The 57,671-nt window shown below is 71.9% G+C and carries 27 protein-coding genes (1 of these 27 cut by a window edge); 12 read left to right on the top strand and 15 right to left on the bottom strand.

From position 1 onward, the window contains the following. Positions 1 to 44 precede the first annotated feature (44 nt). On the top strand, positions 45 to 680 hold the full coding sequence (locus LXT23_RS12000; protein WP_253980258.1) for a hypothetical protein: 636 nt from the start codon (positions 45 to 47) through the stop codon (positions 678 to 680). 25 nt (positions 681 to 705) lie between these two features. On the opposite strand, the gene LXT23_RS11995 is transcribed toward LXT23_RS12000, so the two are convergent. Continuing rightward, positions 706 to 1,662: an alpha/beta fold hydrolase gene (locus LXT23_RS11995; protein WP_253980257.1), complete on the bottom strand. Its 957-nt coding sequence runs from the start codon at positions 1,660 to 1,662 to the stop codon at positions 706 to 708. Between the two features lie 112 nt (positions 1,663 to 1,774). On the opposite strand from LXT23_RS11995, the gene LXT23_RS11990 reads away from it, so the two are divergent. Further along, on the top strand, positions 1,775 to 2,557 hold the full coding sequence (locus tag LXT23_RS11990) for a phytanoyl-CoA dioxygenase family protein (protein ID WP_253980256.1): 783 nt from the start codon (positions 1,775 to 1,777) through the stop codon (positions 2,555 to 2,557). A 9-nt stretch (positions 2,558 to 2,566) separates the two neighbouring features. Here the strand turns inward: LXT23_RS11990 and LXT23_RS11985 are convergent, their stop codons facing one another. After that, positions 2,567 to 4,627 carry a sensor histidine kinase gene (locus LXT23_RS11985; RefSeq protein WP_253980255.1) on the bottom strand — a complete coding sequence of 687 codons (2,061 nt, stop codon included), beginning with the start codon at positions 4,625 to 4,627 and terminating at the stop codon, positions 2,567 to 2,569. Positions 4,628 to 4,816: 189 nt separating this feature from the next. Here LXT23_RS11985 and LXT23_RS11980 point away from each other — a divergent pair, with 189 nt between their 5' ends. Next, on the top strand, positions 4,817 to 5,605 hold the full coding sequence (locus LXT23_RS11980) for a WbqC family protein (RefSeq protein ID WP_253980254.1): 789 nt from the start codon (positions 4,817 to 4,819) through the stop codon (positions 5,603 to 5,605). Between the two features lie 3 nt (positions 5,606 to 5,608). Here the strand turns inward: LXT23_RS11980 and LXT23_RS11975 are convergent, their stop codons facing one another. Beyond that, positions 5,609 to 7,432, bottom strand: a complete 1,824-nt coding sequence (locus LXT23_RS11975; protein WP_253980253.1) for an ATPase — start codon at positions 7,430 to 7,432, stop codon at positions 5,609 to 5,611. Positions 7,433 to 7,571: 139 nt separating this feature from the next. Between LXT23_RS11975 and LXT23_RS11970 the strand changes: the two genes are divergently transcribed. The 3 genes from LXT23_RS11970 (at position 7,572) to LXT23_RS11960 (ending at position 10,586) form a co-directional block, all read left to right on the top strand. Then, positions 7,572 to 7,940: a hypothetical protein gene (locus LXT23_RS11970; protein WP_253980252.1), complete on the top strand. Its 369-nt coding sequence runs from the start codon at positions 7,572 to 7,574 to the stop codon at positions 7,938 to 7,940. Positions 7,941 to 8,033: 93 nt separating this feature from the next. Further along, positions 8,034 to 8,810 carry a DUF6209 family protein gene (locus LXT23_RS11965; protein ID WP_253980251.1) on the top strand — a complete coding sequence of 259 codons (777 nt, stop codon included), beginning with the start codon at positions 8,034 to 8,036 and terminating at the stop codon, positions 8,808 to 8,810. A gap of 114 nt (positions 8,811 to 8,924) precedes the next feature. After that, positions 8,925 to 10,586, top strand: coding sequence for an acyl-CoA dehydrogenase family protein (locus LXT23_RS11960; RefSeq protein ID WP_253980250.1), 1,662 nt, complete (start codon positions 8,925 to 8,927; stop codon positions 10,584 to 10,586). A gap of 63 nt (positions 10,587 to 10,649) precedes the next feature. Here LXT23_RS11960 and LXT23_RS11955 read toward each other — a convergent pair whose 3' ends face one another. The 4 genes from LXT23_RS11955 to LXT23_RS11940 form a co-directional block, all read right to left on the bottom strand. Then, positions 10,650 to 10,967: a hypothetical protein gene (locus LXT23_RS11955; RefSeq protein WP_253980249.1), complete on the bottom strand. Its 318-nt coding sequence runs from the start codon at positions 10,965 to 10,967 to the stop codon at positions 10,650 to 10,652. A gap of 44 nt (positions 10,968 to 11,011) precedes the next feature. Continuing rightward, complete coding sequence (locus tag LXT23_RS11950; RefSeq protein ID WP_253980248.1) at positions 11,012 to 14,035, bottom strand: error-prone DNA polymerase; 3,024 nt, start codon at positions 14,033 to 14,035, stop codon at positions 11,012 to 11,014. Positions 14,036 to 14,218: 183 nt separating this feature from the next. After that, positions 14,219 to 14,935, bottom strand: a complete 717-nt coding sequence (locus LXT23_RS11945) for an alpha/beta fold hydrolase (RefSeq protein ID WP_253980247.1) — start codon at positions 14,933 to 14,935, stop codon at positions 14,219 to 14,221. Positions 14,936 to 14,983: 48 nt separating this feature from the next. Continuing rightward, complete coding sequence (locus LXT23_RS11940) at positions 14,984 to 15,811, bottom strand: alpha/beta fold hydrolase (RefSeq protein WP_253980246.1); 828 nt, start codon at positions 15,809 to 15,811, stop codon at positions 14,984 to 14,986. A gap of 126 nt (positions 15,812 to 15,937) precedes the next feature. Here LXT23_RS11940 and LXT23_RS11935 point away from each other — a divergent pair, with 126 nt between their 5' ends. From LXT23_RS11935 to LXT23_RS11925, 3 genes are all read left to right on the top strand, one after another. Further along, on the top strand, positions 15,938 to 16,426 hold the full coding sequence (locus LXT23_RS11935) for an NfeD family protein (protein WP_253980245.1): 489 nt from the start codon (positions 15,938 to 15,940) through the stop codon (positions 16,424 to 16,426). Then, the gene (locus tag LXT23_RS11930) at positions 16,426 to 17,544 is read left to right on the top strand and encodes an SPFH domain-containing protein (RefSeq protein ID WP_253980244.1); all 1,119 of its coding nucleotides are present in this window, start codon (positions 16,426 to 16,428) and stop codon (positions 17,542 to 17,544) included. The genes LXT23_RS11935 and LXT23_RS11930 overlap by 1 nt, the downstream gene beginning before the upstream one ends. 274 nt (positions 17,545 to 17,818) lie before the next feature. Continuing rightward, entirely contained in the window at positions 17,819 to 19,321 is a 1,503-nt protein-coding gene (locus LXT23_RS11925) for an ATP-binding cassette domain-containing protein (protein ID WP_253980243.1), read from the top strand. Between the two features lie 7 nt (positions 19,322 to 19,328). On the opposite strand, the gene LXT23_RS11920 is transcribed toward LXT23_RS11925, so the two are convergent. Next, complete coding sequence (locus tag LXT23_RS11920) at positions 19,329 to 20,762, bottom strand: hypothetical protein (protein ID WP_253980242.1); 1,434 nt, start codon at positions 20,760 to 20,762, stop codon at positions 19,329 to 19,331. A gap of 134 nt (positions 20,763 to 20,896) precedes the next feature. Further along, on the bottom strand, positions 20,897 to 21,871 hold the full coding sequence (locus LXT23_RS11915) for an NAD-dependent epimerase/dehydratase family protein (RefSeq protein WP_253980241.1): 975 nt from the start codon (positions 21,869 to 21,871) through the stop codon (positions 20,897 to 20,899). A gap of 158 nt (positions 21,872 to 22,029) precedes the next feature. Between LXT23_RS11915 and LXT23_RS11910 the strand changes: the two genes are divergently transcribed. Then, a complete protein-coding gene (locus tag LXT23_RS11910; protein WP_253980240.1) occupies positions 22,030 to 22,566 on the top strand; it encodes an FHA domain-containing protein in 537 nt (178 codons plus the stop codon). 31 nt (positions 22,567 to 22,597) lie between these two features. Here the strand turns inward: LXT23_RS11910 and LXT23_RS11905 are convergent, their stop codons facing one another. From LXT23_RS11905 to LXT23_RS11890, 4 genes are all read right to left on the bottom strand, one after another. Further along, the gene (locus tag LXT23_RS11905; protein ID WP_253980239.1) at positions 22,598 to 23,128 is read right to left on the bottom strand and encodes a hypothetical protein; all 531 of its coding nucleotides are present in this window, start codon (positions 23,126 to 23,128) and stop codon (positions 22,598 to 22,600) included. 59 nt (positions 23,129 to 23,187) lie between these two features. Continuing rightward, positions 23,188 to 24,699 carry a Y-family DNA polymerase gene (locus LXT23_RS11900; RefSeq protein ID WP_253980238.1) on the bottom strand — a complete coding sequence of 504 codons (1,512 nt, stop codon included), beginning with the start codon at positions 24,697 to 24,699 and terminating at the stop codon, positions 23,188 to 23,190. 8 nt (positions 24,700 to 24,707) lie between these two features. Continuing rightward, on the bottom strand, positions 24,708 to 25,604 hold the full coding sequence (locus LXT23_RS11895) for an ImuA family protein (protein ID WP_253980237.1): 897 nt from the start codon (positions 25,602 to 25,604) through the stop codon (positions 24,708 to 24,710). A 225-nt stretch (positions 25,605 to 25,829) separates the two neighbouring features. Further along, complete coding sequence (locus LXT23_RS11890) at positions 25,830 to 27,044, bottom strand: vWA domain-containing protein (protein ID WP_253980236.1); 1,215 nt, start codon at positions 27,042 to 27,044, stop codon at positions 25,830 to 25,832. Between the two features lie 285 nt (positions 27,045 to 27,329). Between LXT23_RS11890 and lon the strand changes: the two genes are divergently transcribed. Both lon and LXT23_RS11880 read left to right on the top strand, forming a co-directional pair. After that, positions 27,330 to 29,816 (top strand): endopeptidase La, encoded by a 2,487-nt coding sequence (lon, locus tag LXT23_RS11885; protein ID WP_253980235.1) that lies wholly within the window; start codon positions 27,330 to 27,332, stop codon positions 29,814 to 29,816. 176 nt (positions 29,817 to 29,992) lie between these two features. Further along, entirely contained in the window at positions 29,993 to 30,853 is an 861-nt protein-coding gene (locus LXT23_RS11880) for an N-acetylmuramoyl-L-alanine amidase family protein (protein WP_323378903.1), read from the top strand. Positions 30,854 to 30,953: 100 nt separating this feature from the next. Here LXT23_RS11880 and LXT23_RS11875 read toward each other — a convergent pair whose 3' ends face one another. Beyond that, positions 30,954 to 49,067, bottom strand: a complete 18,114-nt coding sequence (locus LXT23_RS11875) for a non-ribosomal peptide synthase/polyketide synthase (protein WP_253980233.1) — start codon at positions 49,065 to 49,067, stop codon at positions 30,954 to 30,956. Further along, positions 49,064 to 57,671 carry the 3' portion of a non-ribosomal peptide synthetase/type I polyketide synthase gene (locus tag LXT23_RS11870; RefSeq protein ID WP_253980232.1) on the bottom strand. It continues 2,900 nt past the right edge of the window, so only the last 8,608 of its 11,508 coding nucleotides appear in the window; its start codon lies beyond the right edge, outside the window; its stop codon occupies positions 49,064 to 49,066. Before LXT23_RS11870 ends, LXT23_RS11875 begins: the two co-directional genes overlap by 4 nt.

Raw genomic sequence — 57,671 nt, 5'->3', positions numbered from 1 at the left:
CACGTTGCGTCACGAGCATTCCGCTCCCTGGCGCCCTGGCGCCCGTGAAGGACGAGAAGACGATGACGCTCCGGATTCCGATGATGCTGATGGTGTGCTTCGCGCTGGCGGGCTGTGGCTCCTCGCGTGGGGGGATGGTGCCGCTGCAGGCCGGGCCCGGGCCGGAGCCCGTGCTCACCCTCGTCTGGGTGGGCCGGGGCGAGGCGGAGCGGCTGGAGGGCGGCACCTGGAAGCGCATTCCCGAGTTCGACTACACCTTCACCGTGGAGCAGCGCCGGTACGCGGGCCACTGGGAGTCGGTGAAGAGCCTGCGCCGTGCCCACCCCGACTATGACGGGAGCGCGGGGCCGCGAGAGCAGATGATGTACTTCCGGCTGGACTACACCGCGCCGGATGCGGCCGGCCGCGTCTCCAGCGCCATCCGCTCGTCACTCGGCGACGGCGCCGGCCACACCGACGCCGAGTTCCGCGAGGCCGTCCTGGAGCTGCGCCCGGACATCAGCCGCTTCGCGCCCTTCGACCGCTACCGCATCTCCCAGACGTACGGCTACGAGCGCGGCGTGCTGGAGGAGAGCGTGGAGCTCCTCGACGGAGAGACGCCCTGGGTCCGCAACGCCGAGAAGGCCACGCTCTTCGCCCCGCACCACTTCGACAAGGCCCCGACCACCGCCTCCCGGTAGGTGGCCCCGTGCCACGGGCCGCGGCTCACCCCGGGAAGGGCGCGCCGCGCCGGTCGGGCTCCAGGCCGTGGTCCACCAGGAAGCCCCGGACGGCGTCGGCGATCTCCGTGCCCGCCTCCAGCAGCCCCGCGTGGCCGGCGTCATCCACCCGGAGCCAGTGCGCATGCGGCATCGCGTCGCGCATGCGCTCCATCTCGCTCAGCGGCACCAGGGTGTCGTCGCGGGCGGCGATGATGAGCGTGGGCACCCGCACCCGGGACACCACGTCCCAGGCATGGCCCTCCGCCAGCCCGCACAGCGTGTGCCAGTACGCCTCTGGGCTCATCCGCCGCAGCGCCCGCATGAACTCCTCGATGTCCGCGCGCGGCGCTCGGGGGCGGAGCGCGCCCATCGCCCGGCCCAGGGGATAGGCGAAGCGGCTGGAAATCACCGCGTGCACCACCGGCGCCGCCAGCGGAAGGACGGGCGTGGTGGCCCGGAACAGCCCCCGGGTGGCCGTCAGCGCCACGCGGGCCGTCAGCCGGTCCGTGCCCGAGCCCGGCGCTCCCGGCGTCCCCGCGATGAGCGTCATCGAGGGCACCAGGTCCGGCCGCCGCTGGTACAGCTCCAGCAGGACGCGCACCCCCATGGAGAACGCCACGTGGTGCGGCGGACGGCCGTCGCCCCGGGCCATCACCGCCTCGGTGACGCGCTCCAGGTCGTCCACGTGCACCGGCACCCGGTAGTCCCCGTTGCACGAGTCCTCGCTGCTGCCATGCCCCCGGTAGTTCCAGTGCGTCACCCGGTGGTCCTGCTCCAGGTTGCCGACGATGTAGCGCCAGAAGTTCTCGGACGTCCCAATCCCGTTGGTCAGCAGCACCGGAGGCCTGTCCCTCAGCTCCGCGTCCGCGGCCTCTTCCGACAGGTTCCCGTAGTGCGTATGCCAGGCCACCCGGGTCCCATCCGGGGCGGTGACGAAGCGCGTGTTGCGACGGTAGGGCATGCCACTTCCAACCATGGGGCTCCCTGGCGGGTGGCGCAAGGTCTCCGGGTGGCCGGGCATTCCCTTCCTGGACGCTCCCAGGAAGCGCCGTGCCGGGTTATGAGGGAGGCGCATGCTCTGCGTGGACGCGGAACAGTTCGATATCGGCCCCTTGCTCGCGCACTACGCCGAGCACGGCTATGCGCGCCTGGGCCCCGTGCTGGGCGAGGCGGGGCTGGAGGCCCTGCGCGAGCGGGCAGACGACCTCATGCTCGGCCGCGTCGCGTACCCGGGGCTGTTCTTCCAGCCGGACGCCACCACCGGCCGCTACGAGGACGCGCCGCTGGGGCTGGGCTGGCAGGGGCCGTCGCTCGACTACCGCAAGCTGGAGAAGCTGGAGAAGGACCCGCGCTTCCTCGCGTGGATGGAGAACCCGCTGTTCGAGCGCATCGCCCGCGCCCGCATCTCCGGTGACGTCGTCCTGTACCGCGCCATCCTCTTCCACAAGGGCCAGGCCGGCGGCAGCAACCTGCCGTGGCACCAGGACGGGGGCCGCCTCTGGGGCCTCACCCGCGAGCCGGAGCTGCAGATCTGGACGGCGCTGGACGACGCCCCCGTGGACGGAGGCTGCCTGGAGGTCGTGCCCGGAAGCCACCGGGGCGGCCTGGTGACGGAGCTGGGGGGCGTCATCCCCCCGGACGCGGTGGCCGCCGCCGACGCGGAGCGCCGCGCCGTGCCCCTGCCCGTGCGCGCCGGCGAGTCGCTGCTCATCCACAACCACGTGTGGCATCGCTCCGGACGCGGCCGCCCCGGGCTGCGCCGCCGCGCCTTCTCCGCCTGCTACATGGACGCGGACGTGCGCTGCGTGCGCAAGAAGAAGGCGCCGCGCGTCTTCCCGCCCCTGTTCCGGCGCTGAAGCGGCGGCTCAGCCCACCAGGTGCAGGCGCATGGGCGGCGACGCCTCGCGCGAGCGCTGCGCCACCGGCAGGGACACGCGGAAGGTGCTGCCCCGCCCCTCCTCGCTCTCCACGGAGATCTCCCCGCCGAAGCCGGTGACGATGCCGTGGCAGATGGACAGCCCCAGCCCGGTGCCCTCGCCCACCGGCTTGGTGGTGAAGAACGGGTCGAAGATGCGCGCGCGCACCTCCGGAGCCATGCCCACGCCGGTGTCGCGCACCTCGATGATGACCCGGTCCGCCGAGTGCCGCAGCACCAGGCGCACCTCGTTCTGCTCCGGATGGCCCGGCGCAATGGCCTGCGCGGCGTTGATGAGCAGGTTGAGGAACACCTGCCCGAAGCGGCCCTCGTTGCCCTCCACCAGCGGCACGTCGCGGTACTCGCGGACGACCTGCGCGCGCATCTTCAGCTCGCCGCGCGCCATGGTGATGGCCGACTCCAGCACCGCCTGGACGTTGACGGCGGTGGCCACCTCGTCGTCCCCGCGGGAGAACGTCCGCAGGTCACGCACGATGTGCCGCACGCGGTGCGCCCCGTCCACGGCCTCGCGCAGCACCTCCTCCATCTCCGAGATGCGCCCCGGCGGCAGCTCGCGCGCGACGCCCTGGAGCTCTCCGGAGAGGAAGGACAGGTTGGACAGGACGAAGGCCAGCGGGTTGTTGATTTCGTGCGCCACGCCCGCCGCGAGCGTGCCCACCGCCGCCAGCCGGTCCGCCACCACGAGCTGCGCCTGCATGGCCTTGCGGTCGGTGATGTCGATGGACACACCGCCCAGCAGGCGCCGCCCCGAGCGCTCCTTCACGATGAAGCGGTAGGTGAGCCAGTGGCGCGGGGTGCCGTCCCGGGCGGGAATCATCCCCTCGGTGGCGCTGGGCTTGCCCGACGCCAGCACCAACTGATCCTCGCGCTGCACGTGCGCCGCGGAGGCCGCCGGCATCAGGTCCGTGTCGTCCAGCACCGCCAGGTCCATGCTCTCCGGAAGCTGGAAGAAGCGGCGGTAGGGCTCGTTCACCCAGATGCGCCGGCCCTGCGAGTCCTTGATGAACGCCACCGCCGGGCTGTTGTTCATGAAGGACGCGAACAGCTCCTGCGACTCCTGCAGCGCGGCGAGCGCGGCGGTGCGCTGGGCCATCAGCTCCTGGCGCGCCTTCGCCTCCGCCGCGTTGCCCATGGCCGCGCCGAGCAGGCCCGCCATCAGCTCCAGCGTGCGCACGTCCCGGTCGTCGAACGTATTCGGGCGGGAGGAGACCACGTTGAGCGCGCCCACCGGCCGCGACTCGCGCCACAGCGGGACGCAGATCATCGAGCGCGCCCCCACCCGCCGCGTGGCCTGCACGTTGACGCGCACGTCGTCCTCGGTGTCGTCGGTGCGCATCACCTCGCCGCGCAGCAGGCTGGAGCCGGTGAGGCTGCCCTCCACCTTCAGCCGGAACCCGGTGTGGGCCGCCACGCTGCCGGTGGTCACCCGGTACTCCACCATCCCGTCCTCCACCAGCGCCACCGCCGCGCCGTCCGCGCCGCACAGCACGCGCGAGCGCTCGCACAGCAGCCGCATGATTTCATCCAGGTTCAGCCCCGCCATCGCCACGTCCGCCTGCGTCTGGATGATGGCGGCCAGGCGCTCCATCTCCCCGCGCGCCGCCTCCTCGGACGAGCGCCGCTGCTGCCGCGCCCGGCCGCGCCGCTCCAGCAGCAGCCGCCGCGCACGCACGTCCTCGGCCGCGAAGGGCGCCGTCAGGTACTCGTCCACGCCCGCCGCCAGCAGCGGCTCCAGCGCGGCCTCCGTGGCCGCCGGTGCCAGCCCCAGCACGAAGGGCGAGTCCGGCCTCGCCAGCGACCGCAGCGAGTCCAGCCACCGCCCGTCCACCGCCAGCGCCTCCGTCTCCACCACCAGGACGTCCACGGCCTCGTGCGTCAACACGCTCCCCGCCGCGGCCGCGTCAGCGGCGACGGACACCTCCTGCCCCTGCCGGCGCAGCTCTTCCGCCACGGGGTGCTGGGAGTTGGCGCTGATGCACAGGAACTTCATCCGGGGCTTCCTGGGTATTTGGAGTCGATAATCATGAAATTCTACAGTCCCGCAGCACTGCAGATCCATACCTCCAAGGGCTGGGTCTCAAATAACCCAGGGCCTGACAGGCTGGCAGGAGGGAGGGGGCGGGGGCTTCCATGGTGGAAGGTCGACTGCCGGCAGGGCGCTGGAGGGTAGGATGGGCGGGTGCCGGGCATTCCTGGAGTCCTGGTCGCCGAGCAGCCGCACTACCTGCCGTGGGTGGACTTCTACGAGCAGGTGGCGCGCGCGGGCACCCTGCTGGTGCTGGACAACGTGCAGTGGCTGCGGCGCGGCTGGCAGCGGCGCACCCGCGTGGCGCTGCCGGCCAACGTGCCCCTGCCCCCGGCCACCGAGCCCGGCTTCCAGTGGCTGTCCATCCCCCTGGAGGACCCGCACCGGGACACCCTCATCCAGGACCTGGCGGTGGACGCGCGCCAGCCTTGGGCGCGCAAGCACCTGCAGACGCTGGTGACGCTCTACGGGCGGCGGCCCCACTTCGGCACGCAGGTGCTGCCGCTGCTGGAGCCCTTCTACGACGCGGCGGGGCGCGAGGCCGGGCCGGGCTCGCTGCTGCGGGTGCTCCTGGGGAGCATGGCCCTCTTCCACGAGCCGCTGGGGCTGCGGCCCCACGTCGTCATGGCCTCCACGCTGGAGAAGCAGGGCGACGACAAGACGGGCCGGCTGGTGGCGTACTGCCGGCAGCTCGGGGCGCACACGTACTACTCGGGCATGGGCTCGACGCTGTACCTGAAGCCTGGCCTCTTCCGGGACGCGGACGTGCGCGTGCTGTGGCAGCGCTTCCGGCACCCGCCCTACCCGCAGGGGCGCGAGGGCCGCTTCGTCCACGGCATGTCGCTGGTGGACGTGCTGGCCAACGTCCCCATGGACGAGGTGCGCCGGTGGCTGGAGCCGTCGCCGTGGGGCCCCTTCGCGACACCGGCCCCGGGCGGGTGAGGCTCAGGTGGCGGAGGCGGCGCTGCCTCCGGCCTTGTCCTTGTCGAAGCGCACGAAGTAGCCGCGCACCGCCGAGTCCAGCAGCGCGGCGTCCAGGCGCGGCTCCACGCCCTGGTAGTGCGCCATGTCGATGACCTGGTCGAGGAGATCTCTGGGCTGGCAGGCCGCCAGCGGACGCCCCACCGGCCGGTAGTGCGTGTCGAGGAGGTAGTCCACGGCGGACGCGTCGTAGGGCACGCCTCGCTTGCGGCACATGATCTGGAAGATCTCGTGGAACTGCTCCTCGTCCGGGCGCTGCACCTCCAGCTTGTAGCGGACGCGGCGCAGGAAGGCGTCGTCCACGAGGTCGCTGGGGTCCAGGTTGGTGGAGAAGGCGGCGAACACGTCGAAGGGCACCTGCACCTTCTTGCCGGTGTGCAGGGTGAGCATGTCGATGTCGCTCTCCAGGGGGACGATCCACCGGTTCAGCAGGTCCTTGGGGGAGACCTTCTGACGGCCGAAGTCGTCGATGAGGAGCATCCCGTTCATGGCCTTCATCTGGAACGGGGCCTCGTAGTACCTCACCTCCGGCGAGTAGACGAGGTCGAGCATCTCCAGCGTCAGCTCACCGCCCACCACGACGAGGGGACGCCGGCAGCGCACCCAGCGCCTGTCATACGCGGGGGCGCCCTCCTCCTCCACGGGCTTGTGGAGGTTGGCGTCGAAGATCTTCACCACGAAGTCGTCGATGAGGATGGCGTGGGGGATGAAGATGTCCCCGTCGAAGCAGTTCACCATGCCCTGGCAGATGGCCGTCTTGCCGTTGCCAGGAGGGCCGTAGAAGAAGATGGCGCGGCCGGAGTTCATCGCGGGGCCGATGCCGTCGAAGATGTAGTCGCGGATGACGAGGTCGCCGAACTTGTCCTCCATCCGCGTGCGGGTGATGCGGTTGCCGCGAACGGTCTGCTTCTTCACCGAGGCCACCCACTCCTGGAAGGGGATGGGCGCGGGGCCGTTGTAGCGGTTGCGGTCGTTGATCTGCCGGAGCACGTCCGTGACGAACGGAGTGAGCTGGTAGATCATCGTGGACTTGCCCACGCCCGAGCCGCCGCCGCCGCGGATGTCGACGTACTTCTGACGGCGCAGGCCCTCGATGATGTCGTCGACGATGGTGGTGGGCAGGCGGAGGCGGTTGGCCAGGTCCATGCCCCGCATCTCACCGGCGGCGAAGAGGGCCTTGAGGACCAGCTCCTCGATGAAGGTGGTGTTGAGGCCCGTCTCCTCCAGGTTGCGCGGCTGCGTGGGCCAGAACTTGTCCGCCGCAGGCATGGCGCCGTCGGTGCTGCGGCGCTGCGGGGTGCGAGCGGCGGCGGGGCCCGGGCCGCCAGGAGGGGCGGGAGCACGACGCTCGGGACCGGCGTAGGCGGCCGGGGGGGCGCTCGGTGGCCGGCGCTCCGGCACGTCGGGGCTCGTGACGGAGGCGGGGGGCGGACGGCGCTCGGCGGGCGGCGCGGGGGGTGGGCGACGCTCGGCGGGTGGCGCGGGCGGTGGGCGGCGCTCGGGGATGGCGGCGTCGGGGGAGACGACCACGGAGCGGCGCTCGGTGGGGAACTCGGGGCCCTCGTTGGGAGGGAGCGCGGGGCGCGAGCCGGTGGTGGCGCCCGGAGCAGGAGCCCTGGGCGGGAGCGCGGCGCTGGCGCCAGTGAGGCCCGTGCGCGGGCGGGGCGGCCCGGAGAGCACGGGGCTGGGGGGAGCGGCGGGTGCCGCGGGCGTCTCCACGGGGGTGACGCTGCGATTGGAATCGTCGGCCGGCTGGCCCGGGGGGGCGGGCCTCCTGAACAGGGACATTCGTGCTCGCTCGAGGGTGTTCGGAGGGACGAGCCTACCGCATCGGTCCGGTTTCAACGAGTCGGTGTGGGGACCCTCGGATTCCGGGTCTGGTGGGCCGGTAGGATTGCAGTGATGAGACAGCGGCGGTGAACGAGCCATGACCAACCAGGGACGAGAAACTTCGGCGGACATCCCGGATCGTGGTTTCGATAGCGTACTGGACTACCTGCTGGTCATCCGGCGTGACTTCGCGCGACTGGAGATGTTCATCGGCGAGCCCCGTGTTCAATCGATGGAAGGCTTCATTCTTGGATATCGCCTTTGCCTGAGCACACGAGGCAACATGGATGATCGATACCTCCGGTTCAGGGAGTGGCTCCGAGAGGTGAAGGGAGAGATCATCAGCTCGGAGGGATGGGCCACGAAGTTCCTCCGCGACTGCGGCAACGACCACGTACGCGCCATTCGTAAACTGCTGGACCTCGCGGCCGAGTTCCACGCGATGGAACAACGCGGAACCTGCTGAGGCCTTTTCTCCGTTTCCTCGCTCTGCCCATGATGCGCGCGCCTCCGCCCCTGTGAAGGTTGGCACACCCTCATCATCATGGAGCCACAAGCCGTGAACCGACTCCTGTCCCTCTTCACCCTCCCCTTCCTGCTGCTCGGCAGCGCCGCATCCGCGCAGACGCCCTCGGTCATCACCTTCAACGCCGACTGGACGATTGCTGCCTCAGGGCAGCTGCTCGAGGGCGGACAGGTCCAGGTTGCCTACGACGTGAACCGCCTGCCGGACTGCCGCACCACCCTGCCGGATGGCAGCCCCTCCTGGAGCATCACCGGCCACTACCGCATCAACGGCGGCCCCCCCGGCAGCTTCGACCTCGCGGGTCTGCCCACCACCGGCGCGCCTCCCGTCATCCCGCTCCCGACGCCGGGCACGCTGGAGCTCTGGTTCAAGGTGTCCGGTGACAACTGCGAGCGCTATGACTCGCACTACGGAACCAACTTCCCCTTCACCATCCACCCGCTCAATCCGTCGGCCCCGGCCACCATCCTCTTCCAGGAGGGCTGGGTGGAGTTCGTCGTAGGCACGCTGAAGCAGGGCCAGCCCTTCGTCATCGACTTCGACCTCGACCGGCTCCCCGAGTGCCGCCTCCTCTACAACGGAGCGCCCACCTGGGACGTGGGCGTGCGCTACCGGTTCAACAACGGCGTGTACGGCGAGAAGAGCGTCACCCAGGTCTCCGGCTATAGCCGCACCGGGACGCCGGTGACGATTATACCTCCCGCCGGGGCAAGCTCCGTCTCCGTGTGGTTCGAGAACTGGGACCGCGGCTCCTGCCGCCGCTGGGACTCCAACCTCGGCGCGAACTACCACTTCAGCCTGCAGCCGTAGCTTCCGGCGTGTCCCACCCCCCATGCCCCATCGGTCCTCCACCGGTGGGGCATCGCCATTTCAGGCCCGCACGGAGGTGTGCCCATCCCGAGAGGCGGGTGTAAATTCCAGCGTATGGGCTTCTTCCAGGAACCGCCGGTACTCGGCAACCAGTACGACGACGATGCACTGCTGCAGAGCTACCTGGCACGCACGCTGCCAGAGGACCTCCGCCGCGCTCTGACGGACGAGTTCCGCGAGCTGGGTGACCTGGGCGGGAACCACTTCTACCAGTTCCAGCTCCGCGACCGGCTGAACGAGCCGGAGCTCACCCAGTGGGATGCGTGGGGGAACCGCATCGACCACATCGAGGTCTCCCCGCTGTGGAAGGAGGCCGAGGCCCTGTCCGCACGACGCGGGCTGGTGGCCACCGCCTACGAGCAGAAGAGCGCCGAGCTCAGTCGCGTGCACCAGTTCACCCTGAACTACCTCGTGCAGGCGTCGCTGGATGTGTACTCGTGCCCGCTGGCGATGACGGACGGCGCGGCCCGCTCGCTGCTGATGCTCGGGAACCCGGCGCTCATCGAGCGCGCCCTGCCCCACCTGACGTCGCGCGACCCGGCGACCGCGTGGACCTCCGGCCAGTGGATGACCGAGCGGACCGGTGGCTCGGACGTGGGCCTGACGCAGACGGTGGCGCGGCAGTCTCCGGAGGGCTGGCGGCTGTACGGGACGAAGTGGTTCACGTCCGCGACGACGGCGCAGATGGCACTGACGCTGGCGCGGCCCGAAGGCAACGGCCCCGGCGGCAAGGGGCTGGCCATCTTCTACGTGGAGACCCGGGACGCGGCCGGGAAGCTCAATGGCATCCAGATCAACCGGCTGAAGGACAAGCTGGGGACGCGGAAGGTGCCCACGGCGGAGCTGACGCTGGATGGCACGCTGGCGATTCCGGTGGCCGGGCTGACGGACGGCATCAAGAACATGGCGTGGATGCTGAATGTGACGCGCACGTGGAATGCCATGGGCGCGGCGTGGAGCATGCGCCGGGCGCTGGCGCTGGCTCGGGACTACGCGAAGCGGCGGGTGCAGTTCGGGGCGCCGCTGTCGGAGAAGCCGCTGCACGTGGACACGCTGGCGGGGCTGGAGGCGGAGTTCCAGGCGGGGTTCATGCTGTCCTTCCGTGCCGTGGAACTGCTGGGCCGGATGGAGGCGAAAGTGGCCACGGAGCAGGACTTGCTGCTGCAGCGGCTGGTGACGCCGCTCGCGAAGCTGACGACGGGGCGGCAGGCAGTGCACGTCACGTCAGAGGTCTCCGAGGCCTTCGGCGGCGCGGGCTACGTGGAGGACACGGGCGTGCCGCGCCTGCAGGCGGACTCGCAGGTGCTGTCCATCTGGGAGGGCACTACAAATGTGCTGTCGCTGGACACGCTGCGGGCCCTGGCGAAGGAAGGCACGCTGGAGGCGTTCTTCCACGAGGTGGAGGGGCGGCTGGCCCGGGTGAAGGACGCGGGCCTGCGGCCGTGCGTGGACGCGGCGAACAACGCGATGGAGCACGCTCGGGCGTGGGTGATGGGAGCGATGGGGAACCCGGCCACGCTGGAGGCCGGGGCCCGGCGGTTCTCACTGACGCTGGGCAGGACGCTGGAACTGGCGCTGCTGAGCGACCATGCACAGTGGTGCCTGGAGAATGGGCACGGCCCGCGAAGCAAGGCTGCGGCGCGGCGATTCGCTCAGCATGGCGTGGACCTCATCCGTGATGAGATGGACTTGGATGACGCGAGGCTGCTGAGCTGAGTCAGGCTCCGGAGCGCGGTCATCACCTTGGAAATCCACCGCCCACGGTGATGATATGGCTCGTCAGTCTTCTCGAGATGGAAACTCATTCAGCAAGGCAATGATAGCGTCGAGTGCTTTATCAAGGTCGTCACCCTTATCAACAAGCACATGTCTGGGCCAGGACATGGGGGAGTTCCGCCACTCAGGATGCCGCTGGTAGATCCACTCCCGAAAATGGTCGTGCTGACTTGGTTGCTTGGCGTCACTCAGTGCAGCCTCGTACCCATAGATGAACATCAGCAGATGATCGATCTCGAAGTCGGGCGCGAACATCTTCGGCCGTTCACAGATATGCCGCAGATGCTCGAAGAGGTTCTTGGCGTGCAACTGGGTGCTCACTGATTGAACCCTTCAAGAATGTTCCGCGCCACGAGACTACACCATCACTGACTCAGGGACGTCACGCTCCGCGTCTTCAGATTGGTTACCTTCCCCGAGCGCTCCAGCACGCCCTCCCCCACCAGGAACAGCGCGCCGTGGATCTGCTTCCGGCACTGCTCGTACACGTCCGGCGGCACCACCAGGTTCGCGATGCCCGTCTCGTCCTCCAGCGAGATGAAGCAGATGCCCTTCGCCGTCGGCGGCCGCTGCCGGCAGATGAGCATCCCTCCCACCGCCACCTTTCGCCCCGACGGCACCTTCTTCAGTCCCTCCGCCGTCACCGCGCCCAGCTTCTTCAGCGTCGGCCGCAGCAGCTCCAGTGGATGCTTCTCCAGCGACAGTCCCACCGTGTCGTAGTCCGCCACCACCCGCTCCAGCACGCTCATCGACGGCAACTCCACCTCCGTGCCGTCCATCGACATCCCGAAGAACAGGTCATCCGAGTCCAGCGGCCCCAGCGCCTGCAGTTCCCACAGCGCCTTGCGCCGTGAGCCGCACAGTCCCGCCAGCGCTCCCGCCAGCGCCAGCCGCGTCAGCTCATGCCTGGGAATCCGCGCCCGCCGTGCCAGGTCCCCCACATCTCGGAAGCCACCCTCCCCCTTCGCCGACTCCACCCGGCGCCCCGCGGAGTCTCCCAGCCCCTTCACCATCCGCAGCCCCAGACGCAGCGCCTTCCCGCCGTCCTCCAGCGTGCAGTCCCACCGCGAACACTGCACGTCCACCGGCCGCACCTCCACCCCGTGCCGCTGTGCGTCCGCCACCAGCGTGTGCGGCGCGTAGAAGCCCATCGGCTGCGAGTTCAGCAGCGCCGCCGTGAAGGCCGCCGGGTAGTGGCACTTCAGCCAGCTCGACGCATACGCAATCAACGCGAAGCTCGCCGAGTGGCTCTCCGGGAACCCGTAGTGCGCGAACCCCCGGAAGTTGTCGAACCACTCCTCCGCCTGCCCCCGCGCATAGCCGCGCGCGATGCAGCCCTCCACGAAGCGGCCCCGGTACTGCAACAGCATCGACTCCGCCCGCTTGTGGCTCAGCACCCGCCGCAGCCCGTCCGCCTCTCCCGCCGTGAAGCCCGCCGCCACCATCGCCAGCTTCATCGCCTGCTCCTGGAAGAGCGGCACCCCCAGCGTCTTCCCAAGGATCTCCTTCACCGCCTCGCTCGGGTACTCCACCTTCTCGATGCCGTGCCGCCTCCGCAGGAACGGATGCACCATGTTCCCGACAATCGGTCCCGGACGGATGAGCGCAATCTCCACCACCAGGTCGTAGAACGTCCTCGGCCGCAGCCTCGGCAGCATGTTCATCTGCGCCCGGCTCTCGATTTGAAACACCCCCACCGAGTCCGCCTCGCACAGCATGTCGTAGACCTTCGGGTCCTCCGCCGGAATCGTCGCCAGGCACAGCTCCCGCCCATGGTGCTCGCGAATCAGCGCGAAGCACTTCGACAGCGCCGTCAGCATCCCCAGCGCCAGCAGGTCCACCTTCAGCAGGCCAATCGAGTTGATGTCATCCTTCTCCCACTGGATGACCGTGCGGCCCGGCATCGCCGCGTTCTCCACCGGCACCAGCTCCGTCAGCGGCTCGCGCGTAATCACGAACCCACCCACGTGGATGGACAGGTGTCTCGGAAAGCCTTCCAGCTCCATCGCCAGCGACAGCGTCTTCTGTACCCGGCTGTCAAAGGCAGACAGCCCCGCCTCCAGCAGCACCTCCGGTGTCACCTGGAAGCCGTTCGACGCCGCCACCTTCGACAGCTTGTCCACCTGGTCCAGCGACAGCCCCAGCGCCTTGCCCGTCTCGCGCAGCGACAGCCGCCCCCGGTAGCAGATGACCTCGCACACCATCCCCGCCCGCTGCCGCCCGTGCTTCTCGTAGACGTACTGCAGCACCTCCTCGCGCCGCTCGTGCTCGAAGTCCACGTCGATGTCCGGCGGCTCCTTGCGCTCCATGCTCAGGAATCGCTCGAACAGGAGCCCCATCCGCACCGGGTCGATGGCCGTGATCTGCAGCGCGTAGCAGACCGCCGAGTTCGCCGCGCTCCCCCGCCCCTGGCAGAGAATGCCCCGCTTCCTCGCGAACCCCACGATGTCCCACAGCGCCAGGAAGTACCCCGCGAAGTCCAGCGCGGCGATGAGCTTCAGCTCGTGCTCGATCTGCTTCACCACCTCCGGCGGCACGCCTCCTGGATAGCGCACCGCGAGCCCCTCGTACGTCAGCGCTCGCAGGTGCTGGTCCGCCGTGCGTCCCGGGGGCAGGTCCTCCTCGGGGAAGCGGTAGTGCAGGTCATCCAGCGAGGCATGACAGCGCGAGGCCAGCTCCGCCGTCCGCTCCAGCGCCTCTGGCCGGTCCGCGAAGAGCCGCGCCATCTCGTACGGCCCCTTCAGCGTCCGCTCCGCGTTGGGCAGCAGCCGCGTCCCCGCCTTGTCCACCGTCATCCCGTGGCGGATGGACACCAGCACGTCCTGCAGCGGCTGCCGCCGGCGGTGGTGCGTGTGCACGTCGTTGTGCACCACCAGCGGCACGCCCAGCTCCCGCGCCAGCAGCTCCGCCTGGGCCTCCCGGGCCGCGTCCCCCGCCGACAGCGTCCGGCACAGCCCCACGTGGAAGCGCTCCGGGAAGGCCTCCGCCAGCGAGGCCACCCGCTCGAAAGGTGCCGGCTCCGGTAACAAGGCCAGCAGCCCGGCCGAGCGGTCCGCCAGCGCCCGCCACGGGAGCCCCGCCTCCCCTTTCGGGTGCGTCATCCGGCTCTGCGACACCAGCGCACACAGGTTCGCGTACCCGCCCGCGTCCGCCGCGTACACCACGACCGGAGGGCCGTCCTCCAGCGTCAGCTCGGCCCCGAGGATCAGCTTCAGGCCGTGCTCCTTCGCCGCCAGGTGCGCCTTCACCACCCCGTAGAGCCCGTCCGAGTCCGTCAGCGCCAGCGAGCGCAGCCCGAGCCTCGCGGCCGTGGCCACCAGCTCTTCCGGGTGCGAGGCCCCGCGAAGGAACGAGAAGTTGGAGCGACAGACCAGCTCGGCGTAGTCCACAACTGATCAAGATACTGAGCGGGCGTTCAGGCGCTAGGTCGGATCGACACTCGGCGAGCGAGGTGACTTCATGGGTTGCTGTCTCCGAGGACGATCCAGGCCGGGTGACCCACCCACATGTCGTGGGAGGCATCTGCTGCGGTCGCCAGGCCCGGAGCGTTGCTCACAGGCCCGGCCCCCCGCTCAGTCCCTGCCAGCGACGACGAGCCCCCGCCCCAGTGCCTCCGGGTCGGAGAACATCAGCTCGTGCCCGCCGGGAATCGTCACCAGCCGGAAGGCGCCGAGCCGCTGTGACATGCCGGGGTGCCAGGTGAACTCCGCCGCCGGGAACACGTTGTCGCCAAAGGCATACAGATACGAGCGCGGCACCGGCAGCTCCGCGAACCCCGTGAGGTCGAGCGACTCCGCGCTCCTCGCGAGCGGCTCGGGTGATGTGAGCGCGTACGCGGCCCGCGCCGTCTCCAGGTCCGCGTCGTTCATCAGGTGGTCCCGGAAGAACGCAAACGGAAGGGTCAGCGTCCCATCCGGCGACGCGAGCGACTGGAAGGCCCCTGCCACCGACGCGGGCACGTACGAAAACACCGACCGGCCATTCTCAATCACATACGCGTTGTAGAACACCAGTCGCTTGAGCCGCTCCGCCAACTTCAGCGCGGCGAGCTGCACCACCGCCCCACCGAAGCTGTGCCCCACCAGGACGACGTCCCGCAGCTCCCGTGCATGGATGAGCTCCGCCACGGCCCGCGCCGTCTCCGCCATGGTGACCGAGGGCTTCGCCCGCTCGCCGTTCCCCGGCAGCGTCAGCGTGTGCACCTCGTGCCCTTCACATTCGAGGAAGGTGCGGACCGCCTTCCAGCAACGCTCGTCGTGCCAGGAACCGTGAACCAGGACGAACCGCATCGAGCCTCCTCCACACCGAGATGAAGCCCGGAAGCTACTACAGCGGAGTCACACCGCCTGGAGCTGCTGCCCGGAGACCTCGTCCAGGAACGTGGAGATGGCTGCGTTCACCGCCTCCGGCTGCTCCAGGTTGCTCATGTGTCCGCCGTGCGGCAGCCGCAGCAGCCGCGAGCCCGCGATTCGCTCATGCAGCCGGTCCGCCATCTCCGGCAGCGTCACCGCGTCCTCTTCACCCACGAGGATCAGCGTCGGCGTGGGGATGCGGTGCAGCTCACCCTCCACGCTGCGCCGGTTGATGACGCCGTCCATCGCCCGCCACACCGCCCGCGGGTTGCTCATCAGCTGCTGGCGCAGGGCGAGCCGCTCCGCGCGCCGCGACGGGTCGTTCATGAAGGTGGGCCCGAAGTAGATGTGCATGATGTGGTCCACCACCGGCCGCAGCCCCAGCCAGTGCGTCACCGCCGCCAGCAGGCGGAAGCGCGGCAGGTTGCTCGGCAGCTCAGCTCCCGCCGACGTGTCCAGCAGCACCAGCGAGCTCAGCAGCTCCGGATGCCGCGCTGCCACGCGCAGCCCCACGAAGCCTCCCATCGACAGCCCCACGAAGTGACACGGTGCCAGCCGCAGCGCCTGGATGAAGGCCACCGCGTCCTCGTACACCGTGCGTAAGTCAATGGGCCTGCCGTCCTCCGGCGCCTCGCTGCGGCCCTGCCCACGGTGGTCATAGCTGATGCACCGGTAGCGGCCCTTCAGCGCCTCCACCTGCCGCGAGAACAGGTGCGAGTCCCACAGGAGCCCATGGCTGAAGACCACCGGCTCTCCAGGCCCACCAGAGTCCTCGTAGTAGAGCTGCGCGCCACGAATGGACAGGAACGGCATGTATATCCAGGATAGGCAGGTGGTCCGGAGCCGGAACCCCCGGCTCCAGGGCGATTGTTTCCAGCCCACCTCTGGCCCTGCCCCCCAGGTTTGACAGGACGGCGAGCCGGCTGCCAAACAAGGGGCATGGACCTCACTCCCACTGCCTGGCAACTCTGGATTGTGGCGGCACTGGTCTGCGGTGCCCTGGAAATCAAGCTCTCGGGCTTCGTGGTGATGTGGTTCGCCGTGGGAGCGCTGGCCGCCTCGCTCGCCGCCGCCCTGGGCCTGGGCATCAACTTCCAGCTCTTCGTCTTCACCGCCGTCTCCGCTGCCCTGTTCGGCGCCTCGCGCACCATCTTCAAAAACGTTTTCATGCGCACCGCCTCGCATTTGAAGACAGGCGTCGAGGCCATGCTCGGCCAGGAGGCCGTGGTGGTGGAGGCGCTCCATGACGCCCACGGAGGCACCGTGCGCATCAACGGAGAGCTGTGGACGGCACGCTCCCTGTCGGGCGGCGTGGTCGAGGGCGAGCGCGTCACCGTGGAGCAGGTGGAAGGTCTCAAGCTGTGGGTACGCCGCCCATCCGCGGCATTGTCGGTTCCCGAGCGGGAGCTGAAGAAGGAGAGGGGCTGATGGACTTCGTGACCGTTCTGTTCGTCATCGCGGCCGTGGTGGTGGGCTTCGCCCTCATCACCGGCATCCGCATCGTTCCCCAGGCCAAGGTCATGGTGGTGGAGCGGCTGGGCAAGTTCCACAGCGTGGCCACCAGCGGCCTCAACATCCTCATCCCGTTCCTCGACAGCCCCCGCCCCATCGAGATGCGCACGGGCAACCGCTTCATGCGCAGCAACCTGGTGGACCTGCGCGAGCAGGTCATGGGCTTCGAGACCGTCCAGGTCATCACCCATGACAACGTCAACATGGAGGTCGGCTCCGTCATCTACTACCAGATCGTCGACCCCGCGAAGGCGCTCTACCAGGTGGAGAACCTGGCCCTGGCCATCGAGCAGCTCACGATGACGAACCTGCGCAACATCATGGGCGGGCTGACGCTGGACCAGACGCTCACCAGCCGCGAGACGGTCAACACCAAGCTGCGCATGGTGCTCGACGAGGCCACCGAGAAGTGGGGCGTGAAGGTGACGCGCGTGGAGCTGCGCGAAATCGAGCCGCCCCAGGCCATCAAGGACGCCATGGCCAAGCAGATGACCGCCGAGCGCGAGCGCCGCGCCGAAGTCACCAAGGCCGAGGGCGACAAGGCCGCCGCCATCCTCCAGGCCGAGGGAGAGAAGATCTCCCGCATCCTCCGCGCCGAGGCCGAGCGCGACGCCGAGGTCGCTCGCGCCGAGGGCCACAAGCGCGCCGTCATGCTGGAGGCCGAGGGCAAGGCCGAAGCCACCCGCCTCGTCTTCGAGGCCATCCACACCGGCCGCGCCACCCCCGAGGTGCTCGCCCTGCGCTACATGGAGACCCTCCAGGAGCTGGGCAAGGGCGACAACAAGATGTTCATCCCCTACGAGGCCACCGCCGCCCTGGGCGCCGTCGCCGCGCTGAAGGATGTCTTCAACGAGGCCGGCTCGAAGCAGAAGGCCCCCGCCCCCGCCGCGCGGCCCCCGGCGCCCTCCGCCGCCGCGCTGAGCGCCCAGGCCATTGCGCGCAGCGCCGTCGTCCCCGAGCCCGCCACCCTCGCCGGCGTGCCCGCCATCCCCCCGCGCCGCCCCCGCCTGCCCTCCGACGCGCAGGAGGACTGACGTCCAGAGCGTCGCGGGCTGAAGAGCTTCCCGCTGTCAGGATGTTCGCGTGCGCGCCGTCCGACCAGGCCGGCGCGCCGGGCCGGGGTTGCAATCCCTCCCCGGCCTTGCCATAGATTGCGCTGCGGATGCCACCGGAGGGCCTGACACCCCCTCCCTACACGAGGTCTGACGCTCCCTTGAAGCTGAACCGCTGAATCCCCAGGTCCCTTGGCCTCTCCCGCGCTGAGCCGCCGTACGGTGCGCTCGCGCCCTGGATTCAGGAGTTCGCTTCATGCCTTCCGTCCGCGCGCATCGCGTGTCGTTTGCCTATTCCGACGCCGTCCCCGTCCTCTCCGAAGTCGAGTTCCACCTGCCCTCCGGCTGGACGGGCCTCGTCGGTGCCAATGGCGCCGGCAAGTCCACCCTCCTGCGCCTGCTGTCGGGAGAGCTGACGCCCACCGGGGGGCACCTCCAACTGGAGCCGCCCTCGCCCTCCGTCCGCCTCTGTCACCAGGAGGTGGAGACGCTGACGCCCGACATCACCGCCTTCGCCGAGTCGTGGGACTCGCTCGCGCGACGGCTGCACGGGCAGCTCGGGCTGGACGTCACCGCGCTGGAGCGCTGGCCCACGCTGTCCCCGGGTGAGCGCAAGCGGTGGCAGGTGGGCGCGGCCCTCGCCGCCGAGCCGCACGTGCTGCTGCTCGACGAGCCCACCAACCATCTGGACGCGGAGGCCCGCACGTGGCTCGTCTCCGCGCTGAAGCGCTTCCGGGGCATCGGCGTCGTGGTGTCGCATGACCGCACGCTGCTGGAGACGCTCACCACCGCCACGCTCCGCGTCCATGGCGGCAGCGCGCGGCTGTGGCCCGGGGCGTGGTCCACCGCGAAGGGCCACTGGGAGGCCGAGCGCGAGGCCGAGGTGGCCTCCTACCAGGAGTCCCGCGCCGAGCAGCGCCGCGTGGCGCACCTGCTCGACCAGGCCCGCCGCGAGCAGCAGGCCGCCACGGCCAACCGCCAGACGCGCAATCGCATGAAGGACAAGAACGACAACGATGCACGCTCCATGGGCGCGAAGGTCGTCGCCGGCTGGGCGGAGGGTCGCGCCGGCCAGCGCGTGGGGGTGATGCGCCGCGAGCTGGAGCGCGCCACCGAGGCCGTGGGCGAGTTCACCGCGGACAAGACGGTGGGCCGCTCCGTCTTCGTGGGCTACGTGCGCTCACCCAACCCGTGGCTCTTCACGCTGGACGTGCCGGAGCTGCGCGCGGGCGACGTGGCGCTGCTCGGCCCGGTGAACCTGTCCGTCGGCCGCGAGGCGCGCGTGCGCATCGAAGGCCCCAACGGCGCCGGGAAGAGCACCCTGGTGCGCGCGCTGCTGGAGCACGCCCGCGTGCCGCTGGAGCGCGTGCTGTACCTGCCCCAGGACGTCGGAGCCGCCGAGGCCCGCGCCACGCTGGACGCGGTACGTGAGCTGCCACCCGAGGAGCGGGGCCGCGTGCTGTCCCTGGTGGCCGCGCTCGGCGTGGACCCGGAGCGGCTGCTCGCGTCGGAGCAGCCCTCGCCGGGCGAGGCGCGCAAGCTGCTCATGGCCCGTGGCCTGGGGCAGCACGCCTGGGCACTGGTGCTGGACGAGCCCACCAACCACCTGGACCTTCCCTCCATCGAGAGACTGGAGGCGGCCCTGCGCGAGTACCCGGGCGCGCTGGTGCTCGTCACCCACGACGCCGCCTTCGCTCGCGCCTGCACCACCGAGGCGTGGCGCGTGGAGCACGGGCAGGTGACGGTGACGTCGGGGTGAGTACGGGTCAGGGGCCGCCGAACACGCCCAGCCACACCTCGTTGTTCTTGAACCTGTCTCCCACCCGGGTGTTGGCCGGCTGGTTGGTGGCGAAGGCGAACACGATGGAGCCATCGGGCCGCGGCAGCGCACGGAGGACCTCCGTGTCCCGCTGACCTTCGAGCAGGAGCAGGTCCTGCTGCTCACCCTTCGCGTCCACCGTGAGGATGAACCCCTTGCCCGCGTCATGCGTGAGCCCGGTCTCCATTTCCACGTAGCCGGTGTGGCCCGCGAAGCAGTAGCGCCCCTCGCCGCAGGGCACCAGGGCGGTGGGCGCCTCATCCCGGTCCAACGCAATGGTGCGGATGACGGGCGCGTCCCCCATCCCGTCCCAACGGCCGGAGGCGAAGAACAGGTCGGTGTCGATGCGCTTCTTGGCCTGCGTGGCCGGCGTGGCGGCCCGCGCGCCAATCGTGAAGGTGTCGCCCCTCACGATGAGGCTGGTGATGTCATCCGCCGTTTCCGTGGGCACCGTCCTCGCGGAGAGCCGCGCGCCCGTGGGCTCGAAGGTCGTCAGCAGGATGCCTCGTCCCCCGGGCCCTTCCGGCTGTGTCTCGAGGGCATCCGCATAGGCGCGCCGGGTGATGTCCAGGAAGGGGCTCGCGACGTGGATGCGGCCTGCCTCGTCGACGGCCAGCGCCCAGCCGATGAACGGCGCGCCCAGCGCCCGCAGCTGGTCCCAGCTCGCCCCCAGGATTCCGACGCTCGGCGCCACCACGCTCACCCAGCGCGTCGCCAGCGTGCTGTCGAGGTGGAGGAGGCGCAGGCCGTCCGCCCCCACCAGCACGAACAGGTCCTCGCCATGGGCCCTGGCGGCGGCGACGCCCAGGACGCGCTCCTCCTCCGGCAACGTCACCCTCGCCAGCTGGCCGTCCGCCGAGGACAGGTAGTACAGGCGCTCCGCTGGCGGAATGGAGAAGCTGAGCAGGCGCTCGGCGATGACCGAGCCATCCGGCCGGATGCGCCGCATCTGGAGGGTCCTCGGATCCTCCGGCTGGTCCCAGCCCAGAATCGTCAATTCCCCGCTGGGGTGCACGACGAAGTCCTTGATGAACTCCGGCATCGGCAGCTCACCGAGCAGCTCGCCCCCGGGCCCCACATGGGTCAGCCGCTTCTCCGCCGGGTAATAGAAACTCTCGTCGCCCCGGTCCGTGTATTCGAGGCGGCGCAGCCAGATGGAGCCATCCGCCCCCACGGCCATGCCCTCCACGCCGCTGCGGAAGCCACAGTCCACCCGGCGCACCCGCGCACGCGCATCGAACGGCGCCCGCGACTCGAAGGCCGTGTGGCCGTCCCGGGGGCAGCCGGCATTCTCCAGGTCAGAGCAGGCCCCGAGCAGGGGGAGGAAGGCAGCGAGCGCGACGAGGCGGAGCCTCGACTCCGCGGGGCAGGACCGGGCCATGACGTCACTCCAGCAGGGAGCTCCAGCAGCGTTGCGGATGAACCACCCACCCGCCGGCCCGGGTGTCCGGGACGCGCGTCCCGGTGCGGCCATTATAGGCAAAGCCCCTGGGACCGGGGACACGGGTGGACGGCTCAGGGCGTGGACTGTTGGAGGGCCCACGCCACCAGCCGCGCCAGCCCCTCCTCCACGGAGATGCGGGCCCGGAAGCCCGTCTCGCGCTCCAGCGCGCCCGGGTCCGCCCACGTGGCCTCCATCTCCCCGGGCTGGGCCGGCAGCGGGTTCAGCACCGCCCGCGTGCCCAGGTGCCGCTCCAGCACGGCCAGGAAGTCGCGCAGCGCCACCGGCTCGCCGCGCCCCACGTTGAGGAGCCGGTAAGGCGGCGTCCCCGCGGGAGGCCGGTCCAGCACGCGCAGCACCGCCTCCGCCACGTCGTCCACGTGCGTGAAGTCGCGCCGCATCCGCCCCTCGCCGTACAGGTCGATGGGACGCCCTTCGCGCAGGGCCCGCAGGAAGAGCATGGGCGCCATGTCCGGGCGGCCCCACGGGCCATACACCGTGAAGAAGCGCAGGCCGCTGGTGGGCAGCGCGTGCTGGTGGCTGTACACGTGCGCCATCAGCTCGTCCGCGCGCTTGGTGGCCGCGTAGAAGCTCAGCGGCTGGTCCGCCGCCGCGCCCTCGTGGAACGGCGGCGGCGTGCCCGCACCGTACACGGAGCTGGAGGACGCGTAGACGAGGTGCTCCACCCCCTGGGCGCAGGCGCGCTCCAGGACGTGGAGGAAGCCCGTGACATTCGCCTCCAGGTAGCCGTGCGCGGACTTCCCCGTGGCCCGCACGCCCACGCGCGCCGCCAGGTGCACCACCCGCTCCGGACGCTCGCGCTCGAAGACGCTCCGCAGCGCGGGCCCGTCCGTGACGTCCACCGCGTGGAAGCCGAGCGCCTCCGCCCCGGGCAGGCCCCGCAGCCGCGCCAGCCGCGCACGCTTCAGCGCCACGTCCCCGGACGGGTCCAGGTTGTCCACCGCGATGACGGTGTCCCCCCGCGCCAGCAGCCGCGCGCTGACGTGGTGGCCGATGAAGCCCGCCGCTCCCGTGACGAGGACCCGCATGCGGCCCTCACGCTCCCACGGACTTTCGCGCGAAGCCATGGCGGTGGCCGGGCGGCCTGGCGGGGGGCGGCCAGCCCGGGAGGGAAGGGCCACCGGGGCCGCTGGAGCGTGCTCGGCGCTTCCCGTCCCCACCGCTTGCGCTTAGGGTGGAAGGCCTCATGGTGTCCGTGAAACAGCTCCGCCCCTTCGCCGGGGCCCCGCTGGACGCGTTCCGGGCCGCGTCCGGGCCGGTGGCGCTCATCCTGCAGCCCGCGTCCCTCCTCCAGGACTCCGGCTCGCGGCCCATGGGCCCGCGCAGCACCGTCGCCATGGCGCACCGCTCGCGCATGGAGGAGCGGCTGCTGGCCATGCTCCGCGACTTCGACAACCTGGAGGTCCACTTCCTCCAGCCCACGGTGGACGGCTCGGAGTTCACCGTCGGCCGCACGGACGAGTGCGACCTCGTCGTCCCGGACCCGTCCGTCTCCCAGCACCACGCCACCCTGCGCTGGAATGCCACCACCGGTGGCTTCACCGTGCGCGACGCCGAGTCCATGAACGGCACCTTCATCAACGGCGCGCCGCTCGGCTACCGCGCCCAGGTGCAGCTCCACGACGGCGACACGCTGGCCTTCGGCGATGCCCAGTTCCTCTACCTGCTCGCAGAGACGGTCTACGAGCACCTGCGGCGGGCCAGTCCCAAGCCCGCGCCCTGAGGCACGCCGTTGAGACACGCCGGGCCGCGCTTCAGGGCACGGCCTGGATGGCCTCGATGACGGCCTTGCGCAGGTAGGACTGGAAGCCCGTCTGCGCCGCGTAGGCGCCCACCTGGGACACCGTCCGGCTCTCGTTGCGCCACGTCAGGTCGCCCGTCGGGGCGACAATGGCCGTCTCCAGCACCACCTCGGCCCGGCCCAGCGCATACACGGCCGTGGCATCCACCCACGCCAGCACCACCACCACCGCCGCCTCGGCCCCGTTGTTGTCGATGAGGGCCACCACCTCCTCCGTGGAGGGCACGGGCGCCGCGGAGATGCGCGTGCCCACCACCTCGAAGCCCCGCTCGCGCAGCGCCGCCTCCGCCTGGCTGACCAGCACCGTGCGCGGGTTCCCCTCGCCCATCAGGTCCTCGCGGTAGGTGAACGACGGCAGCGTGTCCACCCGCGAGCCCACCGCCACCACCACCTTGCGCAGGGCCCCGGGCGGCCGGACCTGGGGGGCCGAGCATGCGGCGAGCAGGAAGAACAGCAGGACGCTGGCGGGACGGAAGGCACGCATGGCTGGGGACCTGGAGGGCAGGAGGTGGGTTCCTATCTCCTGATGATAGGGCGCCCGGCTCAGTCGAACAGGCCCTGCAGATAGAAGCGGCCATCCCGTGCGTCCCGGAACACCCAGGCCGGGCCGAGCCCCTCGAAGTGCACCCGGTAGTAGTCCCGCTGGTAGGGCGTCTCGGACCACCACTCCCCGCCCAGCCGCTCCGGCCCCGTCACCGCCGTCACCCGGTGCCGCTTGCCGTCCAGCCGCGCCGCCACGAGCCGCCCGGACTCCGCCACCTCCGCGTCCAGCCACGCCGGCGACACCAGGAGCCGCGAGGGCCGCTCCCGACCCACCCCGGGGGCCACCTCGCTCCGGGCGGACGCCTCCAGCCCGTCCGCCACCAGCCCCCGTTTCCCCTCGGGCGGGTGGAACGCCCGCGCGCCGTGCGCCGCCTCCGGCCGGTGGACGGCCTCCAGCCCCGCCGCGAAGAGCGACTCCTCGCCCAGCGTCGTCACCAGCCGCGACAGCACCACCTCCAGCGCCGCGTCCCCCTCCGGCGCGTCTCCCAGCGCGAGCTGCTGGCCCCGGTCCTCCGAGTGCTCGTCCACCCGCGCGGACACCTCGGCCACCGGGTTCTCCAGCTTCAGCTCCTCCAGCCGGTGCCGCGCCAGGTCCAGCAGCAGCTTCGCGCGCGACGTGGGCCGCGCCAGCGTCAGCGGCACCCGCGCCTGCCCCGTCGGGTCCAGCTTCAGCGCGAAGGTGAGCCGCACCGCCGCCCGCCGCCGCCCGGACAGCCGCGCCCCCAGCCGGTCCGTCAGCGTCTTCAGCGCGAAGCGCAGGGGCTCGAAGGAGTCCGCGGGGAAGTCCAGCACCACCCGCTCCTCCAGCACCTCCTCCAGCACCGCCGCGACGAAGGGCGTGTCGTCCTCCCCCCGGCAGCGCGCGTGCACCCGCGCCCCGGCCGCGCCTCCCCGCGCCGCCACCGCCCCCGCGGGCAGCGCCGCCACCTCGCCCAGCGTGGTCAGCCCCAGCGCGGAGAAGGCCGCGCCCTCCCCGCCCTCCAGCGCCGCCAGGGGCAGCGGCGCCAGCGCGCGGGCGCCCTCGCCCGGCGGCACCACCTCCACCCGGCGCGCCCCGTACCGCGCCAGCGCCCGCGACGTGAAGGTCTCCGAGGCCACCACCGCGTGCGCCCGGTAGCCCAGCTGGGCGCACAGCTCCAGCGCCCGTGAGGCCAGCCCCTCCTCGCCCCCCACCAGGTGCGCCGCCCCCGCGTCCAGCCACAGCCCGTCCGGTGCGGACAGCTGGAAGCCCGGCGCCAGCGTCATCAGCGCCTCTCCCAGCGCCGTCAGCGCGCGCGCCTCGTCCTCGGGACGGTAGGGGAAGTGCCGCAGCACCGGCTCCAGCGCCGTCGCCGCCGTCAGCGTCATCCCCGGGCGCACCCCCGCCTTCAGCGCGGTGGTGGAGGAGCACGCCACCCGCCGCTGGCCGCGCACGTCCTCCACCAGCACGAAGGGCCGGCCCGCCAGCTCCGGGGACTCGAGGACCCTGCGCTGTACCGGGAAGCGCGTGAAGTGCAGATAGGCCCTGCGCATGCCCGCCCTCAGTGCGCCACGCCGGCCCGGTCCAGGCCCTCGCGCACGGACGGCATGGGCGCGTCCCGGCCGGGCCGCTGGCCGAGGATGCCGCAGCCGTTGCGCAGCGCACCGCCCTGCTCGCGCAGGAAGTCCGGCGTGGCATCCGCCCCCGCCTCCGCCACGTCCAGCAGCCGCCCGCCGTCCTCCAGCCCCAGCTCCGGGTACAGCGCGCTCCACGGCAGCACCGCCCGCGCGCCCGTGCCCCCGCGCCGGCTGCGCACCACCTCCACCGACCAGCCCTCCCCGTCCCGCGCCTCCGTGCGAAGCCGCGTCACCCCGTCCGCGGGTGCCTCCGGCGAGGTGAGCATCAGCAAGAGCCCACCCCCGCGCTCGGCCCCGTCCGCAAGCTTCCGCGCCTCGGCGAGCCCCACCCGGGGAATCCTCCCCGTCGAGCCCACCCCTCGCGTCAGGTCCAGCACCACGCAGGCGAAGGCGCCGCTGCGGGCGAGCTGCACCGCCGCCCACACGCGTTGTTCGGGTGCCTTCGGCCGGACGATGAGCAGCCGCTCCAGGTCCACCCCCAGCGCCGCGGCCGCTGGCGGGTAGAGCTCACGCGGCCCATCCACCCACGCACACAGCCGCTCCTCCCGGTGCGCCGCCGCCACCGCGCGCAGCGCCAGGCTGGTGCGCCCCGAGGCGGCCTCGCCGCACAGCTCCACGGCCTGCCCCAGCGGAAAGCCCCCCGAGGGCAGCAGCGCGTCCACCGCCTCCATCCCCGTGCGCAGCACCGCCAGGTACCGCCGGGGCGCCGCCTGCAGCTGGCGGATGCGCTCCCGCAGCTGCTCCACCACCGAGCCTGCCGAACCCGAGCTCGAGCCCGTCGCCCCCGCCACTCCCGACCGCTGTCCCACCGCCGCGCTCATCTCGCCTCCACGCCAGAGCCCACGCGCTTGAACGCTCGTCTGGACGCACGTTCAGTATGCTCGGAGGTCTGACATGCGCCGCCCAGGACGCACGGCGACGGGACGGCGGATCAGACCCTGGACCTCGGATCCTCACGCAGGGCGGTGGGGCGGTGGATCCAACCTGACAGCGCGGATCCACCGGGAGGACCTTCGAGATCTCCAGGGTCTACACGGCGCAGGGCCTCAGCCCGCGCAGATGACCTTCACTTCCACCTTCTCGTCGTCGGCGCGGCGCAGGCAGGGGCCCAGGAAGTACAGGCGGGCGGAACGCCCCTCGCCGGAGGGCTCGTAGCGCAGGTCCCCCGCGGCCACCGAGCACTTCTCCACCGCGCCGCCCGCGCGCGTCAGCTCCACCTGGGCCAGCCGCGGGTCCGGCAGGTTCACCACCTCGATGCTCTGCGCCACCGTGGCCAGCTCGGCGATGCGCAGCAGCGTGTCGCGGTAGCCCGCCTTGCAGATGGAGTCGAGGTTGTTCCTCGACTCGTCGAACTTCTCCGCCAGGGCCCGCTGCCGGAAGCCCGGGCCGTTGGACGTCGGGCAGTCGACGTTGCGCACGAACGTCTCGCCCTCGACGACGTCCTGGACCAGACCGACCTGCTTGTCCGTCAGCCCCACGGGCCCAATGGTGGCCCACAGGACCTCCCGGGAGGCCCCCGTCGAGTCATGCAGGCCCTGGAACATGGAGAAGTACTCGTCCACCGACGTGAGCTTGTCCCCCTGCTGGGTGCAGTGGTCCACCGTCGTGTCCTCGTTGATGACCACCGGCGGCGGGCGCTCGGTGGAGCTGCAGTCCTCCTCGTCCGTCACCACCACCACCAGCAGCCGCGCCCCGTCCCGGAGGAAGCCCGCGTTGCCGCCCTCGGAGATGGGCGTCGCCGTCAGCGGCTCCGTCACGGCCAGGCGCACCGCCTCGAAGGGGGTCTCCTGCCCGCTGCCCTCGGTGCCCTGCTCCACCAGCCGGCGGAACTTCTCCACCAGGAACGGGTCCGTCCCCTCGATGAAGCGCTCGTCGGTGGGCTGGCGGGACGCGTCCGGCACCGGCTGCAGGCGCCCGGACTCCCGCTCGTAGTAGCGGACCTGCTCCTGGCCCTGGAAGAGGCTGCGCCGGTACACCGACGTCGTTATGACGCCCACCCGGAAGTCCTGCACCACCCCGCTGCCCTCCTTCAGGGCCTCGACGAAGGCGGGCAGTTCCTGGGCGATGCCCTCCTGCTCCTCCTCCATGGAGGACGAGTTGTCGATGACGAAGAGGATGTCCGTCTTCTGGGGGGCGACGACCGGGGACTCGCTCTCACACTGCCCTGGCAGGGTGGAGCCCGGGTCATCGACAGGCGACTTGCACGCCACCCCGAACAAGGCGGGCAGCAACAACAGGGGGGCACAGGTACGGAGCTTCATGGCGGCCTCCGGGGGGACGGCGCACCCCGAGGCGCGCCGCAGGGCTGGGGGGGCAAGCATGCCCCACCCCACGCAAGGACGCGAGAACTCTAAGGATCGTCGGGCATCCGACGAGGGCGTGGAAAAACGCACACCGCGTTTGCCATGTCCGTTTTGGTTGTTACGTTGGTTCATCTGTCGCAGAAGACTGAAAGAAAACCGAGAGATGTTCGCAAGTCCGGCCGCCTGCTGGCCGGGCCCGAGCCAGAGCAAGCAGCGAGAGCAAGAAGGAAGAGGCTGAACTTCATGTCCGACGAGAAGAAGAAGGGCTCCTCAGCGAGCGCCATGCCGACCGCGATGGCGCCCCCGGGGCTCATCAACAAGGAAGACATTCCGCAGGTGCTGCCCATCCTGCCGCTGCGCAACAGCGTCTTCTTCCCGGGCGGGGTTCTTCCGCTGGCCGTGGGCCGCCAGAAGACCATTGCCCTCATCAAGGACGCGGTCCGCGACGACCAGGTCATCGGTGTCGTCACGCAGCGCCGCGCCGAGGAGGAGGACCCGGGCGCGTCCGACCTCTACACCATGGGCACCGTCGCCCGCATCGTGAAGCTGCTGAAGATGGGCGAGGACAACTACTCGCTCGTCGTGCAGGGCCTGGCCCGCTTCCGCGTGGTGGAGCTGGTGCAGGAGGCCCCGTACCTCAAGGCCCGCGTCGACGCAGTGGAGGACAAGACGTCCTCTGAAAACGTCGAGGTGGAGGCCCTGGGCATCAACCTCAAGAAGCTGGCGCGCGAGGTCATCGAGCTGATGCCCGAGCTGCCGGCGGCGGCCACCGAGCTGGTGGAGAGCATCACCCACCCCGGCCACCTGGCGGACCTCATCGCCGCCAACGTGGACGTGCCCATCGAGGAGAAGCAGGCCGTCCTGGAGACGGTGGACCTCAAGGCGCGGATGAAGCTCGTGCTCGAGCTGCTCAACCGCAAGCGGGAGATCCTCAAGCTCTCCAACAAGATCGACTCCGCCGTGAAGGGCGAGATGTCGAAGACCCAGCGCGAGTACTACCTGCGCCAGCAGCTCAAGGCCATCAAGGAAGAGCTGGGGGAGATGGGCGAGGAGGAGGAGGAGCTGGACGAGCTGCAGGAGCGCCTGAAGAAGGCCGGCCTGCCGCCCGACGTGGAGAAGGTGGCCCAGAAGGAGCTCAACCGCCTGAAGACGATTCCGGCGGCCTCCAGCGAGTACACCGTCTCCCGCACCTACCTGGACTGGATTGCCGACCTGCCGTGGTCCAAGATCTCCGAGGACAACCTCGACATCGAGAACGCGCGCCAGCAGCTCGACAAGGACCACTTCGGCATCAAGAAGGTGAAGAAGCGCATCCTGGAGTACCTGGCCGTCCGCAAGCTGAAGAACGACATGCGCGGCCCGATTCTCTGCCTCGTGGGTCCTCCGGGCGTCGGCAAGACGTCGCTGGGCCAGAGCGTGGCCAAGGCCACGGGCCGCAAGTTCGTGCGCCTGTCGCTGGGTGGCGTGCGTGACGAGGCGGAGATCCGCGGCCACCGGCGCACCTACGTCGGCGCGCTGCCGGGCCGGTTCATCCAGAGCATGAAGAAGGCCGGCACGAAGAACCCGGTCATGATGCTCGACGAGATCGACAAGCTCGGCGCGGATTTCCGCGGGGACCCGAGCGCGGCGCTCCTCGAGGTGCTGGACCCGGAGCAGAACAACTCGTTCAGCGACCACTACCTGGACGTGGCGTTCGACCTGTCCAAGGTGATGTTCGTCGCCACGGCGAACCAGCTCGACCCCATCCCCGGGCCGCTCCGGGACCGCATGGAGATCATCGAGCTGACGGGCTACACGTTCGAGGAGAAGCAGAGCATCGCCCGCATCCACCTGGTGCCCAAGCAGCTCAAGGAGCACGGGCTCAACGGCGACCACATCGAGATCACCGACGAGGCGCTGCTGACGCTGACCACCTCGTACACGCGAGAGGCCGGCGTGCGTAACCTCGAGCGGCGCATCGCGGACATCTGCCGCGCGGTGGCGGTGGAGGTGGCCGGCGGGAAGATGGAGAAGCAGACCATCAACTCCGACCGCGTGAAGGAGATCCTCGGGCCCGAGACGTTCTACTCGGAAGTGGCCGAGCGGACCGAGGTGCCGGGTGTGGCCACGGGCCTGGCCTGGACGGCGGCGGGTGGCGACCTGCTCTTCATCGAGGCGACCAAGATGGCGGGCAAGGGCGGCATGACGCTCACCGGCCAGCTGGGCGACGTGATGAAGGAGAGCGCCACGGCGGCGCTGAGCTACCTGCGCAGCAAGGCGGAGCAGCTCGGCATCAACCCGAACTTCCTGGAGAAGACGGACCTGCACCTGCACTTCCCGGCGGGCTCCATTCCGAAGGACGGGCCGTCGGCCGGCGTCACCATCCTCACCGCGCTCACCAGCCTGCTGACGGGCATCCGGGTGCGGCACGACACGGCGATGACGGGCGAGGCCACGCTGCGGGGCCTGGTGCTGCCGGTGGGTGGCATCAAGGAGAAGGTGCTGGCGGCGCACCGGGCGGGCATCAAGCGGGTCATCCTGCCCGAGCGGTGCCGCAAGGACCTCATCGACGTGCCGGACCAGGCGCGCAACGAGCTGGAGTTCATCTTCGTCACGCACATGGACGAGGTGCTCAAGGCCGCGCTGGAGACCGTGCCCGTCCCCACGTCGGCGCCGGGTGGCTCGGGCGGCGACCAGGGCAAGGAGGCCCCGCTGGCCCCCAAGGCGGCGGAGCCCGAGGTCCGGGCCTAGCCTTCACGGACGCTGAGCAGTGACGCGGGCAGGTCTCCTCACGGGGGCCTGCCCGTCGTCTTTGCGGGCGTCCCCGCGGGTGCTCAGTGGCAACCGGGCCCTGCTTCGCGAGACACTGGGGAACGGCGCCCCGTCCTCGGGCGTCGCACCTGCCTGCCATGCCGAGAGCCACTGGATTGCTGGGACTGGGACTCGCGTTGCTCACCGGGCTCGCGCCCCTGGGGGCCTTTGCGCAGGACGGGGGCTCGCCTCCTGTGCCCATCGCCGTCTGGCCCGCGCCGGGCGCGCCGCTCACCGTGGCGGAGGTGAAGTTCCCGGCGGGGTTCAAGAAGCGGCGCATCTACCTGGACGCGGGGCACGGCGCCGAGGGGAACACGGGCAACAAGTCCGTCACCTGCGAGGACGAGGAGGCCTTCACCCTTCGCGTGGCGGAGGACCTGGCGCGGCGGCTGGAGGCCACGGGCCGCTTCGAGGTGCGCCTCAGCCGCAAGTCGGGGGAGCGTGTCCCCTACCCTGATCGCCTCACCGCCGCCGAGGGCTGGGGCGCGCACGCGCTGCTGAGCCTGCACTCGGACTCGCGCGGCCAGGCCACGTCCTGGTCTCCCACGCCGGGAAAGCAGTGCTACCGGCAGGACGCATCACCGGGGTTCAGCGTGCTCTGGTCCGAGGAGGCCGAGGCGCCGCTCATGACCCGGCGGGCGGAGCTGGCGCGTGCGCTGGCCCGGCACATGGGGCGGGCCGGCTTCCGGCACTACGACGGCGTGGACTACGAGGGGCTCTACGCGTCCGATACCGCCCAGCCCGGCGTCTTCGTCTCGCGGACGAGCGAGCCCACGCACCGGCGCATCTTCGTGCTGCGCCGGCCGACCATCCCCTCCGTCATCATCGAGACGCACCACGCGCTCGACTTCGAGGAGGCCGCGCGGTGGCGCGAAGCGCGCACCCTGGAGGCGTTCGCCGCCGCCGTGGCTCAGGGGTTGGTGGACGGGCTCGGGCCGGCCGCACCCGCGCGCCCGGGAGCGGCGGCCCAGCGCTGAGCGGAGCCGTCGTCCGGAGACTCGGTCCACGCGAGCTGTCGCGGCATGGCGCGACAGCCCTCCTCCGCGCCGGCCTGCTCACCCGCTCGCGCGAGGCGGCTCAGCCCTCCCCGCGCCGGGCTGCTCCCGTCGAAGCGTCCGCGAGGTGCCTCGCGAGCCGGGCCGCCAGGGCGTCCACGTGCGGTGCCCGCAGCGCGCTGTAGTGGTCTCCCGGCACGTCCTCCACGGTGAGCGCGGACTTCACCCAGCGGGCCCAGCCGTGCGTCGCATCGATGGAGCCCTCGCGCTTCGAGTCCTTCGCGCGCAGCAGCAGCACCGGCCCGTCATAGGCCCCGGGACGGTAGGTCGCGGAGGCCCGCATGTTCGCCCGCATCACGTCGCGCCACGCGCGGAGGTCGGTGTCCAGGACTTCCGGAGGCAGCCAGCCCGCCTCGCGTGCATGCCGCGTCACCTGGGCGAGCTGCTCGTCGTCGGACAGGCCCGTGAGCAGCTCCGGCCGCAACGTCGGCTCGGCGCCGGCCGTGCGCGCCAGGTCCATGGCCATTCCTGCGAGCAGCAGCGCGCCGTCCGGCTCCTGTACCGGTACCGCCTCTGAGGGGGCGAAGCTGTCCAGCAGCACCAGCAGCTCCACGCGCTGGCCCTGCCGCTCCAGCTCGCGCGCCATCTCGAAGGCCACCACGCCGCCCATGGACCAGCCACCGAGGACATACGGTCCTTCCGGCCGCACCGCGCGCACCGCCTCCACGTACCGGCGGGCCAGCGCCTCCACCTGCTCCAGCGGAGGCTCGCGCCCATCCAGCCCGGAGGCCTGCAGGCCGTAGAAGGGCCGGTCGGGGCCCAGCCGCCGCGCGAGCTCGCGGTACGGTCCCACCGCGCCACCCACCGCGTGCACGAAGAACACCGGCGTGCCGGTGCCCTCGCGTCGCAGCGTCACGCAGTGACGCTCCGGTCCCTCGGCCCTCGCGCCTTCCAGCCAGGCCGCGAGCCGCTCCACCGTGGGCGCCTCGAAGAGGGCGCGCAGGGGGACGTCCACGCCCAGTATCGAGCGCACCCGGGCCACCACCTGCGTGGCCAGCAGGGAGTGACCGCCCAGCGAGAAGAAGTCGTCATGGCGGCCCACCCGCTCCTGTTCCATGCGCAGCACCTGCGCCCAGATGGCGGCCAGGGACTCCTCCAGCGGCGAGCACGGCGGCTCGTACACGGAGCCCATGACGGGCGTGCGCTCCGGTGCGGGCAGGGCCCGCCGGTCCACCTTTCCACTCGGCGTCAGCGGCAGCGCGCCCAGCACCCCGAACGCCGAGGGCACCATGTACGAAGGCAGGCGCCGCGACAGGAAGGTGCGCAGCTCCGACACCTCCAGCGTGGCGCCCTCCCGCTCCGCGCCTGCGTCCGGGGAGCCCGTGGACGCGGGCACCACGTAGGCCACCAGCCGCATCCCACCGGGGCCGTCGTCGCGTGCCACGACCACGGCCTCCCCCACGCCCGGGTGCGCGTGCAGCGCGGCTTCGATTTCGCCCAGCTCGATGCGGAAGCCGCGCAGCTTCACCTGGAAGTCGAGCCGGCCCAGGTATTCCACCGTGCCTTCGGGCAGCCAGCGAGCCAGGTCCCCCGTGCGGTACAGGCGCGCGCCCTCCGTGCCGCTGAAGGGGTCGGGCACGAAGCGCTCCGCCGTCAGCTCCGGCCGGCGCCAGTAGCCGCGGCCCACCTGGACGCCGCCGATGAGCAGCTCACCCGGCACTCCCACCGGCGCGAGCTGCCCGTGGCGGTCCACGATGTAGATGCGCGTGTTGGCCACCGGCCCGCCAATGGGCACGGCGGACCGCGCGTCGTCCCGGGGGCACGCGTGGTACGTGACGTCCACCGCCGCCTCCGTGGGGCCATAGAGGTTGTGCACCTGCGCGGAGGGGAGCCGGGCCTGCGCACGGCGGACCACCGGCATGGGCAGCGCCTCACCGCTGCACACCACCCGGCGCAGGTGCGTCAGCCGCTCCAGCCCGGGCTCCTCCACGAAGGCCTGCAGCATGGACGGCACGAAGTGCGCGGTGGTGACGCGCTCCTGCTCCATCAGCCGCACGAGATACGCGGGGTCCTGGTGCCCCCCGGGCCTGGCCAGCACCAGCCGCGCGCCCGTCATCAGCGGCCAGAAGAACTCCCAGACGGACACGTCGAAGCTGAACGGCGTCTTCTGCACCACGGTGTCCGCCGCCGTCAGCCCGTACTCTCCCTGCATCCACAGCAGCCGGTTGACGATGCCGGCGTGCGCGTTCATCGCCCCCTTGGGCCGCCCGGTGCTCCCGGACGTGAAGATGATGTACGCCAGCGAGTCGGGCCCTCCGAGCGGCACGGGACGGGACGCGTCCTCCCGCGTCCACGCGGCCCCGTCACCCTCCAGGCACAGCACCCTGGCTGAGTGAGGAGGCAGCACCTCGAGCAACTGCTGCTGGGTGAGGAGCACCGCGGCGTCGGAGTCCTCCAGCATCCAGGCCAGTCGCTCCTTCGGGTACGCCGGATCCAACGGGACGTACGCCCCACCGGCCTTCAGCACGCCCAGCAGCGCCACCACCAGATCCAGCGAGCGCTCCAGGCACACGCCCACCCGCGTCTCCGGCCCCACGCCCAGCGAGCGCAGGTGGTGCGCGAGCTGGTTGGCGCGCGCGTCGAGCTGCGTGTAGCTGAGCGCGTCCTCCTCGAAGCGCACCGCCTCCGCGTCCGGCGTGCGCTCCACTTGCGCCTCGATGAGCGCGTGCAGGGACACGTCGCGAGGATACAGCTGGGCCCGGCCCTGGAAGTCCGCCAGCAGCTGACGCTGCTCCTCGGAGGTCAGCAGGCGCAGCTGGGACAGGCGCAGCTCCGGGTTGGCCGTGACGGCCTCCAGGAGGCCTCGCAGGTGCGCGACCCACCGGCGCACGGTCTCCTCGCGGAACAGGTCCGTGCGATACCCCACCCGGCCGCGAATGCCCTCGGGCCCCTCGCCGAAGGCCACGGTGAGGTCGAACTTGACGGTCTCGCTCTCCAGGTCCACGGGGTGCAGGGACAGCGCGCCGTGCCCCCCTGTCGCGGGAGGCCCCGCGTCGGGCGTGTTCTGGAGGACGAGCATGACCTGGAACAGCGGCGAGCGGCCCAGGTCTCGCTGGGGCCGCAGCTCCTCCACCAGCTTCTCGAACGGGACGTCCTGGTGGGCCTGCGCGCCCAGCGTCGTCTCGCGGACCTGGCCGAGCAGCGCGCGGAAGGACGGGTCTCCGTCCAGGCGCGTGCGCAGGGCGAGCGTGTTGATGAACAGGCCAATCAAGCCCTCCAGCTCCGCGAAGCGCCGGCCGGCGATGGGCGTGCCGACGACGATGTCGTCCTGCCCGGAGTGGCGGGCCAGCACGACCTGGAAGGCGCCCAGCAGGGCCATGAAGAGGGTGACGCCCTCCGCGCGGCACAGGGCCTGGAGGTCGCGGGAGAGCTCCGCAGGCAGCTGGAACCCGAAGCTCGCGCCCCGCGACGACAGCACCGGCGGGCGCGGGAAGTCCGTGGGCAGCTCCAGCGCCGCGGGAGCCCCGGCCAGATGCGTCTTCCAATAGGTGAGCTGAGACTCCAACACCTCGTCACGCAGCCACTCCCGCTGCCAGACGCAGTAGTCCGCGTACTGGAGCGTCAGCTCCGGAAGCGCCGGCGGCCTTCCCGCGACGAAGCCCAGGTAGAGGGCCTCCAGCTCCCGGACCAGCACGCCCGAGGACCAGCCGTCGGTGACGATGTGGTGCAGCGTCATGAGCAGCAGGTGCTGCTCCTCGACGAGCCTCAAGAGCGTGACGCGCAGCAGGGGGCCCCGCGCCAGCTCGAAGGGGCGCGACGCTTCCTCCCGCGCCAGCCGCAGGGCCTCCGTCTCGCGGTCCGCGCGCGCGCGGAGGTCCGTCACCGTGAGGAGGAACGGGCCCGGCGGTGCGATGACCTGGACGGGGACGCCGCCCTCGTCGGGGAAGCAGGTGCGCAGGCTCTCGTGGCGGCGCACCAGCTCCGTGAAGGCGCGCTCCAGGGCCCCTACGTCCAGACGGCCCTCCACGCGCAGGACGGTGGGCACGTTGTACGTGGCGGCGCCGGGCTGGAGCCGGTCGAGGAACCACAGGCGCTGCTGGGCGAAGGACAGCGGCAGGGGACCGCCTCGGGGCACGGGACGCAGCGCGGGCAACGCGAGGCTCCGCACGGCCTGCTCCACGCGCGGGGCGAGCGCCTCCAGCGTCGGTGCCTCGAAGAGGACGCGCAGGGGGACCTCCACGCCCAGGGTGGCGCGCAGCCGTGACACCACCTGCGTGGCCAGCAGCGAGTGGCCGCCCAGCTCGAAGAAGTCCTCGTGCAGGCCCACGCGCTCCACGTGCAGCAGCTCCGCCCACAGCGAGGCGAGCTGCACCTCCAGGGCGGTGCGCGGCGCCACGTAGCCGGGCGCTCCGTCGGTCCGGGCTCCTTCCGGCGCGGGCAGGGCCTTGCGGTCCACCTTGCCGTTGGGCGTCAGCGGCAGCGCCTCCAGCACGGCGATGGCCGCGGGCACCATGTGCTCGGGCAGGCGCTGCTTGAGGGCCTGGCGCAGCGAGGCCACGTCCAGCGTGTCCCCCTCCTCCGCCACCACGTACGCCACCAGGCGCCTGTCGCCCGGCGCACCCTCCCGCACCGTGGCCACGGCCTCGCGCACGGACGGGTGCTGCAGCAGCGCGGACTCCACCTCTCCCAGCTCGATGCGGAAGCCGCGCAGCTTCACCTGCGTGTCGATGCGGCCCAGGTACTCCAGCGTCCCGTCCGCCAGCCAGCGCACCCGGTCGCCCGTGCGATACATGCGCGCGCCCGGCGCGGCCGAGAAGGGATTGGGGACGAAGCGCTCCGCGGTGAGGCCCGGCTGGCCCAGGTAGCCACGCGCCAGGCCCACACCGTCCACGCACAGCTCACCGGGCACGCCCACGGGCAGCGGCCGCAGCGCCGCGTCCAGCACGTACACCCGCACGTTGGCCCACGGCCTGCCGATGGTGGGCAGCTGACCGGGCACCAGCGGCTCGGACAGCGTGGCGCACACCGTGACTTCCGTGGGGCCGTAGGCGTTGAGCAGCCGCACCCGGCCGCCCCAGCGCTCCACCAGCTCGGGCGTGCAGGCCTCACCGGCGGAGATGAGGGTCTCCAGCGCCGGAAACGCCTCGGGCTCCAGCTGTGCCAGCACGGAGGGCGTGAGGGTGACGGCGGTGATGGCCTCCTCGCTCAGCAGCGTGCGCAGCGGAGCACCGGGCATCAGCCGCTCGCGCGGCGCGAGCACCAGCGTGGCCCCCGCCAGCAGCGCGCCGAAGACCTCCGCCACCGAGGCATCGAAGCCGAAGGCGGCGTACTGGAGGACGCGACTGCCGGCACGGAAGCCGTGGGCGCGCACGACATTCAGCGCCGTGTTGCACAGGCCGCGGTGCTGCAGCAGCGTGCCCTTGGGACGCCCCGTGCTTCCGGAGGTGTAGATGACGTACGCGAGGCTGTCCGCGCCTGCCCCGCTGTCGAGCGCCGTGACGGGCCGCGCATCGATGAGGGCCGCGTCCACGTCCAGCAGCACGAGCTGCTCGGCGCCCGCGGGCAGCTCGTCGGCGATGGCCTCGGTGGTGACGAGCACCGGCGCGGCGCAGTCGCGCAGCATGTACGTGAGGCGCTCCACCGGGTAGCTCGCGTCCAGGGGAACCCAGGCGCCACCCGCCTTGAGGATGCCCAGGATGCCCACCACCGTCTCCAGCGAGCGCTCCACGCAGAGCGCCACCGGCACCTCGGGACGGACGCCCAGCGCGCGCAGGTGGTGCGCGAGCTGGTTGGCGCGCGCGTCGAGCTGCGCGTACGTGAGGGACTGGCCCTCGAAGCGCAGCGCCACCGCCTCCGGCGTGCGTGCGGCCTGGGCCTCGAAGAGGTGGTGCGCGCACGTCGCGCGGGGGAAGTCCTGCTCGGTGGCGTTCCACTCCACCAGCACCTGGCGCTGCTCCGGCGCGGAGAGCAGGGACAGGGAGGACAGGCGCGCTTCGGGTCCATCCGCCGCGGCCTCCAGCACCGTCCCCAGGTGCCGCACCAGCCGGTCGATGGTCGCCTCCTCGAAGAGGTCCGTGCGGTACTCGCAGCCGACCTCCAGACCCCGGGCCGTCTCGGCCATGGCCACGGTGAGGTCCAGGCGCGACGTGCCCGAGTCCACGGGCTCGCCGCGCAGGGTGAGGCCGGGCACCTCCAACGTGGAGGCCGGCTGGTTCTGCAGCACCAGCTTCACCTGGAACAGCGGCGCATGTCCCTGGCCCCGGTCCGGGTTGATGGCCCGGACCAGCTCTTCGAAGGGCAGGTCCTGGTGGGCATACGCGCCGAGCGTGGCCTGCCGCACGCGGCCCAGCAGCTCCCGGAACGACGGGTCGCCGCCCAGCCGCGCGCGCATGGCCAGCTGGTTGATGAAGAAGCCGATGAGCCCCTCCGTCTCCGCGTGGTTGCGGTTGGCGATGTCGGTGCCGACGACGAAGTCCTCCTGGCCGGAGTAGCGCGAGAGGACGACCTCGAAGCCCGCCAGCAGGGCCATGAAGAGCGTGGTGCCCTCGCGCCTGCACAGGGCATTGAGCGAGTGGGCCAGCGCGCGCGGAAGCACGCGCGTGAGCCTGGCGCCGCGCAGCCCTGGCACCGCGGGGCGCGGGAAGTCGGTGGGCAGCTCCAGCGCGGGAGCCGCCCCGGCCAGGTGCTCGCGCCACCAGGAGAGCTGGGCCTGCAGCGCTTCGTCCCGCAGCCAGCCACGCTGCCAGACCGCGTAGTCCGCGTACTGGACCGCGAGCTCGGGCAGCGGAGAGGTACGGCCTTCGCGGAACACCGCGTAGAGGGCCGCGGACTCGCGCACCAGCACGCCCGTGGACCAGCCGTCCGAGACGATGTGGTGCAGCATCAGCAGCAGCAGGCTGCGCGACTCGGACAGCCGCAGCAGCGAGGCGCGCAGCAGCGGCCCGCGCGTCAAGTCGAACGGGCGCCGGGCTTCCTCCTGGGCCAGGCGTCGGGCCTCGGCCTCGCGCGTGTCCTCGGACAGCGCGGACAGGTCCACCACCGGCAGGGGCACCGGCGCGGGTGGGTGGATGAGCTGGATGGGGCCTTCCTGCTGCTCGAAGGTGGTCCGCAGCACCTCGTGGCGGCGCACCAGCTCCGTCAGGGCGCGCTCCAGGGCCGCCACGTCCAGCGTGCCGTCCAGCCAGAGCACGACGGGCATGTTGTAGAAGGGGCTCCCCGGCTGCAGCCGGTCCAGGAACCACAGGCGCTGCTGGGCGAAGGACAGCGGCAGGGAACCGGTGCGCGGCATGGGGCGCAGCGGAGGCGCCAGGGACACGCCCCGGGACGAACCGGACAGGGTGTCCAGTCGGACGGCGAGCCCGGCCACCGTGGGCGACTCGAACAGCTCGCGAAGCGGCAGCTCCACGCCCACGGCGCCGCGCACGCGCGAGACGACCTGGGTGGCCAGCAGGGAGTGTCCTCCCAGGGCGAAGAAGTCGTCGTGGCGTCCCACCCGCTCCACGCGCAGCACCTCGGACCAAATGGTCGCGAGCTGCTCCTCCGTGGGAGTGGTCGGCGCTTCGTAGGTGGCGGATGGCAGTGCTGCGTCAGGCGTGGGCAGCGCCCCGCGGTCCACCTTGCCGTTGGGCGTGAGGGGGAAGGCGTCCAGGGCGATGAAGGCTCCGGGCACCATGTACTCGGGCAGCCGCTGCTTGAGCGCCGCGCGCAGGGCGGCGGTGTCCGGCGCGGCGCCGTGGTGGGCGAAGTACGCCACCAGGCGCGGGTTGCCCGGCACGTCCTCTCGCACCAGCACCAGCGCCTGGCGCACCGCCGGGTGCTGACTCAGCGCCGCTTCGATTTCGCCCAGCTCGATTCGGTAGCCGCGCAGCTTCACCTGGAAGTCGGTGCGGCCCAGGTACTCCAGCGTCCCGTCCCCCAACCAGCGGACCTTGTCCCCCGTGCGGTACATCCGCGCTCCAGGCACCGGGCTGTACGGGTCCGGCAGGAAGCGCTCCGCCGTGAGGGCCGGACGGCGCAGGTACCCTCGCGCCAGTCCCGCTCCGGAGATGAACAGCTCTCCGGGCACTCCCACCGGCACCGGCCTCAGGTGCGCGTCCAGCACGTACGTCCGCACGTTGGCCAGCGGCCCGCCAATGGTGGGCCGGGTCTCCCGCTTCACCGCGAAGGCGGTGGAGTCCACCGTGCACTCGGTGGGGCCGTACACGTTGAAGGTGTGCGTGCGGGGCGCCGCCGCGAGCTGCTTCCACAGCGACGCGTCAAGGGCTTCGCCGCCGGGCACCAGCAGCTTCGGCACCGGCGCATCCCGCAGCAGGCCCGCGTCCACCAACAGCCGCAGCAGGGAGGGCGTGCAGTCGAGTACGTCCACCCGCTCCTGCTTCAGCCACTCCCTCATTGCGTCAGGGTCCTGCCGCGCCGCCTCGGGGACGATGCAGAGGCAATGGCCGTCGAGCAACTGGACGAGCTGCTTGACGGAGGCATCGAAGGCCAGCGGTGCATTGACGCTGACGCGCAGCCCGGGGGGCTGGCCCGCGTACACCGTGCGTGCCAGCGCGTGGCGCAGGTTGAGCACCGAGCGGTGCCGCACCATGACGCCCTTGGGGGTGCCCGTGCTTCCCGACGTGTAGATGACGTACGCCAGGTTGTGGGCGGAGGCCGCCGGTACCGGGCTGTGCGACGGCAAAGAGGCAGGCAGCGCCTCCGCCGAGTCGAGGCACAGCACATGCGTGCCCTCCGGCACAGTCCATGTGCCCACCCGTCGCTGCTGGGTGACGAGCACGGGGGCCGCGCAGTCCTGGAGCGTGAAGTCCAGCCGCTGCGTGGGCCATGCCGGGTCCAGGGGCACGTAGGCACCACCGGCCTTCATGACGCCCAGCAGGGCCACCACCATGTCCACCGAGCGCTCGAAGCACAGCGCCACGGGCACGTCCGGCCCGACGCCCAGTCCGCGCAGCCGGTGCGCGAGCCGGTTGGCCTGGGCGTTGAGCTGGGCGAACGAAAGCACGGCGTTCTCGAACGACACGGCGGGCGCGTCCGGGGTGCGCGCGGCCTGGAGCTCGAAGACGTGGTGGATGCAGGAGCCGAGTGGCGCTTCGGAGGCGGTGTCATTCCAGGCGTGGAGGACCTGTTGACGCTCGGAGGCGGTCAGCAGCGGCAGCTCGGACAGGCGGCGCCCGGGCTCGGTAGCGAGGGCCTCCAGCACCCCCTGGAAGTGCCGCACCAGGCGCGCGCCCGTGGCCTCGGTGAAGAGGTCGGCGGCCAATTGGAGATGGCCGAAGAAGCCCTCGGGTGACTCGGACAGGTTGAGGCTGAGCTCGAACTTGGACAGCTCCCCGGCACCGCCGTCCAGCGGGCGGATGGCCAGGGAGGGCAGCAGCACCTCGTGCACCGGGGCGTTCTGCAGGACGAAGAGCACCTGGAACAAGGGCGAGCGGGCCAGGTCGCGCACCGGCTGCAGCTCTTCCACCAGCTTCTCGAAGGGCACGTCCTGGTGGTCGTAGGCACCCAGCGTGGTCTCCCGCACCTGGCGCAGCAGCTCCAGGAACGAGAGCGACCCTTCGACTCGCGCTCGCAGGACGAGCGTGTTGACGAAGAAGCCGATGAGGCCCTCCGTCTCCGCATGGCGGCGGCCCGCGATGGGCGAGCCGACAACGACGTCCTCCTGGCCCGAGTAGTGGGACAAGAGGAACTGGAATGCGGCCAGCAGCAGCATGAAGGGCGTGGCGCCCTCGCGCTGGGCCAGCGCCTTGAGCGCCTCGCTCAGCTCACGGGGCAGGCGCACCGGTACCGTGATTCCCCGCGTCGACAGTGACGGCGGGCGCGGGAAGTCCGCGGGCAGCTCCAGGTGAGGCGGTGCTCCGGCGAGCTGCTGCTTCCACCAGTCGAGCTGTGCCTCCAGCACCTCGCCCTGGAGCCACCCGCGCTGCCACACCGCGTAGTCGGTGTACTGGACGGGCAGCTCCGGCAGCGGCGACGGCAGGCCCCTGGAGAAGGCGTCGTAGAGGGCTCCGACCTCGCGCACGAGCACGCCCGTGGACCAGCCGTCGGACACGATGTGGTGCAGCACCAGCACCAGCACGTGGTCCTCGGGCGTCAGCCTCAACAGCGTTGGCCGGAACAGCGGCCCGCGCTCCAGGTCGAAGGGGCGGAGCGATTCCTGCGCGACGTGCCGCCGCGCCTCCACCTCGCGCTCCGAGGCAGGGAGCGCGCTCAGGTCCACCTCGCGGTAGGCGAGCACCGGCGCTCCGGTGATGACCTGCACGGGCACCCCGCCCTCGGTGCGGAACGTCGTGCGCAGCGACTCGTGGCGCTGGACCAGCGCCTCGAAGCTTCGCTCCAGCGCCTTCCCGTCCAGGGGCCCCGTCAACCGCACCCCGGAGGACACGTTATAGGAGGCACTGCCCGGCTTGAGCTGGTCCAGGAACCACAGCCGCTGCTGTGCGAACGAGACGGGGACACGGCTGCTCCGGTCCTCACGCGGCTTCAGTGGAGGCGCCGCGACACGGGTGTTCCCAGTGCGCGCCAGCCGTTCGATGCGGTCGGCGAGCGCCGCCACGGTGGGCGCTTCGAACAACTCCCGGAGGGGCAGCTCGAGGCCAAAGGCGGTTCGCAGCCGGGAGACGGCGCGCGTGGCCATCAGCGAGTGCCCGCCCAGCTCGAAGAAGTTGCCGTGCAGCCCCACCCGCTCCAGGCCCAGTACCTCGGCGAAGAGGCCCGCCAGCTTCTGCTCGGTGGCAGTGCGAGGCGCGACGAAACCCTCCGACTTCAGGGACGCGAAGTCGGGTGCGGGCAGGGCCCTCCGGTCCACCTTGCCCTGCGAGGTCAGCGGCAGCGCCTCCAGCACCACCACGGCCGACGGCACCATGTACTCCGGCAATGTGCCACCGAGGTGGCCGCGCAGGGCCAGTGAGTCCAGCCCCCTGCCCTCGCGCGCCGTCACGTACCCGACCAGACGCTTTCCGCTCGGACCATCATCCCGGGCGACCACCACCGCCTCGCGCACGTCCGGGTGCTGCTGGAGGGCGGACTCCACTTCCGAAAGCTCGATGCGGTAGCCGCGCACCTTCACCTGCGTGTCCGCGCGGCCGAGGAACTCCAGCACTCCGTCCGCGCGCCACCGCGCCAGGTCTCCCGTGCGGTACAGCCGCGCACCGGGTACTCCGGAGAAGGCGTCCGGCACGAAGCGCTCCGCCGTCAGCGCCGGCTGCTCCACGTATCCGCGCGCCACGCCGTCGCCGTTGATGAACAGCTCGCCTGTGACACCCACGGGCACCGGCTGTCCCGAAGCGTCCAGCACGTACACCCGCGTGTTGCCGATGGGCCGCCCGATGGGCACTGCGGTGCCCACGTGCGCCACGTCCGTCATCCGGTGGCAGGAGGCGAAGACCGTCGTCTCCGTCGGGCCATAGCCGGCCGTCACCGGAATGCGCAGCTCCTCCAGCACGCGACGCACATGCGGCGCACTCACCACGTCCCCGCCCGTCAGCAGCTGCTTCACCGTGCGCAGCCCTTGCAGGTGCGTGTCCACCATCTGCGTGAACAGGCCCGCGGTGAGCCACAGGCTGGTGACTCCGGTGCGCTGAAGCACCTGGCCCAGTTCCTCGAGCGAGGCTGCGTGGGGCGGCATCACCACCAGCCGCGAGCCGTGCAGCAGCGCGCCCCAGACCTCCAGCGTCGACGCATCGAAAGAGATGGGCGCCAGCTGCAGCCACACCTCCTCCGGTCCGAAGTGGGCATGGTCCGCACCGAAGACGGTGCGCAGCACGGCCGCGTGCGGTGTCCCCACGCCCTTGGGCCGCCCGGTACTTCCCGAGGTGAAGTCGATATAGGCCAGGCTCTCCGGCAGCGCCGTCACCGGCGGCGCATGCGTCGGCTGCCCCGCCAACGCCGCCTCTTCCAGCACCACCGTGTTCAGTCCCTCATGCAACTTCGGCCGCAGCGCGCGCGTGGTGACGAGCACCTGGGGACGCGCATCCTCCACCATCGCCGCCAGCCGCTCCCGGGGGTACCCGGCGTCCAGCGGCACGTACGCACCGCCCGCCTTGAGGATGCCCACCAGCGCCACCACCAGCTCCACCGAGCGCTCCACCGCCACCGCCACCCGCACGTCCGTCGACACCCCCTGCCCTCTCAGGTGCCACGCCAGCTGATTCGCTCTGGCGTCCAGCTGCCCGTACGTCAGCTTCTCCTCTCCGAACTCCACCGCCACCTTGCTCGCGAAGCGCTCCACCACCCGCCCGAACACCTCCGGCAGCGTCGACTCCCTCGGGTACTCGCGCGCCGTCTCGTTCCACTCCACCACCACCCGCCGCCGTTCCTCCTCTTCCAGCAACGTCACGTCACCGACGCGCCGCTCGGGCCGTGCCACCAGCTCTCGCAGCGCCAGGGCCCAGTGCCGCAGCAGGCCGTCCAGCAACGCCGCGTCGAAGCGCGAGGTGTCGTAGGCGAGGTTCAATCCCAGCCGCTCGCCTGGAACGACCACGGCCTCCAGCGCCGTTTCCGCCTGCTCCCGCACGGCGACGTCACGGATGCCGAGGCCGTCGCTCATCGAGCCGACAGCCGAGTCGAGGGGATAGTTCTCGAAGACGAAGAGGGACTCGAAGAGGGCCGTCCCGCGAGGCACCTCGCTCCAGCCCTGGATTCGCACCAGGGAGGTGTGCTCGTACTGGCGGAGCTCCAGCTGCCGCGCGTGCAGGTCCTTCAGCCACGCCAGCACCGGCGACTCGGAGACGACCTGGACGCGCACCGGGACGGTGTTGATGAACAGCCCCACCGTGTGCTCGATGTCCGCGAGCGGAGCGGAACGTCCGGACCCCGTGGCCCCGAAGAGGACGTCGCGTTGGCCCGTGTGCAGCGAGAGGGCCAGGGCCCAGGCGGCCTGGACCACCGAGTTCGCGGTGAGCTGGTGCTGGCGCGCGAAGGACTGGAGGGCCCGGGTCTGCTCGGCCGACACCAGCAAGGTGCGCGTGTCCTTGCGCCGGGCCGCACCTTTCGCTCCCACGGGCAGCGTGCCCGGCAGCGGCGTGGGTGACATGAAGCCTCGCAGCGACTGACGCCAGTACGCCTCCGCCTGCTGCTCGGACTGACTCCGCAGCCAGGCGATGTAGTCGCGGTAGGCGGGCGCCCTGCCCCCGGGCGCGGCGCGGCCCTCGCGCAGCGCCGCATACGTGCCGAGCAGCTCCTGGAACAGCACGCCCAGGCTCCAGCCGTCCATCAGGAGGTGGTGGTGCGTCCACAGGACGCGGTGGGCGCCCGCGTCCAGGCGCGCCACGGAGATGCGCATCAGCGGGGGCTGGCGCAGGTCGAAACCCCGGGCGCGATCCGCGGCCAGCAGGGCCTCGAAGCGCGCGTCCTGTTCCGCTGGCGGCAGGCCGCTCCAGTCATGCTCCTCGAGGATGAGCGCCGCGCTCGGGTGGACCCGCTGCAGCGGCTCGTCCAGGCCCTCCCAGACGAACGAGGTGCGCAGCACGGCATGCCGCTCCACCACGCTGTCCCACGCGCGACGGAAGGCCTCCAGCGCCAGCGGGGCGCCGAAGGTCCAGCCAAGCTGGGTGACATAGATGCCGGAGTCGGGGGCCAGCAGCGACTGCAGGAGCATGGACTGCTGCAACGGTGACAGCGGATAGACGTCCTCGATGGGAGTCCCCGGAGGCACCAGCCTGTCGAGCCCCGGCTGGGACAGGCTCGCCAGGGGAAAGTCGGCGGGCGTGTAGCGCCGCGCGTCCTCGGAGGCGCGGGTGGAGATGAGGGCGCGCAGCGTCTGGAGGAACGCGTCCGACAGGGCCTGGACGATGGAGGTCGCGTGCAGGTGCGGGCTGTACGTGAAGCTCACCTGGAGCCGCTCGCCCTGGACCCAGGCATTGACGTCCAGGAGGTGCTCCCGGAGGGAGCGGGGACTGACGGCGTCGCCGGACGGCTCCTGCGAGAGTGTGAACAACGAGGAGGCAGCCAGGGAGGCGTCGAGCTGGCCGAGGTAGTTGAAGGAGACCTCGGCGCGAGGCAGCGAGCGCAGCCGCGCGTCCTGACGCACGTGGCGCAGCAGGCCGTAGCCCAGCCCGCGACCGGGAAGCCGCCGTACGCCGTCACGCACCGCCCGCAGCGCGTCGCCATGACCGGCGCCCTCGGGCACTTCCAGCAGCAGCGGGTATACGGACGTGAACCAGCCCACCGTGCGGGACAGGTCCACGCCGGAGAAGAGGTCCTCGCGGCCGTGGCCCTCGGAGTCGACGAGGAAGCGCGAATGCCCCGTCCAGGAAGCCAGGGCACGACAGAGGGCGGTCAGCAGCACCTCCTGCACCTGGGCCCTCCAGGCCGTGGGGACCTCGCGGAGCAGCACGCGCGTCTCCTCCAGCTCCAGTGAAGCGGAGAGGATTCGGGCGGACGCCACGGTCGCGGGCTCCGGGGCCTCCTCGCGCGGCAGGGACGGAACCCGAGCGCGGGCCTCGTCCAGCCAGTAGGGCAGCTCGGCCACCAGCGCCTCCGAGCTCGCGTGCGCGTGCAGACGCTCCGCCCAGTCCTTGAAGGACGTCGTCTTGGGGGGAAGCGCGGGTGACTGGTCGCGAAGCAGCGCCTGACACGCCACCTCCAGGTCCTCCACCAGCACGCGCCAGGAGACGGTGTCCACCACCAGGTGGTGCGCGACCAGCAGCAGGCGCGCATCAGCGTCCGGGCCGGAGTCGAAGAGGGCCGCGCACAGCAGGGGCGGCGCATCCAGCCGGAAGCGGGTGTGCAGCTCTCCGGCCACCTGGGCCACGAGGGCAGCGCGTCCGGACTCCGGCACCGCCGTGAGGTCCACGTGCCTGAGCGTGGGCCCGTTGTCGTTGCCCGCGTTGTGCTGGTGCCAGCGTCCCGTGTCGTCTCGCGTGAAGCGCATGCGCAGCGCATCGTGGTGCTCCACGACCTTGCGCAGCGCCGCCTCCAGCAACGTGGTGTCCAGCCGGCGCCGCAGCCCCAGCATCACGGCCTGGTTGAAGTGGTGGGGCTCCTGGGTGGCGTGCTCCTCCAGGAAGGACTGCTGGATGGGGGTGAGCGGCACGCCGCCCTCCACCGCACCCTGCTCCGCCTGGGGCTCCGGGGCCGCCGCCACCACGGCCGCGAGCCTTGCGATGGTGGGATGCTGGAAGAGCTGCCGGGGCGTCAGGTGCAGCCCGGCGGCACGGGCCCTCGCGATGATCTGCAGGCTGAGGATGGAGTCCCCGCCCAGCTCGAAGAAGTCGTCGTGGATGCCCACCTGGGGCACCCGGAGGACCTCGGCCCAGATGGCGGCCAGCGTCTCCTCCGTGGAGTCCCGGGGTGCGACGTGCTCCCGTCGCGTGCTCGCCAGTGCTGCGTCGGGCGCGGGCAGGGCCTTCCGGTCCACCTTGCCGTGGGAGGTCAGCGGCAGCGCGTCCAGCACCACCACGGCCGACGGCACCATGTACTCCGGGAGCCGCTCCTTCAATCGGGCGCGCAGGGCCTGGGGGTCCACTGAGCTGGACCCCGAGCCAGGCACCACGTACGCCACGAGGCGCTTGTCGCCCGGACCGTCGCTTCGCGCGATCACCACCGCCTCGCGCACGTGCCCCTGGGCGAGAATCGCCGCCTCCACCTCCGCCAGCTCGATGCGGTAGCCGCGCACCTTCACCTGCGCGTCCGCCCGGCCCAGGAATTCCAGCACGCCGTCCGCGCGCCACCGCGCCAGGTCCCCCGTGCGGTACAGCCGCGCACCGGGTACCCCGGAGAAGGCATCCGGCACGAAGCGCTCCGCCGTCAGCGCCGGCTGCTCCACGTACCCGCGCGCCACGCCGTCCCCGCCCACGTACAGTTCGCCGCCAATGCCCACCGGCACCGGCTGTCCCGAAGCGTCCAGCACGTACACCCGCGTGTTGCCGATGGGCCGGCCAATGGGCACCGCGGTGCCCACCTGCCCCACCTCCGTCATCCGGTGGCACGAGGCGAACAGCGTCGTCTCCGTCGGGCCGTAGCACGCCGTCACCGGAATGCGCAGCTCCTCCAGCACGCGACGCACATGCGGCGCACTCACCACGTCGCCGCCCGTCAGCAGCTGCTTCACCGTGCGCAGCCCTTGCAGGTGCGTGTCCACCACCTGGGTGAAGAGGCCCGCCGTCAGGTGCAGCGTGGTGACGGCGTGCTTCACCAGCACCGCTTCCAACTCGTACACGTCCGAAGGCGCGTGCGGCGGGAAGACCACCAGCCGCGAGCCATGTAGCAGCGCGCCCCAGACCTCCAGTGTCGACGCATCGAAAGAGATGGGCGCCACCAGCAGCAGCGTCTCTTCCGGCCCCAGGTGCGCGTAGTCCACGCCGAAGACGGTGCGCAGCACGGCCGCCTGCGGTGTCCCCACGCCCTTGGGCCGCCCGGTGCTGCCCGAGGTGAAGTCGATATAGGCCAGGCTCTCCGGCAGCGCCGTCACCGGCGGCGCATGCGTCGGCTGCCCCGCCAATGCCGCCTCTTCCAGCACCACCGAGGCCACGCCCTCCATCGGGAGCTTCGCCATGAGCGCGCGCGTGGTGACGAGCACCTGGGGACGCGCATCCTCCACCATGGCCGCCAGCCGCTCCCGGGGGTACCCGGCGTCCAGCGGCACGTACGCCCCGCCCGCCTTGAGGATGCCCACCAGCACCACCACCAGCTCCACCGAGCGCTCCACCGCCACCGCCACCCGCACGTCCGTCGACACCCCCTGCCCTCTCAGGTGCCACGCCAGCTGATTCGCTCTGGCGTCCAGCTGCCCGTACGTCAGCTTCTCCTCTCCGAACTCCACCGCCACCTGGTCCGCGAAGCGCTCCACCACCCGCCCGAACACCTCCGGCAGCGTCGACTCCCTCGGGTACTCGCGCGCCGTCTCGTTCCACTCCACCACCACCCGCCGCCGCTCCTCCTCATCCAGCAGCGAGAGCGTTCCCAACGTCCGCCCCTCGCCTCCCGCCAGCCCGCGCAGCAGGTGCCGGAGGTGCGCGAGCATCCGCTCCACCGTGCCGGCATCGAAGCGCGCCGCGCTGTACGAGATGCGCAGTGTCAGCTCCCGGCCTGGGACGGCCGCGAGCGACAGCGGGTGGTTGTCCACCTCCACCGATCGGATGTCCCGCACCTCCATGCCCGGGATGGCCGTGGTGAGCGCGCCGTCCAGCGGGTAGTTCTCGAAGACGACCAGGCTCTCAAAGAGCGGGGTCCCCGCCGGGAGCTCGCTCCAGCGGCGCACCTCCACCAGCGGAGCATGCTCGTGCTGCCGGGCCTCCAGCAGCCAGTCCTGGAGCTCGCCCAGCCATGCCTCCACGGTCATGGACGGAGGCAGCCGCACCCGCGCGGGGATGGTGTTGATGAACAGGCCCACCATGTCCTCGACGCCGCGCAGCTCCCCGGGACGGCCCGCCACCGTCACCCCGAAGAGCACGTCGTCCCTGCCGCTGTACCGGCCCAGCAGCAGCGCCCAGGCGGCCTGCACCAGCGTGCCTGCCGTCAGCCCTCGCCGCCGGGCGAAGGCGTCCAGCACCGCCGTGTCCTCCACCCCCAGGCGCAGCGTCCGCTCCCCCCGGCCCGTGGCCACACCGGACGAGCCGCCCGCGTCCAGGGGCGTCGGCTCCGTGAAGCCCGCGAGCGACCGCCGCCAGAAGTCCCTCGCGTGAGCGGGGTCCTTCTCTCCCAGCCACGCGATGAAGTCACGGAAGGGCCGTGGCGAGACGAGGTGCGGTGAGCGGCCCGCCTGCTTCCCCGCGTACAGCGCGAACACGTCACGCAGCAGCAGCGGGAGCGACCAGCCATCCAGCATCAGGTGCGAGTGGCTGAAGACGAACCGCCAGGCCGCGTCCTCCGTGCGCAGCAGCGCCAGTCGCACCAGGGGCGCGCTGGACAGGTCGAAGCCTTCCCGCTGGTCCTCCGCCAGGAAGGACGCCACCCGCGACGCGAGCACCTCCGGGGACAGGCCCCGCCAGTCCTCGCTGCGCACCGGCAGTTCCACCTCGCGCAGCACGACCTGGACCGGCTCTTCCACGTCATCCCAGACGAGCGCCGTGCGCAGCACCGGGTGCGCCTCCACCACGCCCCGCCACGCCGCGATGAAGCCCTCCACGTCCAGCCGCCCGCGCAGCTCGCAGACCAGCTGGTTGAAGTACAGCCCCTGCCCGGGCTCGGCGATGGCGTGGAAGAGCATGCCGCCCTGCAGGGGCGACAGCGGGTACAGGTCCTCGATGTTGTCGCTCATCGCGTCTTCTTTCCGAACCGGGCGGACAGCTTGTCGAGCTGCGCCTGTTTCACCTTCGCCAGCGGGAAGTCGGACGGGGAATGCCCACCCGCGTCCGGCGCCCGCGACGCCACCACCAGAGCCTTCAGCCGCACGAGGAAGTCCTCCGCCACTCGCGTCACCGTCTCGCGCCGGTGCACCGCCTCACTGAAGGTCCACGTCACCTCCAGCCGGCCGCCGCGCACCGCGCTCATCACGTCCAGGGCATACGGCCGGCGGGAGCTGGGCGCCCGCTGCCGCAGCGTCTCCCCTTCCGGCGCGAGCGTGAAGGGCGCTCCCGCCCCCACGGCCCCGTCGATCTGGCCCAGGTGGTTGAAGCCCACCTCCGCCGCCGGCAGTGCCGCCAGCGCCGCGTCCCGAGCCACGTACCGCAGCAGGCCCCAGCCCATGCCCTGCGAGGGCACCGCGCGCAGCCCTTCCTTCACCGAGCGCAGCGCCTCTCCTGGACTGTTGGAACCCCTGAGGTCCAGCAGCGCCGGGAAGACCCGGGTGAACCAGCCCACCGTCCGGGACACGTCCACGCCGGGCAGCACGTCCTCGCGTCCATGGCCTTCCACGTCCACCAGGGCCACGCCGCGCCCCGTCCAGGCGGCGAGCGCCTGCGCCAGCGCGGTGAGCAGCGGGTCCTGCGGCTGCGTGTGCCACGCCTTCGGCACGTCGTGCAGCAGCGCCTTCGTCTCCTCCTCGTCCAGCGCCACCTGCACCATTTGCGCGGTGGCTTCCGTGTTGGCGCCACCAGCGCCGTCCACCGGCAGCCGCGCCGTCTCCGCCCAGGGCCGCTCCAGCCACCACGCGCGCTCCGTGGCGAGCTTCTCCGAGCGCGCCAGCGAGTCCAGGCCTCGGGCCCACGCCTGGAAGGACGTGGTCTTCGGCGGCAGCCGCACCGCGCCTCCCGACGCGAGCCGCGCGTACACCGCCGCCAGGTCCTCCAGCAGGATGCGCCACGACACCGCGTCCACGGCGAGGTGGTGCACCGCCAGCATCAGCCGCGCTGGTTGTCCCTCGCCAGTGTCCAGCAGCGCCGCACGGATGAGCGGGCCGTCCAGCCGCAGCGTCTTCTGGAGCTCCTGTGCCCGCTGCGCCAGCTCGGCCCGACGGGCCGCTTCCGGCACGGAGGAGAGGTCCACACGCTCCAGCGTCACGGGCTCACCGGGGGCCACGGAGGCCTGGTGCCAGCCGTCCCCCGCGCGGGCGAAGCGCAGGCGGAGCGCGTCGTGGTGCTCCACCACGTGCGCCAGCGCCTGCTCCAGCAGCGCCGGGTCCAGCGCCGCCTTCACCTCGAGCACCAGCGACATGTTCCAGTAGTCCGGCTCCTCCAGCCCCAGCTCGAAGAACCAGCGCTGGATGGGCGTGAGCGCCACCGGGCCCACCACCGGGCCCTGCTCCGCCTGCACCGCGAGCCGTGTCCCGGCGACCGTCGCCAGCCGGGCCACCGTGGGGTTCTGGAAGAGCTGCTTCGGAGACAGCTCGATGCCCGCCGCCCGCGCGCGGGTGATGATCTGCAGGCCGAGGATGGAGTCTCCGCCCAGCTCGAAGAAGTCGTCGTGGATGCCCACGCGCTCCACCCCGAGTACCTCGCGCCAGAGGGCCACGAGCTTCTCCTCCACCTCCGTGCGCGGCGCCACGCTCGCGCCGCCGCCGGCCTCGGCCGCCTGACGCTCCGGCGCAGGCAGCGCGCGGGTGTCCACCTTGCCGTGCCGCGTGCGAGGCAGGGCGCCCAGCGTCACGTACGCCGCGGGCACCATGTATGGCGGCAGCCGGGCCAGCAGCCACGCCTTCAGCTCCGTGGCGGTGAGGGCCTCGCCCTGTCCCTCCATGGGCACGACGTAGGCCACGAGTCGCTTGGGGCCCTTGCCGTCCTCCCGCGCCACCACCGCGGCTTCCTTCACCGCGGGATTCGCGAGCAGCGCGGCCTCGACTTCTCCGGGCTCGATCCGGAAGCCGCGCACCTTCACCTGCGTGTCCGCGCGGCCCAGGAACTCCAGCTGCCCGTCGGAGCGCCAGCGCGCCAGGTCTCCCGTGCGGTACATCCTCGCGCCGGGACGCCCGTCGAACGGGTCCGCCACGAAGCGCTCGGCGGTGAGCACCGGCTGGCCCAGGTAGCCCCGCGCCACGCCCGCGCCACCCACGTACACCTCACCGGGCGCGCCCTGCGGCACCAGCCGCCGCTTCGCGTCCAGCACGTACACCCACGCTCCAGGCACCGCACGGCCGATGGGCACGGGGCCCTGCTCGTTCGGCCGCACGCGATGCACGGTGCTCCAGATGGTGGCCTCCGTGGGGCCGTACTCGTTGAACAGCGGCACCGAGGGCAGCGCCTCGTGGTGCGCGCGCACCAGGTCCAGCGAGCAGGCCTCTCCGCCCACGCTCACCGCGCGCAGGCCGGACAGCCCGCCCACCGGCGCCGCCGCGAGCACCTGCCCGTAGAGCGCCGGCACCGAGATGAGGTGCGTGACGCCCGCCTTCACCAGCAGCTCCGCGAGCTTCCTCGGGTCCTCCCGCTCCTCCACGTCCGGGTAGCGCAGCGTGCCGCCCTCGAAGAGGGACCAGAGCATGCCGGCGAGCGACGCATCGAAGGTGAACGGCGCCAGCGACAGGACGACGCCGGGCGCGCCGTACACCTCGCGCCGGGCCCGTGTCGCGGACACGAGGTTCCGGTGCGCCATCACGACGCCACGGGGCCTTCCCGTGGAGCCGGACGTGTACACGATGCACGCCGCGTGATGGGCCTCCGGGCCGGCGGGCAGCTCCGCGCCAGCGTCCCCTTCCGGCAGCGACTCCAGCGTGACGACCGCCGTGCCCTCCCGCGTGGGGACGCGGGCACGCGCGGCCTCGGAGGTGATGACCGTCCGCGCCGCCGTGTCCGCCAGGATTCCGGACAGGCGCTCCGCCGGGTGGTCCACGTCCAGCACCACCGCCGCGCAGCCCGCGCGCATCACCCCGAGCAGCCCCGTGACGAGGTCCACGGGCTGCACCAGCGCGAGCCCCACCACCGCGTCCCGCTCCACTCCGCGCAGGTGCCGGGCCAGCCGCGCCGAGCGCGCGTCCAGCTCGCGGTACGTGAGCTTCCGGACGCCGTCCTCCACCGCCACCGCGTCCGGCGTGCGGGCCACCTGCGCCGCGAAGCGCGCGGGCACCGTGTCGGCGGCCAGCGGCTCCGGCACGGGCGCCGGGTTCCACTCCACCAGCAGCCGCTGGCGCTCGGCCTCGGACAGAAGCGCGAGCTGGGACAGCCGCCGCTCGGGCGCCGCGGCCACCTCTTCCAGCAGGCGAACCAGGTGCCCCGACAGCCGGGCAATGGTGTCCGCATCGAAGAGGTCGGTGTTGTACTCGATGCCGCCGGCCAGTCCGTCGCGCGTCTCGTACAGCTCCAGCGTGAGGTCCAGCTTGGTGGCGGCCGTGTGCACCATCTGGCTGCGAATCGACACGCCGGCCAGCGCCAGCTCGGGCGCGGGCGTGTTGTGCAGCACGAGCATCGTCTGGAAGATGGGCGTGTGGCTCAGGTCGCGGGCGATGTGCAGCACGTCGACCAGCTTCTCGAAGGGCACCTCCTGGTGCGCGAATGCGCCCAGGGACGTGTGCCGCACGCGGCCGAGCAGCGACGCGAAGGTCGGGTCCCCGGACAGGTCCGCGCGCAGGGCGATGGAGTTGATGAAGCACCCCACCAGCGGCTCCGTCTCCGGCCGGTTGCGTCCGGCTACCGGTGTGCCGACCGCGAAGTCCTCCTGGCCCGAGTACGCGTGCAGCAGCGACTGCCATGCCGCCATCAGCACCATGAACGGGGTGGCGCCCTCGCGCCGGCCCACCGCCGACAGCGCCTCCGCCAGCGACCGGGGGACGACGACGGGCAGCCGCGCGCCGGGATACGTCTGCACCGGAGGACGGGGGCGGTCCGTCGGCAGCTGGAGCACCGGCACGTCGGCCAGCACCTCGCGCCACCAGTCCTGCTCGGCCTTCAGCGCGGGGCCGCGCATCCACTCGTGCTGCCAGACCGAGTAGTCCGCATACTGCACGGGCAGCGGCGGCAGCGGAGACGGCCTGCCCTCCATCCGGGCCGCGTACAGCTGGGCCAGCTCGTGCATCATCACGCCGGCCGACCAGCCGTCGGAGACGATGTGGTGGAGCACGAGCAGCAGGACGTGCTCGGTCTCACGCACGCGCAGCAGCGTTGCGCGGAGGAGCGGCCCGGTCTCCAGGTCGAACGGGCGGCGTGCCTCGTCCTGCGTCTGGCGGGCGAGCGCCTCTTCGCTCACGCCTTCCGCGTCGAGGCGGACGATGGGCACGTCCAGCGACGGGGTGATGCGCTGCACCGCACCCGAGTCGGTCATCGCGAAGGTGGTCCGCAGCGCCTCGTGCCGGCGCACCACCTCGGCGAGCGCCTGCTCCAGGGCGGACGCATCCAGCGTGCCGCTCAGGTTGAGGGCGACGGCGTTGTTGTACGCCACGTTCCCCGGCTCCAGCCGGTCCATGTACCAGAGCCGCTGCTGCGTGAAGGACAGCGGCAGCGGACGGTCTCTCGGAACGGGGAGGATGGGCGGCGGTCCCTCGGGCTTCTTCGCCGAGGCCGTCACCTTCGGCGGTGGCGGACGGCGGCTCGGCACCGGCAGGGGGGCCAGCAGCTCCAGCGAGCCATCCGCACGACGACGGGCACGGCGGCCCGTCGCGAGCCTGCGCGCTCCGTCCTCCGCGCCCGCGAGGAGCCGGAGCGAGGACGTGCCGGGCGCGTTCCAGAAGCCACGGGGCACCCCCGCGCCGGCCACGGCCAGCTCACCCACGACGCCCACGGGCGCCGGACGGCCCTGGCGGTCCACCACCTCCCAGGGAACGTCGATTCCACCCGCGGGTGTGAGCCAGGCACCCAGCCCGAGCCCCGCGTCGCGGCGCACCACCTCGGAAGCAAGCGAGCGCGCCAGCGCCGCCGCGGCTTCCGGCGTCGCGCCCTCCACCAGCACCCGGCGCACGGGGCGCAGCGCGGCGGCCGCGTCGGGCAGCGCCGCCAGTGCGCCCGCCAGCGTCGCGGTGCAGTGCAGGTGCGTGACGCCCGTGTCGCGCACCAGCGTCAGCAGCGCCTCGGCCGCGCCCGGCCCCTCCTGGAGCGTCGCGACGGGCACGGCCGCGCCGGGCTCCGGCGAGTACCGGCGGCGCAGCTCGTCCAGGTAGTGCAGTCCCTCCAGCGTCTGGTCCACCGGCACGCCGAAGTCCACGAGGCAGGCAATCTCGTCCACGTCCAGGCCGCGCACGCGCTCCACCATGGGCGCGCTGGACTCGGGCGTGCCGAACAGGCCGCCGTCCTCCACGTAGCGCTCCATGCCGTGCTCCACCAGCGCGTCCACGTCCGAGGGGGTCAGCGAGCGCGGGTCCACCTTCAGACCCTGGCTGGCGACGAAGCCCGCGAGGATGTCCACCGAGCTGCGGAAGTAGCTCAGCAGCGGCTCGCGGATGCGCCGCCGGACCTCCGCCGGGTCCGCGCCCAGGTACGCGTGCATCATGAGGCTCACGTGGCCGCGGCCCGCATGCCCGTGCTGTCGCCAGGCCTCGCGGTAGAGCGCCACCTTCCCCGCCAGCTCGTCCAGTTGCTGGCCCATGAGGTTGGTGAGCACGTACGCGCCCAGCTCGCCCGCCAGCCGGAACGTCTCCGGACTGCCCGCGGCGGTGAGCCAGATGGGCAGCTCCTTCTGGACGGGACGCGGGCGCAGGGCGACCTCCACCTCGTCGCCCGTGCCATTGCGGCGCCGCACCGTCCCGCCACGCCACAGCGTCCGGACCTCCTCGACGCCGCGGAGCATGACCTCCTTGCGGCGCGCGTACCGGTCCGGCGCGAAGACGAAGTCGTTCGCGTTCCAGCCCGAGGCGAACGACACGCCGACGCGGCCGTCGGACAGGTTGTCCAGCACCGCCCACTCCTCGGCGACGAGGATGGGGTCATGCAGCGGCAGCACCACGCTGCCCGCGCGGATGCCCAGGCGCTCCGTCACCGTGGCCACGCCCGCGCCCACCACGGCCGGTCTCGGGTACAGCCCGCCGAAGGAGTGGAAGCGCCGCTCCGGCGTCCACACCGCCGAGAAGCCGTGCGTGTCAGCGAACTTCGCGCCCTCCAGCAGCAGGCGGTACTTGCGCCCGCCCAGCGAGTCCTCGTCGTTGGCGAAGAAGGACAGGCTGAAGTCGGGACCGCGGCGCGAGGCCCCGCTGCCCGCGGTGAAGAGGTTGAAGCGGGCCCGCTCGGGCGGCAGCACCACGCGCAGGCCGCGCGTCAGGGCCCACAGCAGCTCCAGGCCCGTGCCTGGCGTGTGCGTCTCCTCCGCCGCCAGCCACGCGCCGCCGGCCGCGTCCCCGCCGGCATCCAGGCGGCGGAACAGCTCCGCCACCGTCCGGTGCGTGTGCACGGCCCGGAGCCGGTCTCCCCCGGGGCCCACCAGGGGCTCCAGGCACACCATCGTCTCCGACGACACGTTCAGCGGGCGGCTCCGCTCGGCCGGGCTTCCCAGGGTGCCGTCCGCGAAAGGCGTGCGGCGCATCGCCTCGGCGAGGGCACCGACAGGCGGGGCTCCGCCAACGGCCCCGGAGGGGTCCACCGCTTCCGCCACGGCGAGCATGGGGAGGGACCGCTCCGGAGCATCGATTCCCTTCCACGCCGCGAGCAGGGCGTCCACGTACAGGACGCGCGCGGAGTCCAGCTTCACGCTCGTCCGCGCCCGCTGGTGCGTCAGCAGCAGCGGCGGCGGTCCTCCCTCGGGCGCCAGCGCCGCCAGCTCCCGGAGCTGGGGCACGGACAGCAGCACGTACGCGCCGCCCGCCTCCAGCACCGCCCAGAGCGCCACCACGCGCTCCACCGACGGCTCCAGGCACACGGCCACCAGCACCTCGGGCCTCACGCCCTGGGCCACCAGCTCCGCCGCCAGTCGCTTCGCCTTCTGGCGCAGCTCGCCCCAGGTGAGGTCCTTGCCTCCGCCGTCGGTGAGTGCCACGACGCCCGCGTCCTTGGTCGCGCGGGCCTCCAGCAGCGACGCCGCCGCCACGGGGTGCGGCTCGTCGGAGCGCACCGGCAGCGGCCGGGCCACCGCCCCAGCGGGCTCCAGCGACAGCGCGGAGAGGGGCTGGTCCGGGTCGCTCAGCGCGCCCGACAGCAGCGCGGACCAGTGCTCCACCAGCCGGGCGATGGTCGACCGCTCGAAGCGCTCCACCGCGTACTCCAGGAAGCCGGAGAAGGCGCCCTCGGACTCCCCCATGGAGATGGACAGGGGCGACAGCGCGGCGCCGAACTGCGCCGGCCCGTCCTTCACCTCCACCAGGCTCATGCGCAGCCCTGGCAGGTCCAGGTGCGCCGCGAAGGGCGTGTGCAGGATGAAGAGCGCGTCGAACACGCGCTCCCGGCTCGGGTCCTTCGCGGGCTCGACTTCACGAATCAGGTGCTCGTAGGGCACGTCCGGATTCGCGTACGCCTCCAGCGTCACACCACGCACCCGCGCGAGCAGCTCGCGGAAGGTCGGGTCGCCGGACAGGTCCGTGCGCAGCGGCACCGCGTGCGCCACGTAGCCAATCATCGGCTCCAGCTCCGGCCGGCTGCGGTTGCCGATGGGCGTCCCCACCACGACGTCGTCCTGGCCCGCCCAGCGCCCGAGCAGCGCCTGCCACGAAGCCAGCAGCACCATGAACGGCGTGGCACCCTCGCGCTGCGCGAGCGCGTGCACCGCGCCGGACAGCTCGCGCGAGAACTCGACGTGCCACCGCACCGAGCTGAGCGCGGGGCCCTCACCGCGCGGCAGGTCCACCGGCAGGTCCAGCGGGCCGGGCAGCCCCACCAGCCGCTCGCGCCAGGTGGCCGTCTGCTCGGAGAACACGCCGGCCCCCAGCACCTTGCGCTGCCAGGCCGCGTAGTCCACGTACTGCAACGGCAGCGCCGGCAGCGGCGACGGCTGCCCCTGCTTGAAGGCGCCGTAGTTCGTGCCCAGCTCCTGCCCGAGCACCACCAGCGACCACGTGTCGGACACCACGTGGTGCACGGTGACGAGCAGCAGGTGCGTGTCCGGCTCCAGCCGCAGCACCCGCGCACGCATCACCGGCCCGCGCTCCAGGTCGAAGGGCCGCGCCGCCTCCTCGCGCGCCAGCCGCAGCGCCTCCGCCTCACGCGCCTCGCGCGTGTCCCCCGCCACCGGCTCCACGGCCAGGGACAGCTTCAGCGTCGGCGCAACGCGCAGCACCGGCCGCCCGTCCACCCAGGGGTAGTACGTGCGCAGCGCCTCGTGGCGCTGCACCACGGCCTCCAGGCTCCGCTCCAGCACGGGCAGGTCCAGCGCGCCAACCAGCCGCAGCACCATGGGCATGTTCAGCGCCGGGTTGCCTGGCAGCGCCCGCTCCAGCAGGCAGACGCGCTCCTGCACCACCGACATCGGCAGCACGCCGTCCCGGGGCACGCGCACCATCGCCGGTACTGCCGCCTCCGTCCCGGCCGGGCCCGCCGCGTCCAGCCGCGCCTGGATGCGCGAGGCCACGCCGGCCACCGTCGGCGCCTCGAACAAGTCACTCAGCGGAAGCTGGACCGGGAAGGCCTCGCGCAGCCGCGTCAGC

Source organism: Pyxidicoccus xibeiensis (assembly GCF_024198175.1).
GTDB classification, from domain to species: domain Bacteria; phylum Myxococcota; class Myxococcia; order Myxococcales; family Myxococcaceae; genus Myxococcus; species Myxococcus xibeiensis.
Note: the sequence above shows the minus strand (reverse complement) of the source record. Positions and strands in the feature narration are given on the sequence as shown.

Excerpts from the sequence above, each read along its gene's own strand:
- LXT23_RS11995 (WP_253980257.1), bottom strand. The coding sequence starts at position 1,662 with ATGCCCTACCGTCGCAACACGCGCTTCGTCACCGCCCCGGATGGGACC.
- LXT23_RS11990 (WP_253980256.1), top strand. The coding sequence starts at position 1,775 with ATGCTCTGCGTGGACGCGGAACAGTTCGATATCGGCCCCTTGCTCGCG.
- LXT23_RS11985 (WP_253980255.1), bottom strand. The coding sequence starts at position 4,627 with ATGAAGTTCCTGTGCATCAGCGCCAACTCCCAGCACCCCGTGGCGGAA.
- LXT23_RS11975 (WP_253980253.1), bottom strand. The coding sequence starts at position 7,432 with ATGTCCCTGTTCAGGAGGCCCGCCCCCCCGGGCCAGCCGGCCGACGAT.
- LXT23_RS11970 (WP_253980252.1), top strand. The coding sequence starts at position 7,572 with ATGACCAACCAGGGACGAGAAACTTCGGCGGACATCCCGGATCGTGGT.
- LXT23_RS11960 (WP_253980250.1), top strand. The coding sequence starts at position 8,925 with ATGGGCTTCTTCCAGGAACCGCCGGTACTCGGCAACCAGTACGACGAC.
- LXT23_RS11945 (WP_253980247.1), bottom strand. The coding sequence starts at position 14,935 with ATGCGGTTCGTCCTGGTTCACGGTTCCTGGCACGACGAGCGTTGCTGG.
- LXT23_RS11940 (WP_253980246.1), bottom strand. The coding sequence starts at position 15,811 with ATGCCGTTCCTGTCCATTCGTGGCGCGCAGCTCTACTACGAGGACTCT.
- LXT23_RS11935 (WP_253980245.1), top strand. The coding sequence starts at position 15,938 with ATGGACCTCACTCCCACTGCCTGGCAACTCTGGATTGTGGCGGCACTG.
- LXT23_RS11930 (WP_253980244.1), top strand. The coding sequence starts at position 16,426 with ATGGACTTCGTGACCGTTCTGTTCGTCATCGCGGCCGTGGTGGTGGGC.
- LXT23_RS11925 (WP_253980243.1), top strand. The coding sequence starts at position 17,819 with ATGCCTTCCGTCCGCGCGCATCGCGTGTCGTTTGCCTATTCCGACGCC.
- LXT23_RS11920 (WP_253980242.1), bottom strand. The coding sequence starts at position 20,762 with ATGGCCCGGTCCTGCCCCGCGGAGTCGAGGCTCCGCCTCGTCGCGCTC.
- LXT23_RS11915 (WP_253980241.1), bottom strand. The coding sequence starts at position 21,871 with ATGCGGGTCCTCGTCACGGGAGCGGCGGGCTTCATCGGCCACCACGTC.
- LXT23_RS11910 (WP_253980240.1), top strand. The coding sequence starts at position 22,030 with ATGGTGTCCGTGAAACAGCTCCGCCCCTTCGCCGGGGCCCCGCTGGAC.
- LXT23_RS11905 (WP_253980239.1), bottom strand. The coding sequence starts at position 23,128 with ATGCGTGCCTTCCGTCCCGCCAGCGTCCTGCTGTTCTTCCTGCTCGCC.
- LXT23_RS11900 (WP_253980238.1), bottom strand. The coding sequence starts at position 24,699 with ATGCGCAGGGCCTATCTGCACTTCACGCGCTTCCCGGTACAGCGCAGG.
- LXT23_RS11895 (WP_253980237.1), bottom strand. The coding sequence starts at position 25,604 with ATGAGCGCGGCGGTGGGACAGCGGTCGGGAGTGGCGGGGGCGACGGGC.
- LXT23_RS11890 (WP_253980236.1), bottom strand. The coding sequence starts at position 27,044 with ATGAAGCTCCGTACCTGTGCCCCCCTGTTGTTGCTGCCCGCCTTGTTC.
- lon (WP_253980235.1), top strand. The coding sequence starts at position 27,330 with ATGTCCGACGAGAAGAAGAAGGGCTCCTCAGCGAGCGCCATGCCGACC.
- LXT23_RS11875 (WP_253980233.1), bottom strand. The coding sequence starts at position 49,067 with ATGAGCGACAACATCGAGGACCTGTACCCGCTGTCGCCCCTGCAGGGC.